The organism is Streptomyces aureoversilis (genome assembly GCF_042657885.1).
GTDB classification, from domain to species: Bacteria; Actinomycetota; Actinomycetes; order Streptomycetales; family Streptomycetaceae; genus Streptomyces; species Streptomyces aureoversilis.
Genome location: NZ_JBHSKJ010000034.1, coordinates 1 through 45,482, shown reverse-complemented (window position 1 = coordinate 45,482; position 45,482 = coordinate 1). Strand labels below are relative to the sequence as shown.

At 72.2% G+C, this 45,482-nt stretch carries 45 protein-coding genes and 2 pseudogenes; 30 read left to right on the top strand and 17 right to left on the bottom strand.

Annotated elements, in window-relative coordinates:
- Window positions 1-371 precede the first annotated feature (371 nt).
- Window positions 372-1,460, bottom strand: a complete 1,089-nt coding sequence (locus tag ACFPP6_RS35175; protein ID WP_382050894.1) for a mechanosensitive ion channel family protein — start codon at window positions 1,458-1,460, stop codon at window positions 372-374.
- A 300-nt stretch (window positions 1,461-1,760) separates the two neighbouring features.
- Entirely contained in the window at window positions 1,761-2,915 is a 1,155-nt protein-coding gene (locus tag ACFPP6_RS35170; protein ID WP_382050892.1) for a PucR family transcriptional regulator, read from the bottom strand.
- 607 nt (window positions 2,916-3,522) lie between these two features.
- Between ACFPP6_RS35170 and ACFPP6_RS35165 the strand changes: the two genes are divergently transcribed.
- The 9 genes from ACFPP6_RS35165 (at window position 3,523) to ACFPP6_RS35125 (ending at window position 14,133) form a co-directional block, all read left to right on the top strand.
- Window positions 3,523-4,353, top strand: coding sequence for an ArsR/SmtB family transcription factor (locus ACFPP6_RS35165; protein WP_382050890.1), 831 nt, complete (start codon window positions 3,523-3,525; stop codon window positions 4,351-4,353).
- Window positions 4,354-4,738: 385 nt separating this feature from the next.
- Window positions 4,739-7,321 carry a class III lanthionine synthetase LanKC gene (lanKC, locus tag ACFPP6_RS35160; protein ID WP_382050888.1) on the top strand — a complete coding sequence of 861 codons (2,583 nt, stop codon included), beginning with the start codon at window positions 4,739-4,741 and terminating at the stop codon, window positions 7,319-7,321.
- A gap of 18 nt (window positions 7,322-7,339) precedes the next feature.
- A complete protein-coding gene (locus ACFPP6_RS35155) occupies window positions 7,340-7,429 on the top strand; it encodes a class III lanthipeptide (protein ID WP_382050886.1) in 90 nt (29 codons plus the stop codon).
- An 88-nt stretch (window positions 7,430-7,517) separates the two neighbouring features.
- On the top strand, window positions 7,518-7,607 hold the full coding sequence (locus tag ACFPP6_RS35150; protein WP_193564165.1) for a class III lanthipeptide: 90 nt from the start codon (window positions 7,518-7,520) through the stop codon (window positions 7,605-7,607).
- 66 nt (window positions 7,608-7,673) lie between these two features.
- Entirely contained in the window at window positions 7,674-7,763 is a 90-nt protein-coding gene (locus ACFPP6_RS35145) for a class III lanthipeptide (RefSeq protein WP_382050884.1), read from the top strand.
- 158 nt (window positions 7,764-7,921) lie between these two features.
- The gene (locus ACFPP6_RS35140; protein ID WP_382050882.1) at window positions 7,922-9,844 is read left to right on the top strand and encodes an FtsX-like permease family protein; all 1,923 of its coding nucleotides are present in this window, start codon (window positions 7,922-7,924) and stop codon (window positions 9,842-9,844) included.
- Window positions 9,841-11,157, top strand: a complete 1,317-nt coding sequence (locus tag ACFPP6_RS35135) for an MFS transporter (RefSeq protein ID WP_382050880.1) — start codon at window positions 9,841-9,843, stop codon at window positions 11,155-11,157. Before ACFPP6_RS35140 ends, ACFPP6_RS35135 begins: the two co-directional genes overlap by 4 nt.
- Entirely contained in the window at window positions 11,150-13,345 is a 2,196-nt protein-coding gene (locus tag ACFPP6_RS35130; RefSeq protein WP_382050878.1) for a prolyl oligopeptidase family serine peptidase, read from the top strand. The genes ACFPP6_RS35135 and ACFPP6_RS35130 overlap by 8 nt, the downstream gene beginning before the upstream one ends.
- Complete coding sequence (locus tag ACFPP6_RS35125) at window positions 13,342-14,133, top strand: ABC transporter ATP-binding protein (RefSeq protein WP_382050875.1); 792 nt, start codon at window positions 13,342-13,344, stop codon at window positions 14,131-14,133. Before ACFPP6_RS35130 ends, ACFPP6_RS35125 begins: the two co-directional genes overlap by 4 nt.
- 218 nt (window positions 14,134-14,351) lie before the next feature.
- On the opposite strand, the gene ACFPP6_RS35120 is transcribed toward ACFPP6_RS35125, so the two are convergent.
- Complete coding sequence (locus ACFPP6_RS35120; RefSeq protein WP_382050873.1) at window positions 14,352-15,125, bottom strand: TetR/AcrR family transcriptional regulator; 774 nt, start codon at window positions 15,123-15,125, stop codon at window positions 14,352-14,354.
- A 61-nt stretch (window positions 15,126-15,186) separates the two neighbouring features.
- On the opposite strand from ACFPP6_RS35120, the gene ACFPP6_RS35115 reads away from it, so the two are divergent.
- Window positions 15,187-16,902, top strand: a complete 1,716-nt coding sequence (locus ACFPP6_RS35115; RefSeq protein WP_382050872.1) for a CocE/NonD family hydrolase — start codon at window positions 15,187-15,189, stop codon at window positions 16,900-16,902.
- Window positions 16,903-17,085: 183 nt separating this feature from the next.
- On the opposite strand, the gene ACFPP6_RS35110 is transcribed toward ACFPP6_RS35115, so the two are convergent.
- Entirely contained in the window at window positions 17,086-17,622 is a 537-nt protein-coding gene (locus ACFPP6_RS35110) for a hypothetical protein (protein ID WP_382050870.1), read from the bottom strand.
- A 160-nt stretch (window positions 17,623-17,782) separates the two neighbouring features.
- Entirely contained in the window at window positions 17,783-18,061 is a 279-nt protein-coding gene (locus ACFPP6_RS35105) for a DUF1540 domain-containing protein (protein ID WP_382050896.1), read from the bottom strand.
- Window positions 18,062-18,395: 334 nt separating this feature from the next.
- On the opposite strand from ACFPP6_RS35105, the gene ACFPP6_RS35100 reads away from it, so the two are divergent.
- Entirely contained in the window at window positions 18,396-19,355 is a 960-nt protein-coding gene (locus tag ACFPP6_RS35100; protein WP_382050868.1) for a helix-turn-helix domain-containing protein, read from the top strand.
- A gap of 240 nt (window positions 19,356-19,595) precedes the next feature.
- Window positions 19,596-20,174, top strand: a pseudogene (locus ACFPP6_RS35095) (dioxygenase family protein); the annotation flags it as partial.
- A gap of 53 nt (window positions 20,175-20,227) precedes the next feature.
- Here ACFPP6_RS35095 and ACFPP6_RS35090 read toward each other — a convergent pair.
- Window positions 20,228-20,770, bottom strand: a complete 543-nt coding sequence (locus ACFPP6_RS35090) for a DUF1707 and FHA domain-containing protein (RefSeq protein WP_335581061.1) — start codon at window positions 20,768-20,770, stop codon at window positions 20,228-20,230.
- A gap of 181 nt (window positions 20,771-20,951) precedes the next feature.
- Between ACFPP6_RS35090 and ACFPP6_RS35085 the strand changes: the two genes are divergently transcribed.
- The 5 genes from ACFPP6_RS35085 to ACFPP6_RS35065 all read left to right on the top strand — a co-directional run bounded on the left by ACFPP6_RS35085 (window position 20,952) and on the right by ACFPP6_RS35065 (window position 24,134).
- Entirely contained in the window at window positions 20,952-21,620 is a 669-nt protein-coding gene (locus tag ACFPP6_RS35085; protein WP_382050865.1) for a maltokinase N-terminal cap-like domain-containing protein, read from the top strand.
- A gap of 23 nt (window positions 21,621-21,643) precedes the next feature.
- Window positions 21,644-22,168, top strand: a complete 525-nt coding sequence (locus ACFPP6_RS35080; protein ID WP_382050863.1) for a GNAT family N-acetyltransferase — start codon at window positions 21,644-21,646, stop codon at window positions 22,166-22,168.
- 128 nt (window positions 22,169-22,296) lie between these two features.
- Window positions 22,297-22,734, top strand: coding sequence for a hypothetical protein (locus ACFPP6_RS35075; RefSeq protein ID WP_382050861.1), 438 nt, complete (start codon window positions 22,297-22,299; stop codon window positions 22,732-22,734).
- Between the two features lie 116 nt (window positions 22,735-22,850).
- On the top strand, window positions 22,851-23,006 hold the full coding sequence (locus ACFPP6_RS35070; protein ID WP_173864753.1) for a DUF6131 family protein: 156 nt from the start codon (window positions 22,851-22,853) through the stop codon (window positions 23,004-23,006).
- A 99-nt stretch (window positions 23,007-23,105) separates the two neighbouring features.
- Complete coding sequence (locus ACFPP6_RS35065) at window positions 23,106-24,134, top strand: iron-containing redox enzyme family protein (protein WP_382050859.1); 1,029 nt, start codon at window positions 23,106-23,108, stop codon at window positions 24,132-24,134.
- 23 nt (window positions 24,135-24,157) lie between these two features.
- Here ACFPP6_RS35065 and ACFPP6_RS35060 read toward each other — a convergent pair whose 3' ends face one another.
- Both ACFPP6_RS35060 and ACFPP6_RS35055 read right to left on the bottom strand, forming a co-directional pair.
- The gene (locus tag ACFPP6_RS35060; RefSeq protein WP_382050857.1) at window positions 24,158-24,325 is read right to left on the bottom strand and encodes a CDGSH iron-sulfur domain-containing protein; all 168 of its coding nucleotides are present in this window, start codon (window positions 24,323-24,325) and stop codon (window positions 24,158-24,160) included.
- Between the two features lie 121 nt (window positions 24,326-24,446).
- Window positions 24,447-25,112, bottom strand: a complete 666-nt coding sequence (locus ACFPP6_RS35055; protein ID WP_382050855.1) for a HemK2/MTQ2 family protein methyltransferase — start codon at window positions 25,110-25,112, stop codon at window positions 24,447-24,449.
- A gap of 169 nt (window positions 25,113-25,281) precedes the next feature.
- Here ACFPP6_RS35055 and ACFPP6_RS35050 point away from each other — a divergent pair, with 169 nt between their 5' ends.
- Window positions 25,282-25,689, top strand: a complete 408-nt coding sequence (locus tag ACFPP6_RS35050) for an ATP-binding protein (RefSeq protein ID WP_382050853.1) — start codon at window positions 25,282-25,284, stop codon at window positions 25,687-25,689.
- 46 nt (window positions 25,690-25,735) lie between these two features.
- Here the strand turns inward: ACFPP6_RS35050 and ACFPP6_RS35045 are convergent, their stop codons facing one another.
- Window positions 25,736-26,395 carry a hypothetical protein gene (locus ACFPP6_RS35045; protein ID WP_382050851.1) on the bottom strand — a complete coding sequence of 220 codons (660 nt, stop codon included), beginning with the start codon at window positions 26,393-26,395 and terminating at the stop codon, window positions 25,736-25,738.
- A gap of 473 nt (window positions 26,396-26,868) precedes the next feature.
- On the opposite strand from ACFPP6_RS35045, the gene ACFPP6_RS35040 reads away from it, so the two are divergent.
- Both ACFPP6_RS35040 and ACFPP6_RS35035 read left to right on the top strand, forming a co-directional pair.
- A complete protein-coding gene (locus tag ACFPP6_RS35040; RefSeq protein WP_382050849.1) occupies window positions 26,869-28,086 on the top strand; it encodes a beta-ketoacyl-[acyl-carrier-protein] synthase family protein in 1,218 nt (405 codons plus the stop codon).
- A 177-nt stretch (window positions 28,087-28,263) separates the two neighbouring features.
- Entirely contained in the window at window positions 28,264-29,376 is a 1,113-nt protein-coding gene (locus tag ACFPP6_RS35035; RefSeq protein ID WP_382050847.1) for a PP2C family protein-serine/threonine phosphatase, read from the top strand.
- Window positions 29,377-29,418: 42 nt separating this feature from the next.
- On the opposite strand, the gene ACFPP6_RS35030 is transcribed toward ACFPP6_RS35035, so the two are convergent.
- Window positions 29,419-29,979 (bottom strand): GNAT family N-acetyltransferase, encoded by a 561-nt coding sequence (locus ACFPP6_RS35030; RefSeq protein ID WP_382050845.1) that lies wholly within the window; start codon window positions 29,977-29,979, stop codon window positions 29,419-29,421.
- 383 nt (window positions 29,980-30,362) lie between these two features.
- Between ACFPP6_RS35030 and ACFPP6_RS35025 the strand changes: the two genes are divergently transcribed.
- Both ACFPP6_RS35025 and ACFPP6_RS35020 read left to right on the top strand, forming a co-directional pair.
- Complete coding sequence (locus ACFPP6_RS35025; protein ID WP_382050843.1) at window positions 30,363-31,001, top strand: MFS transporter; 639 nt, start codon at window positions 30,363-30,365, stop codon at window positions 30,999-31,001.
- Complete coding sequence (locus ACFPP6_RS35020) at window positions 30,944-31,255, top strand: hypothetical protein (RefSeq protein ID WP_382050841.1); 312 nt, start codon at window positions 30,944-30,946, stop codon at window positions 31,253-31,255. The genes ACFPP6_RS35025 and ACFPP6_RS35020 overlap by 58 nt, the downstream gene beginning before the upstream one ends.
- Window positions 31,256-31,329: 74 nt before the next feature.
- On the opposite strand, the gene ACFPP6_RS35015 is transcribed toward ACFPP6_RS35020, so the two are convergent.
- The gene (locus ACFPP6_RS35015; RefSeq protein WP_382050839.1) at window positions 31,330-32,190 is read right to left on the bottom strand and encodes a maleylpyruvate isomerase N-terminal domain-containing protein; all 861 of its coding nucleotides are present in this window, start codon (window positions 32,188-32,190) and stop codon (window positions 31,330-31,332) included.
- A gap of 173 nt (window positions 32,191-32,363) precedes the next feature.
- On the opposite strand from ACFPP6_RS35015, the gene ACFPP6_RS35010 reads away from it, so the two are divergent.
- On the top strand, window positions 32,364-33,137 hold the full coding sequence (locus ACFPP6_RS35010; RefSeq protein WP_382050837.1) for a class I SAM-dependent methyltransferase: 774 nt from the start codon (window positions 32,364-32,366) through the stop codon (window positions 33,135-33,137).
- Between the two features lie 90 nt (window positions 33,138-33,227).
- On the opposite strand, the gene ACFPP6_RS35005 is transcribed toward ACFPP6_RS35010, so the two are convergent.
- Both ACFPP6_RS35005 and ACFPP6_RS35000 read right to left on the bottom strand, forming a co-directional pair.
- Entirely contained in the window at window positions 33,228-33,839 is a 612-nt protein-coding gene (locus tag ACFPP6_RS35005) for a class I SAM-dependent methyltransferase (RefSeq protein WP_382050835.1), read from the bottom strand.
- 20 nt (window positions 33,840-33,859) lie between these two features.
- Complete coding sequence (locus tag ACFPP6_RS35000) at window positions 33,860-35,476, bottom strand: FAD-binding oxidoreductase (RefSeq protein WP_382050833.1); 1,617 nt, start codon at window positions 35,474-35,476, stop codon at window positions 33,860-33,862.
- A 284-nt stretch (window positions 35,477-35,760) separates the two neighbouring features.
- Here ACFPP6_RS35000 and ACFPP6_RS34995 point away from each other — a divergent pair, with 284 nt between their 5' ends.
- Window positions 35,761-36,324 carry a GNAT family N-acetyltransferase gene (locus ACFPP6_RS34995; RefSeq protein ID WP_382050831.1) on the top strand — a complete coding sequence of 188 codons (564 nt, stop codon included), beginning with the start codon at window positions 35,761-35,763 and terminating at the stop codon, window positions 36,322-36,324.
- Between the two features lie 215 nt (window positions 36,325-36,539).
- Window positions 36,540-37,037 (top strand): DNA-binding protein, encoded by a 498-nt coding sequence (locus ACFPP6_RS34990; RefSeq protein WP_382050829.1) that lies wholly within the window; start codon window positions 36,540-36,542, stop codon window positions 37,035-37,037.
- 36 nt (window positions 37,038-37,073) lie between these two features.
- On the opposite strand, the gene ACFPP6_RS34985 is transcribed toward ACFPP6_RS34990, so the two are convergent.
- Window positions 37,074-38,444, bottom strand: a complete 1,371-nt coding sequence (locus ACFPP6_RS34985; RefSeq protein ID WP_382050827.1) for an AMP-binding protein — start codon at window positions 38,442-38,444, stop codon at window positions 37,074-37,076.
- A gap of 387 nt (window positions 38,445-38,831) precedes the next feature.
- Here ACFPP6_RS34985 and ACFPP6_RS34980 point away from each other — a divergent pair, with 387 nt between their 5' ends.
- Window positions 38,832-39,464, top strand: a complete 633-nt coding sequence (locus ACFPP6_RS34980; RefSeq protein WP_382050825.1) for a GNAT family N-acetyltransferase — start codon at window positions 38,832-38,834, stop codon at window positions 39,462-39,464.
- Window positions 39,465-39,703: 239 nt separating this feature from the next.
- Window positions 39,704-40,219, top strand: a complete 516-nt coding sequence (locus tag ACFPP6_RS34975) for a GNAT family N-acetyltransferase (protein ID WP_382050823.1) — start codon at window positions 39,704-39,706, stop codon at window positions 40,217-40,219.
- A 105-nt stretch (window positions 40,220-40,324) separates the two neighbouring features.
- Here the strand turns inward: ACFPP6_RS34975 and ACFPP6_RS34970 are convergent, their stop codons facing one another.
- A complete protein-coding gene (locus tag ACFPP6_RS34970) occupies window positions 40,325-41,089 on the bottom strand; it encodes an HNH endonuclease family protein (RefSeq protein WP_382050821.1) in 765 nt (254 codons plus the stop codon).
- A 416-nt stretch (window positions 41,090-41,505) separates the two neighbouring features.
- Between ACFPP6_RS34970 and ACFPP6_RS34965 the strand changes: the two genes are divergently transcribed.
- From ACFPP6_RS34965 to ACFPP6_RS34955, 3 genes are all read left to right on the top strand, one after another.
- On the top strand, window positions 41,506-41,979 hold the full coding sequence (locus tag ACFPP6_RS34965) for an LppU/SCO3897 family protein (RefSeq protein ID WP_382050819.1): 474 nt from the start codon (window positions 41,506-41,508) through the stop codon (window positions 41,977-41,979).
- 69 nt (window positions 41,980-42,048) lie between these two features.
- Window positions 42,049-42,558: a GNAT family N-acetyltransferase gene (locus ACFPP6_RS34960; RefSeq protein WP_382050817.1), complete on the top strand. Its 510-nt coding sequence runs from the start codon at window positions 42,049-42,051 to the stop codon at window positions 42,556-42,558.
- Window positions 42,559-42,780: 222 nt separating this feature from the next.
- Complete coding sequence (locus ACFPP6_RS34955; protein ID WP_382050815.1) at window positions 42,781-44,571, top strand: protein-arginine deiminase family protein; 1,791 nt, start codon at window positions 42,781-42,783, stop codon at window positions 44,569-44,571.
- An 81-nt stretch (window positions 44,572-44,652) separates the two neighbouring features.
- On the opposite strand, the gene ACFPP6_RS34950 is transcribed toward ACFPP6_RS34955, so the two are convergent.
- Entirely contained in the window at window positions 44,653-45,201 is a 549-nt protein-coding gene (locus ACFPP6_RS34950; protein WP_382050813.1) for a DUF4232 domain-containing protein, read from the bottom strand.
- Between the two features lie 189 nt (window positions 45,202-45,390).
- A pseudogene (locus ACFPP6_RS34945) lies at window positions 45,391-45,482 on the bottom strand (transglycosylase SLT domain-containing protein); the annotation flags it as partial.

Below are 45,482 nucleotides of genomic sequence, written 5' to 3'. Positions count from 1 at the left end.
GACGGGCATAAGCGGAGACGGTGGAGCGCATAACTGAGCTGAACCTTCCAATCGCGGATGTCGCCCGGCCCTGAAGCGGCGCAGAAATCAAGCGCCGTTTCTCGGTCGACGGCGCCCAGCGACCCCGCAATTGTTAGCGACCCCGAAAACCCCTGGCAATCACTGTGACCTACTACGCCCGTTCATCGACCACCACCCCGAAACCCGCCCGCCCCCGCAATACCGACCCCCCACCCACTACCCACCCTCGTAAGTGACCCACACCGCATGGGGGGCCTCACACGCCACCACCCCCGAAACAACACACAGCAAGCGCTAATACGCACAGCGTCAGCGGATTTCGGGGACGGCTCTCAGGACAGTCAGGGCGCTCAGGAAGCCTGGTCGAGGGACGCGCGGGGGTGCGGGATCGTGGTTTCCGTGGCCGTCTCGGTGGCCTGCTGCAGGGAGACGGTCCGTGCCGGAGCGGGGATACGGATGCCCTCGGCGCGGTAGCGCCGGTGCAGGCGCTTGATGAACTCGTGCTTAATGCGGTACTTGTCGCTGAACTCGCCGACTCCGAGGATCACCGTGAAGCCGATCCGGGAGTCCCCGAACGTGTGGAACCGTACGAGCGACTCGTGGTCGGGGACGGCGCCGTCGACGTCCTTCATCACGCTCTCGGCGACCTCGACGGTGATCCGTTCGACGCGCTCCAGGTCGCTTTCGTAGCCGACGCCCACCTGCACGGTGACGGACAGCTTCTGTTCGGGCCGGCTGAAGTTGGTCATGTTCGTGCCGGCGAGCTTGGCGTTCGGGATGATGACCAGGTTGTTGTTGAGCTGCTCGACCACCGTGATGCGCCAGTTGATGTCGCGGACGTAGCCCTCTTCGCCGCTGCTGAGCCGTATGTAGTCGCCCGGCTGGACCGTCTTCGAGACGAGGATGTGCACGCCCGCGAAGAGGTTCGCCAAGGTGTCCTTCAGGGCCAGGGCGATCGCCAGGCCGCCGACGCCGAGGGCGGTGAGCAGCGGGGCGATGGATATGCCCAGGGTTTCCAGCATGACGAGGAAGCCCATCGCCAGGACCGCGATGCGCGTGATGTTCACGAATATCGTGGCCGATCCGGCCACGCCCGATCTGGACTGTGCCATGGAGCGCACCAGTCCGCTGACGACCCGGGCGGCGGTGAACGTCGCGATGAGGACGATGACGGCCATCAACACCTCGTCGACGATGTGGCCGACCTGGCGGGTGAGCGGGAGGGCCCCGGCGGCCGCCGCCACTCCGGCCGCGACCGCGCACCCGGGGGCGAGCGTGCGCAGCACGTCGACGATGATGTCGTCGCCCTGCCAGCGGGTCCTGAGGGCGCGCACGCCGAGCCAGCGCAGGACCACCCGCAGCACGAGGGCGACGGCCAGGCCCGCCGCGACGGCGATGCCGGCGACGATGATGTCATGCAGTGTCAGATCCCGGTTCACCGGTGTCCTCCCTGCCCTGCGGAGGAGGGAGCGGCGGCGTCGTGCGCCATCGCGGGAAGCCCGGAGTAATGACCGGAGTAATGATTCGTCACCTTGTACCTGTCTGTCCCGACGGATCGTGCTCTCGCCGGGTCACGGCAGTCCTGCCCGACCCGGCGCGAGAAGTCATCCTGCACCACGCCCGTTTCACGTCTGCACGCACGGGTGGCAGTTCCGACGCTCCGTCAGCGAACCGCGCCCTGGCGGCGGAAGGCGCAGCTCACCGACGCGAGGGGGACGACGAGGGGGGATGACAAGGTGTCAGTCGTCGAGCAGCCGCCATGCGGTGAGGGCGAGCCGGGCGCGGACCAGACCGGCGGGCTCGGTGAGTCCGATGCCCAGGGTCGTTCCGATGTGGTCGAGGCGGCGGGCGACGCTGCTGTGGTGCAGGTGCAGGAGGTCGGCCGCCCGGCGCAGGGATCCGGTGCTGCAGTAGGCGTCGAGCGTCTCCAGGTCGTCCGGGCTTCCGGCCATGCGGGCGATCGCGGCCACGTCGGCGTTGTCCCGGGAGAGGTCCTGGGGTATCTCGGCGAGCAGGGCGAGGGCGCCGAGTCCGTCGTAGTGCACGACGGGTTCGCGCGGACTGGCGAAGCGGAGGGCGGTACGGGCCTGCCGCCACGACCGGGCCGGGCAGCCGGCGGTGCCGATACCCGCGCGTACGCCTGCCGGAAGCCGGTCCGCGGCAATCGCCGGCGCCAGGATGACACCCACTCCGGCGACCTCCGCCGCCTTCACCGGACGGGTCGCGCAGATGGATCCGCCCACGTGGTCGAGTGGGATCTCCGACCGCACGGCGGCCACCCGGACCGGAAGCCCGGCGGAGAACCCCATGAGCCGCAGCGCGCGGGCTCTGGCGGCCTCGTCGCTGTCGGGACTGATCACGAGTTCCACCAGGGCGGGGTCGGCCATGGTGGTGAAGGCCGGGCCGTGGCGCTCGACGGCCGCGGCGACGGCGATGGCGAGCCGGTCCAGCAGCAGGTCGTCGAACGGGCCGGGCGGGCCGGGACGCTCCAGCCACACGGCACCGATCTCTTCCTCGTCCAGCGTGATCGGCACCGTCATGGACCCGTGCGCGGTAGATCCGTTCCCGGAGAGCCCGTGCGCGGTGGGCCCGTGCGCGGTGGGCCCATTCCTGGAAGTCCCGTTCCTGGAGGTCCCATGCACGGAAGGCTCGTACCCGGTGGGCGCGTGCAGGTCCGGGGCGGGAGCCTCCCGGCCGTCGGGGCCGATGCGGATCGCGCGCCCCGTGCCGAAGAGCCGGATCCCCGTCACGCACTCGGCGAGGCCCGCCGAAGCCCGGGCGAGCGCCGGAAGGTCCACCCGGCGGCGCATCAGCGTGTCGTAGAACATGACGACGCGGATGGCATCCCCCGCTTCCGCATCCAGCTGCGACAACCGTACGAACAGTGCCTCCATGAGCAGGAGGGTAGCTGCGCCGGGCGGCCGGCAACCGCGCCGTTCGTCGCGCGGGCGGGGCCGATCGCCCGCCGGGCGGCGGCCGACCGAGGGCTGACCGGGGGCCGGTCGACCGGACGGACGGAGGGACGCGCTGGACAGCGGGCGAACGGGTGCGCAAGCGGCGGCAGGAGGTCACCGTGTCGACTTCCGGTGCCCGTCTGCTGAGGTGACGGACTCGATTATCCATCCCCCGCCCGGCCCGGGAGCCGGGAACCATGCACATCAGCATTGGCCAACGCTCCGTCCGCCGGCACCGGGACGTCGCCGCGCATCCAGGCGGAGCCGATCGCTGCGGGGGCCGCTCTTCATGTATCGCATCATTCTGTCGGTCGACGACCTGGCACGCGTGAGGATCAGTGAATCGGATCTCCTGTCCATGGAGGCCTTGTTCGCCTTGGAGGCGCTCCGGGAAGGCCGCGGAGAGGGCTTTCGCGCATGGCGGCAAGGGGTGTGCGGGGGCGGCCGCCGGGCCGATCCGAGAATGGAGCGGGTCGCGACGCTGATCCGGGTTCCGGGCGGTCCGGGAAGGCTGCTGGAATTGTGTACCGGCGGGGGACGCCACACGATGGTTCCCCCGAACGGAGCCGGGGTTCCCGCCATATCCGTGCATTCCGCGGTCCAGGACTTCCAGCAGATGGCCGTCGCACCGCACTGGGGGCGGATCCGCGCCTATCTCGGCGAGGTCCGGGACACCCTGCGGGACATCATGTGCCGTGACGGCGTGGAAGTGCTGCTGGACTCGCTGGGTCCGGGAATCCGCTGGAACGCACCAGCCTTGGAGATCGCGGGCGTACGTTCCGGAGAGAGGGAGCTGGACGGCAGCGGGCTGGTGCTGGCTCCGTCCTTGTTCCTGCAGCGCGCAGGGCATGTGCTCCCGCCGGCTCGGCAGGGCCCGCACCGTGCCCCCGTCCTGGTGTTTCCCGACCGCCCGGGGCCGGAGGAGCTGACGCGGCTGCTGGACGGCGGACGGGCGACCGGCCCGCAGTGCGGGCCGGACAGCCTCGCCGCCCTGGTCGGGCGGACCAGAGCGGCCGCACTGCGCGCGCTGCGCGAGGGCTGCACCAACGCCGAGCTGGCCGAACGGCTGGGCGTGTCCGCGGCCGCGGTGAGTCAGCACATGGCCGTCCTGCGGGCCGCCGGCCTGGTCTCGACGCGTCGCAACCGCAGCCATGCGATCCACACCGTCACCCGTCTCGGCCACCTCCTGTTGCGGGGCGAGGCGGCGGAGCGGCGCCCTGCCGAGCAGCATCCGGCCGAGCGGCACCCGGCTGAGCTGCACCCGGCTGAGCTGCACCCGGCTGAGCTGCACCCGGCAGAACCGGCGTTGCACGGGGCGGCGTTGCCGCAGCTCCGGGAGGACAGACGGGCGCCCGCGGCAGCAGCGGTGGCACTGTGACGACCCGGCTCCCGGCCGCCGGCGTTCCCCGACTGCTCGGCGCACGCGTGCGTTGCGGATACCGCGCGCCGGTCCGGCCGAGCACCCGCAACTCTCCGGCATTCGCCGGAAATTGCTTGACGATTCGGATCCGGACTGCCCGCCCCACGCATTACCGGATGGTAGATCTCCGGTTAAGCGTGGACTTACGCCGATTGCCGGGCGATGGCGAGCGGGTGGAGGATTCTCGTAGCGGAACGGAAAAGCGTTCCACTCACCGGTCGCACCGGGGGCAGCGCTCCGGCAACCGGTATCCAGTGACCAGTAACCAGTAATCCCAGTAAGCCTTTTCAGACATTGACGACGACATAAGAAGATGTCGCCTGCAGCACGGCGGGAGGGCACCATGGATCCGAGATACGAGGCGTACACCATCGCAGATTCCACGTGGTACGAGCCGCTGGACCGCTGCCAGGACTCGGATTCCCTGTTCTCCCTCTCCGTACGGGAACTCCCGGCGGAATGGCGGCGGGAACACCAGGGCGTATGGGAATTCCTGACGCCCGGTGACGCCGCAGAGCTGCCGGAGCAGGGCTGGAAGATCCACGTGAGTGCGACGCCCGGCGCCGCCGAGGAGACGATAGAAGCGGCCTGGGACGTCTGCCGGCGGCTGGGGCTGCCGTGGAAGTTCCTGCGCAGCCGGCAGATCGTCGCCGCGATGAACACCAAGTACGCCCACCGGGCCGCAAGCGGCAAGGCCGTGACCGTCTACCCCCGGACCACGGACGAGCTGCGCACGGCTCTGGAGGAGCTCGGGACGGCGATGCGCGGGCGGCCCGGGCCGTACGTACTGTCCGACCGGCGCTGGGACGACGGCCCGGTGTCGGTCCGCTACGGAGCCTTCACGCTGATGTGGTGCGAACTCGCCGACGGCACCCGCGTCCCCGCGATGCGCACGCCTCAGGGGCAGCTCGTGCCCGACCCCCGCCGCCCGGTCTTCACCGTCCCTCCGTGGGCGGGCGTCCCGGACTTCCTCGCGGAGCAGCCGGCGGCCGGCGGAGCGTCGGCCTCGCTCGGCGGCTACGAGGTCCGCAAGGCGCTCCACTTCTCCAACGGCGGGGGCGTGTACCTCGCGGCCGACGGCAACGGCGGGCAGGTCGTCCTCAAGGAGGCCCGGCCGCACGCCGGCCTCGACGCCAACGGCCTGGACGCGGTCGCGAGACTGCGCACCGAGGACGCGGTCCTCGGCAGACTCGGGCACCTGCCGTTCGTCCCGCGCCGGTACGGCTCCTTCACGGCCTGGGAACACCACTACCTCGCCATGGAGTACGTCGAAGGGGAGACCGTCAGCGCCTGGCTGGGGCGCGAGCACCCGCTCACCCGCCACCGGCCCACCGCGGCGGCCCGCAACCGCTTCGCCGCCTCCGTCGTCGAGCGGATGGCACGGGTCGCGGAATGCGTACGGGCGCTGCACGAGGCCGGAGTGGCCTTCGGCGACCTCCACCACCGCAACATCCTGATCCGGCCCGACGGCACCGTGGCGCTCGTGGACTTCGAGCTCGCCGCCCCGCTCGACTCGGTCCGCAGTGCCGCGCTGGGGGCGCCCGGCTTCGCCGACCCCGCCCTCACCGATCCGCGCGAGGCGGACCTGTTCGCCCTGGGCTGCTGTCAGCTCGCCGCCCTCGTCCCCCTCACCGTGCTGACCTTGCGCAACCCTCGCGTCGTAGCCTCATTGATCGAGCTGGCCCGCGCTTCCTTCCCCTCCCTGCCGGCGGAGTTCATCCGGCAGATGACCGAACGCCTGGCGCTGTCGCCCACGCTGCGCCCCCACTTGCCACCTTCCGGAACGCCCAGCGGTATCGTCGCCGACCCACCGCACCCGACCGCGCCGACCGCTCCAACCGCGGAAACGTTGCTGCGAGGCATCTCCCGCTCGGCCGACCCCGGCCGTAAGGACCGGCGCCACCCCTGCGACGTGGCCGGGTACCGTCCGGGCGCCTCACTGGGGCTCGCGCACGGCACGCCGGGCGTGCTGTGGGCACAGCACGCCGCCGGAAGCACAGTCTCCGGGGAGGACGTCGAGTGGCTGGCCGATGCCGTGCGCCGGGCTCACCTGGACGCGCCGCCCGGTCTCTACGACGGGCTGGCAGGTGCCGCGTGGCTCCTGCACCGGCTGGGGCACCCGCAGGCCGCGAACCTGGTCGACCGCCTCCTGGCCGGCCCCCTGCCCGCCTCACCGGGCCTGTTCGGCGGCCTGACCGGAATCGCCCACCTCTTCCTGGACGTCGGGCTGAAGGACGAAGCGCTCGCCCTCGCCCTGCGGGTACGTGAGCAGGTGGGGGTCAAGGGACTGCTGGACCGGCCGGGGCTGATGTACGGCTGGTCGGGGCCGGCGGTGCTGTTGGCCCGCTGCGCGGAAGTGACCGGGGACCTGCAATGGGCGGCGGCGGCCGAACGCGCCGTACGCTGCGACCTGGTGCACGCCCGCGACGTGGACGGCATGCTGCAGATGCACAGTTCGAGCCGGCTGCTGCCCTACCTGGCGGAAGGCTCCGCCGGCGTCGCGATGGCCGCCCTCGCGCTTCCCCCGCCCCAGGCGGCCGCGGTCGGTGCCGACGGCATCGTGGCCGGCGCCGCCCGGGCCGGCGCGGTGGAAGTCGTCCTGCAGGGCGGCCTGTTCAACGGCCGCTCCGGGCTGGCGTACCTGCTCTCCCACACCCCGGCCCGTACGGGGCGGTGGCGAGCAGAGCTGGACCGCCATCTGCACGCCCTTTCCCTGCACTTGGCGCCGTACGAGGACGCTCACGTCCTGCACGGCGACCAGCTGGTCCGTCTCTCGACGGACCTGGCGACCGGCTCCGCCGGCGCGGTGATCGCGCTCGTCGCCGCCCAGAACCCCGGCAGCCGTCTGCTCCCCGGCGCTCACCCCACCTGCGGGTGGCCGCCCGCCGGGAGCGACGCTCCGGCCCACCCGGCCCCTCAAACCTGAGAGAGGAGGTGAGAAGACATGCAGAACGTTCTCGCCCTGCAGGAGCTCGACGAGGAGACCGTCCTCGACGCTCCCCTGAGCTCGGTCAGCGTCGTCGTGTGCCACTGACGCTCCGGCCGGCGCAGACAGGACCGGACCTCTCCCACCACACCACCACACCACCGCAGCACCACACCCCTGAAGGAGGTGTACGGACATGCTGAACATTCTGGCCCTGCAGGAGCTCGACGAGGAGACGATCGTCGACGCCCCCATCAGCACCATCAGCCTCGGCGGCTGCCACTGAAAGGCCGCCCCGGCGCAGACCGGGACCGCCCCTTCCCCACCGCACCCCTGAAGGAGGTGACAAGGAATGCCGAACGTTCTCGCCCTGCAGGAGCTCGACGAGGAGACTGTCCTCGACGCTCCTCTGAGCTCCGTCAGCGTCGTCGTGTGCCACTGACGCTTCGTCACAAGCGGTCGCACCGGCCGTAAATGAGCGCGGGGAGGCCACAATGTGGGTGGCCTCCCCTGCGCTGCTTCCAGCTTACGCACTGTGGAGGGCAGAAGACAGTGTCCGAGGCGTCCCGACCCTCTCGCCCCCTCGCCGGACCGATGCGAATGCGCCGTCTCTTCCTCGCCGAAGCGCGCGCCTACCCCGGCCGCCTGGCCGGAGCCGCGGTGGCCTGCGCCATGACGGCGGCGGGAGTGGGCGCCTGCACGCTGCTCCTGATCGGTGCGGGCCGGGCGGACTTCCCCGCCCGCTCCGTGGCGGCGGCCCAGGCCCAGGACGCCCGCGACCTGCTCTCCCTGCTGCTGTCCATGCTGCTGATGTGTGCCGTGCTGGTGATCGGCTCGACCGTGTCGCTGTGGACGGGGCAGCGGCTCGGGCAGTTCGCCGTCCTGCGCGCGCTCGGCGTCACAGCCGGGCGGCTGCGGCGCCTGGTCGCCGGTGACGTGGCCCGGCTCGCGGTCGCCGCGGCCGCCGTGGGAGCCCTCGGCATGCTGCCCCTGGCGCACGCGGGACGACGCCTTCTGGTGAACCGCGACCTCTTCCCCGAAGCGGCCTCCCTGCCCTCCTCGGGCCAGGTGTGGGGCACGGCCGTAGGCGTGTGCATCGCCACCGGGGCCGTGGCCGTCCTGGCCGCGATGGCCAGCGTCTTCGCCGCCGGGCGCGTCAGTCCCGGCGCGCTCATGAAGGACACGGAAGGGTCCCTGGCGTCCCGCCGCGGCCGGGCACGGCTGCTGACCGGCCTGACCATGGCCGTGATGCTGTGCGTTCCGCTGCTGTACGTCATGGCCTTCACCCAGCTCCCCTCAACGGTGCGGGCTGCCGTCGCCCCCGGCCTCGCCCTGGTGCTCATCCCCACGCTCGCCGTCCTCGCGCCGTGGATCGTGCCCCTGCTGACCCGGCCGGTGTGCGCCGTCCTGCGGATCGCGGACCGGCGGGTGGGACGGATCGCCGCCGCCGGACTGCGGGCGGCTCCCGCGCGGACGACGGCCATGGCGGTGCCCGTCCTGCTCGCGGTGGGGATCGCCGTCTGCCTGCTGGGCACCGGCGCCACCATGGGAGAGGCCGTCGCGCGCCAGACGGGCGACGGGCTCCGTGCCGACGGCGTGGTGACCGCCCGCCCCGGGCACCGCCTTCCCGTACAGCCCGCCGCGTCCTCCGGCGGCCCCGGAGCTCTCTCCGGCGTGACCGCCACGGTGCTGGTGTCCACGCGGATCACCGCACCTCCCACGTCCTTCGACGACCAGCCCTCCCCCGTGGACGCCTGGGGGGCCGACGGTTCCGCGCTCGTGAAGTCCCTGGACCTCAAGGAACGCGAAGGCCGGCTGTCGGAGCTGCGGGAGGGGGCCTTCGCCGCCGGCGTCAGCCAGGCCGAGGCCCACCACTGGAAACTCGGCCAGAAGGTCCGGCTCGCCCTGGCGGACGGGTCCCGCCCCGAGCTGACCCTCGTCGCCGTCTACGAACGCGACCTCGCCTTCCCGGCGTTCGTCATCGCCCGCACCACGGCCCTGCAGCACACCCGGGAACCGTACGCCGACCGCATCCTGCTCAGCGGTGCGTACCGCTCCTGGCCGAAGGAAGCCGGTCAGACCGTCGCCTCCCGCGCGCAGTACCTCGACGACCTCAAGCCCCGCAACCCCGCCGACGACCTCGCCTCACGCCTGATCGTCTCCGTCGTCAGCGGCTACGCGCTGCTGGCCGCGGCCAACACCGCGTCCCTGGCCCAGCGCGACCGCCGCGCCCAGCGCGCCCACTTGCGCGCCCTCGGGCTGGGCAGAGGCCAGCTGCTGCGCTGCGTGCTCTACGAAGCGTTCGGCGCGGCCGCCGTCGGGGCGGCGCTGGCGGCCGCCACGGCACTCGCCTGCCTGGTCCCCTTCGCCGCCTCCCTGGGCACCGGGGCGCTGCCCGCCCTGGACGTGCCCTGGACCGCCGCGGTCCTGGCCGCCGCCGTCCTGGCGGTCGCCCTGCCCTCGGTGATGACCGCCCACCCGATGTCCACCGTCCGGCAACAGTTCGCAAGGAGAGCGGCGTGAAGCAGCCGAAGCAGAAGCTGGGCAGGCGGTTCTGGCTGCTGTTCAGCGGGGAGGCCGCCTCCGCCGTGGGCACGGCGGCCTCGGTCATCGCCCTGCCCATGGTCGCCTACCAGGTGAGCGGCGACGTCCGGCACGCCGGATTCACCAGTACCGCGCTGTCCCTGGGGATCGTGGCGGCCCGGCTGCCCGCCGGGGTGCTCGCCGACCGCTACGAACGCCGGACGCTCCTCCTCCTGGGCAACGCCGTCGGCGCCCTGGTGCTGGGCACCCTGGCCGTGCTCCGCGCGGCGGGCTCCGTCCACCCGGGCGCGCTCCTGGCAGCCGCCTTCCTCCTCGGCGCCGTGGGCAGCACCCTGGCCCCCGTCGAGAACGTGGCCGTACGCACCTTCGTCCAGGCCGACCTCCTGCCCCGCGCCCTCGCCCTGATCCAGAGCCGCGCCGCACTCGCGCTGATCGTCGGCCCCCTCGTGGCGGGCGTGCTGCTCAAGGCCAACGCCGCCTGGGTCTTCGCCGCCGACGCCCTGACCTACCTCGCCGCGGCCTGCTGCGCCTTCCTCCTGCCCGCCAAAGCGGGCCCCACCGGCAAGCAGCAGCCGGCTCTCCGGGCCGTCACCGAAGGCCTGCGCTTCCTGTGGCGGTCCCCCTTCCTGCGCTACGGCGCGCTCAACGCCACCGTCCTCAACCTCGTCTTCAACGGCCTGCTGATCGTCGTCATCGCCTCCTGCGACAGGAGCGGCGCGGGCTCGGTGGCCGTGGGCGTGCAGACCGCCTGCTTCGGTGCGGGCGCGGTGGCCGGATCCCTGATCGCCGCCCCGGTGGCGCGCAGACTCCCCGCAGGCCGGGGCATCGCCCTGGCCACCGCCGTCATCGCCCTCGCCCTGCTCGGCTTCGCCACGGTCCGCAGCACGTGGGGCGCGGCCCTCATGCTGGCGATCGCCACCGCCGGCGGGCCCGTGATCACGGTGGTGCTCTCCTCGATGCAGATGCGCATCACGCCGCCCCAGCTGCAAGGGCGCGTCCACAGTGCCAGCGGCTTCCTCTCCCAGGCCGTCGCCCCGCTCGGGCCCACGCTCGCCGGTGCGAGCGCGCACGCCTTCGGCCTGGGGCCGACGGTCACGACAGCGGCCGCCCTGGTCGTCCTCCTGGCCGTGGTGGGCTGGTTCACCACCGCCCGCCGTACGGTGACGGCGGAGGCGCAGCAGTCTCTGGACGCGCAGGGGTCCACGGACGCGCGGGAGGCCCGCGCCGGGGAGGTTCCGGCGGTGCAAGCTGCAGCGGCGGAAGCTCCGGCGGTGGAGGCGAGCCGTGGCTGACGGCGTACCGGCGGCGGGTGACGCTGCCCGGCCGGACGGGCGGACCGGTGAACCGGCCGATCCCTTCCGCTGGCTGGAGGAGGACTCGTCGCGCACGCGCGCGTGGCTGACGGCACAGCAGCGCCTGCTCGAAGCCCACCGGGAACGCACCGACGACCACGCCTGGCAGTCGCTGCTGCGAAGGATCGAGACCGCCACCGCGGGCCGCCTCCTGAGCCCACCGGTGGAAGCCGGAGGGGTGCTGTTCCGGCAGGTGCTGAGCGCCTCCGGCAGCGAGCTCCTCACCGCGACCGACCCGCACGGCCGCACCCGCACCCTCCTGGACACCGGCGACCGCCCCTCCCCCACCAGGACGGCGGGCCTGCACCCCGACCCCCACGGCCGCGCCCTGCTCGTCCAGCTCCACCACGACGGGCACGAGAACGGCGGCCTGCACCTGATCCCCACCGACGGCACCGCACCCGCGGCGTACCTTCCCGACGCCTCACCCCACCCCGCCGTGGCCTACGCCGGCGACCTCCTGCTCTACAGCGCCGGCACCCGTACCGAACACGCCCTGCACGCCCGCCCCTTACGCGACGACCCGGCCCGGAGCGCGGCCCGGCATCCGTACCGGACCGTGGAACTTCCCGTCCCCGGACCGGTGAGGATCTCCTTGCACCGCGGACCCGGCGGCCACCTGCTGCTGCGCACCCGGGCGGCGAAGGCGCCCTCGGCACAGTGGTGGTGCACCCTCTGGGACGGCCACGGCACGCCCGACTGGCAGCCCCTTCCCCTCGACGACCTCCGTATCACCGCGTTCGCTCTCGGCACGGTCCATCTCTACCTCGCCACGGGCCGGGAGGTATCGGCACTGGCCCTGCCGGACGCGGCCCGCGGGCCCGTCACAGCGCCCGCCCCGCTCCCCCGCATCGCCGGCACCGGACCGATGCCAGGAGAGGTCAAGGCCTTGCGCGTCCTGGAGCGGGGGCCGTCGCCCTGCCTGGCCGTCCTGAGCCGGCACGGCACCACCCGGCGCCTCAGCCTGCTCGGCCTGCAACCCACGCTGGGCAGGCGCGCCGAGGACGGAGTCCCCGCTGAGCGAAGTGCCGAGTCCGAGTCGGGAAGCCGGGACACCACGGTCCTGACCTGGCACGCCAGGCTGCGCATCGGGCCCTCATCGTGCGGTGGTGACGGCCGTCCCGGCGACGCGCTGTGGATCCTGGCCGACGACCCGCGGGACGGCTGCTGGAGTCACCGCCTCACCCCCGGCGCACCGCCCGTCACCCCGCCGGCAGGCCACTCCCGCCTCCGCACTTCGACCGCCGTCAGCAGCGACGGCACCTCCCTCCCCGTCACCGTCTGCGACCCGCCCTCCCCCGCCGGGACGGGCCCGGCCCCGGTCCTGGTCACCGTCTACGGCGGCTTCGGCGTCCCCCTCGAACCCTCGTGGGACCCCATCCTCGCCGCATGGCTCACCGCGGGCGGGCGCGTGGCCTGGGTGCACGCCCGGGGCGGCGGCGAGTTCGGCCCGGAGTGGGCGGCGGCGGGGCGGGGCGCGGGCAAGTCGCGCGCCGTCGACGACCTGTGCGCAGCCGCGCGCGCCCTCGTCGACCAGGGCGAGGCGGACCCGGGACGGCTCGCCGGACTGGCCGCCAGCAACGGCGGCCTGGTGCTGGCCGCGGCCGTGCTCCGCGCCCCTCGCCTCTTCTCGGCCGTCGCCTGCGCCGCGCCCCTCACCGACATGGCCCGCTACACCTCAGGGGGCGGCCTGGGCCGCCTGTGGCACGACGAGTACGGGGATCCCGCCGACCCGGCCGCGCTCGCAGCGCTCCTGGCGTACTCGCCCTACCACCACGTGCGGCAGGGCGAGTCCTACCCGGCCACGCTCCTGATCACCGGGGGCAACGACGCACGGGTCCCTCCCTGGCACGCCTGGAAACTCTGCGCCGCGCTCCAGGAGGCGGGCTCCGGCCGGCAGCCCGTCCTCCTGGACCACCAGCCGGGCACCGGCCACCTCGGGCGCAACGGCGCCGCCGCCACGGCCCTCAGCGCACGCGTCCTGGCCCTCCTCGCCACCCGCACCGGCCTCGCCGCACCCACGAGACCGGACCCGCCCTCGCCAGCCACCGACGCGAACGCGCCCTCCCCGCTCCGGGCGCTCCGGCAGCCGACCGCACCCGCACCGTCCTCGAGGAGCATCGCATGACCTGGGCACACCTGCGCCACGGCCCGGCACACCAGCACTCCGCACACCATCCGCCGGCAGCCCCGCCCGCCGCCTCCGCGGCGGACCTCACCAAGGTGTACGGCAGCGGAGCACGCCGCGTCGCTGCCCTCGACGGTGTGAGCGTGGCGTTCCAGCAGGGGCGCTTCACCGCCATCATGGGCCCGTCCGGGTCGGGCAAGTCCACGCTCATGCAGTGCCTCGCAGGGCTGGACACGCCCACGTCCGGAAGGGCCCTCATCGGCGACACCGACCTGGCCGGCCTCTCCGAGCGCCGGCTGACCCGTCTGCGCAGGGAGCGGATCGGGTTCATCTTCCAGGCGTTCCACCTCCTGCCCGCCCTGACCGTGGCGGAGAACATCACCCTGCCCCTGGCCATCACCGGCCGGCGTCCCGACCGGCAGTGGCTCGATCAAGTCGTCACCACGCTCGGCCTCACGGACCGGCTCGGACACCGTCCCGGGGAACTGTCCGGCGGGCAGCAGCAACGCGTCGCCTGCGCCCGGGCCCTCGCCGGCCGGCCCGACATCGTCTTCGCGGACGAGCCCACCGGCAACCTCGACACCCCCACCAGCGCCGAAGTCCTCTCCCTCCTCGCCCACCTGACCGACCACATGGGGCAGACCATCATCATGGTCACCCACGACCCCGCGGCCGCCGCCTACACCGACCGCGTCGTCTTCCTGGCCGACGGCCGCATCACCGACGAACTCCACCACCCGGACGCCGACCGGATCCTGGACCGGATGAAGCACTTCGACAACCTGTGACCGGGCCGCCGGCCCCGCGACGGGCCCTGCGTCACCGCCGCCCGTACCGCAACCCCGCCCGCCTCGTCGAGGAGCCGGCGCATGTCTGCCGGCGAGCGGGCCGGGTTCTGGGCTGCGTACCGCGCGATTGCTGGGTCGGCGAGCGGTTCGTGCAGCCGGGGCAGGGGCAGTCCCGGGTCTCCGGCCGCCTCGTGGCGAGGCGCCCTCAGGGTGCTGTCTCAGCCGGTGTCCGCATCCGTGTCGAGTCCGTCGATGAGACGGTCGAGGAAACGGGTGAAGGTGGCCTCGGGGGTGAGGGGCCGTCCGGGCGCGGCGAGGGCTTCCGCGAGCTCGGGGTGGTGGCCGTCCGCGACGACGGCGGCGAGGTAGCGGGCTTCGGCTGCGGCCCGGTCCGGTGACTGCGCGGTCGCGGCCTGCGCGATCTCGTGGGCGACGTGCGCGGCGACGAATCCGGTGAGCTGGGCGAAGACCTCCAGCTTCGCGGCGCCGTCCAGCCCGGTCGGCCGCAGGGCGGCGAGTGCGCGCTCCAGGAAGGCCAGCGTGCGGGGGCCGAGGGAACGGCGGGAGGACAGCGCGGCGGGGAGCCAGGGGTGCCGGAGCATGAGGGCGCGCTGCAGGTGGCCGATGGCCTTGAGGTCGGTGCGCCAGTCCCCGGTGAGGGGATCCGTGGCCGGGAGCTCACCGCTGACGTGGTCGACCATCAGTTCCAGCAGCGTCTCCTTGTCGGGGGCGTAGTTGTAGAGCGACATGACGCCGGCTCCGACCTGGGCGGCGACACGCCGCATGGTGACCGCTTCCAGCCCTTCGGCGTCCGCCAGGGCGACGGCCGCGGTCGTGATCGCCTGGCGGCTGAAGGCCGGTTTGCGCCCCCTGCCGGACCGGACGGGACTCAGCCAGAGCTGCTGCGGGTCGACTCCGGCGGCGCCGTCGCCGTCTCCACGGGTCACGTTCTCCTCGCCCCTCTCCTCACCGCTGCGACTTGCGGAAACCATCCAAGCACCCCCTATTCTCGTACACTGTACGTAAATGATGGAGGGGAACACGATGACGCCGATGACACCGCATGCGCACGATGCCGCGCCCAGGACCGCCTGGGCCGCACCGTCCGGGAAGCCGCCGCTCAGCTCCCGGCTGATGAGGGCGACATGGCGCGGCCTGCCGGCCGCACAGCACGAGGTCGGCTGGGAACCGGGCCTCTCGGTCCCCGCCGCGGACGGCAGCCCCCTGCGCACCGACCACTACTTCCCCCGCACGGAGGGCGACTTCCCCACCCTGCTCGTGCGTTCGCCCTACGGCAGGGGACTGCCGTGGTCACCGATGTACGGGATGCTCTTCGCCGAACAGGGCTTCCACGTGGTCCTGCAGAGCTGCCGCGGCACCGGCGGCTCGGGCGGCCGGTTCGACCTGTGGCGCAACGAGGCCGCCGACGGCCGGGCCGCGGTGTCCTGGCTGCGGCAACAGCCCTGGTTCACCGGAACCCTGGGCACCGTCGGACCCAGCTACCTCGGTTACGTGCAGTGGGCCCTCGCCCTGGACCCGCCGCCGGAGCTCAAGGCGATGGTGGTCCAGGTCGGCCTGCACGACCCCTACGCCCTCTTCCACGCGGACGGCGCGCTCCGCCTGGAGAACGCCCTCACCGTCGGCGCCGGCATGACGTACCAGCACCGGGGGATCGTCCCCTTCGTAAGGGCGGTACTGCGCCTGCAGCGGAGCCTGCGCAAGATCGCCGCCGCGCGGCCGCTGCGCGGGGCGCACGTGCCCGCCCTCGGAGAAGTGCCCTGGCTCGACGACGTGATGACGCACCCGGACGCCGGCGACCCGTACTGGGACGGCGCGTCCCTGGGCGAGGCCGCGGAGCGGCTGAGCGTGCCCACCGGCCTGATCACCGGATGGCACGACGCCCTGGCCGACCAGACCTTCGAGCAGTACGCGCGGCTGCGCCGGGCCGGATGCCGGACCTCCCTGCTGGTCGGCCCCTGGACCCACACCTCCGCGCTCCAGCAGGGATGGTCCGAGGTCTTCTCCGAGAGCCTCGCCTGGCTGCGCGCGCACCTGTGCGACGACCCCGCCGGCCTGCGCTCCGCACCCGTGCGCGTACATCTCGGCGGCGACGACACGTGGCGGGACCTCGACGACTGGCCGCCGGCACCGGCCATGACGACGGCCTGGTTCCCCGCCGCGAACGGGGATCTCACCCGGGATGCCGCCCGCCGGGTCTCCGGGGAATCCGCACCACTGAGGACGTTCCGCTACGACCCCGCCGACCCCACTCCCTCCCTGGGCGGGCCCCTGCTCTCCCGCGGCGGCGGCTCCCGCGACAACAAGGCGCTGGAAGCGCGGGAGGACGTCGTGACGTTCACCAGCGCGCCGCTGACCGGGCCCGTCGACGTCCTCGGCCCGGTCTCCGCGCGGCTGCGCGTCTCCACGGACACCGGCTACGCCGACGTCTTCGCCCGCCTCTGCGACGTGGACGCGCAGGGCCGTTCCCTCAACGTCTGCGACGGGCTGGTTCCCCTGCGGACCGCCGGGCAGGACCTCACGGAGGTCACCGTGCCGATGAGCTCGACCGCCCACCGCTTCGCCGCCGGTCACCGCATCCGCCTCCAGATCAGCGGAGGCGCGCACCCGCGCTTCGCCCGCAACCCCGGCACCGGGGAACCGCCGGCCGAGGCCACGGGGCTCACGCCGGTCCGCATCACGCTGCACGCGGGCTCGGCGCTGGTACTTCCTGGGGCGGGCGACGTTCGCGGCCCGTCAGCGGACGGATAGCCGGAACGCTGCGCTTGGGGCGGCCGCAGGAACGGTAGCCGTCCGCGCCGGGCGGTGGGTGGCGAGCGGTGAGCAGTGAGCAGTGACCGGTGAGCGGTCAGCAGTCAGCAGTCAGCAGTCAGCAGTCAGCAGTCAGCAGTGACCGGTTGCCACGGCTTCGCCCGGCGCGGACGGAGGGGTGCGTCAGTTCCAGGGGTTGGCCGGCTGGTCGTTGATGGCCGTCCAGAAGCGGGTCCCGGCCGGGACGTCCCCGTAGGCCCAGTAGCTCCAGCCGCCCGAACTCTCCAGGTTGGGCCCGTACCTGCCGTCGTGGAACTCGGCCATGCGCCAGCCCGTTCCGAAGTTGTTCGCGCAGACTCCGTCGGCGACCGCGCGGCTGGTCAGGCGGGTGCCGCGGATCGGATTGGTGGCCGCGACCGAGCCGCGTGCCCAGCCCGCGTAGAAGCCGGGCGTGATGCCGGCGGGGGCCGGCGAGCCGTCGACTCTCAGGCAGAGAACCGGCAGGGCCGTGGTCGTGGCGGTGTCACCCTGGTACGGATTGCTCAGCGGGCCGCCGCCCACCTGCACGGTTCCGCCGGGGCCGTCCGCGAGCAGGGTCCAGGTCATGGCCTTGCCGTTGGCGTCCCCGGAGGGCGTCGCGGCTGCAGCCGGGGTCACGACGCTCCCTGCCGCGGCCAGGGCCGCAACACCGAGAGCGAGGGCCGTCTTCACCGAGCGCATGGCTTCTCCTCACTGATGTGACATGAGATGCGATGGCGTAACGGTGGGGATTCTCCACGCTCTTCACAGAACCTCCAAGGGCGGAACCGGACACCGCTCGGGAGGCGGCCGCGCGCGGCTCAGCCCTGCCGAGGCTCGCTCAGCCCTGTCCTTGTCCGGGCTATCTCGCCGTGTACGTCAGGCAGTCCGCCGAGGGCCCCAGGGACGCCACGGTGATGCCGGGCGCCTGGCATTCGAGGCCGACGTTGTGCAGGCAACCGGACATCTTGCAGGCACCCACCCGGCCGACGGCGGAGGCGTCGCCGCCCTTGGACGGGAAGACGAAGTACGTGTCGCAGTGGGCGTGCGTCGCGTCTCCCACCGTGATGGCCAGCGCGTGGCAGGCGCTGTTCTGGTTGTACGCGCACTCGTCCACCTGACATACGCTCACCTGCGGCATTTCCACGGCGTTCTCCTCGGCATGACGTCCGGCACGGCGCCCCTGGGCCGTTCCCACGACGCCTTCCTCGGGCACCGGACGGCGACACCGGTGATCCGGTGCGTTCACCCGGAAGCGGGAGCCGTGCCGCCGGAGCCCGCGACGAGCGCCCGCAGCCGCAGCCGCAATCGCAGTCGCAGTCGCAGTCGCAGTCGCAGTCGCAGTCGCCGCAAGGGGACACCTCCGATCCGGACACCTCCGATCCGGCCTCCTCCCCCGGCCCCTTGACCGGGCCGCACGCCACGGGGTCAGCTGACCGTGGATCCCGGGCCGTACAGGACGGAGGCGGAGCGACATGACCACACGGGCACGCGACCGGGTGCGGCACGCCGACCCGCTCCCCCTGCACCGCCTGCAGGTCGCACCGCCGCAGGCACCGCCGTTCGCCATCGGCTCCTTCGACGCCCTCGGCCCCGACTCCCGGGCGGGCTACCCGCACCGGCACACCTTCTACGAGATCGTCTACGTGACCGGCGGCTCGGGCGCCCACGTCATCGACCTCGTCCGCAGGCCCCTCAGCCCTCCCCACCTGTGCGTCATCCTGCCCGGGCAGGTGCACCACTGGGAGCAGGTGTCGGGCCTGCGCGGCGTCCTGACACTGTTCACCGAGGACTTCCTGCTGGCACACCCCGGCGACCGGCAGCTGCTGCGCACGCTCGCGGAGCAGCACTGGCTCCGTCTACCCGACGCGCCCTCCGGCGGGGACGGCGACGCCGCGGGCATCGGCCCGCTCGTCCGGGCCATGGCGGCAGAGTTCGCCGCGAAGGCGGACGGCTACGCCTCCGTGCTGGAGGCGTACCTGCACATCCTGCTCGTACGCGCCCTGCGCCTGCCCGGCGCGCGAAGACCCGACGCCGCAGCAGGCCGGGCCGCGGAAGTCGCGCGGGAATTCGGCCTGCTGCTCACCGGGACCGCGGGTGCCGAGCGGTCGGTCGGGGCGTACGCGGCGCGCATCGGCGTCTCCGTCGGCTATCTGAACGAGGCCGTCAAACAGGCCACCGGCCGTACGCCCGGCGAGCTGATCCGCGCGGCCCGGACGCTGGAGGCGAAGCGGCTGCTGGCCGGTTCCTCCCTCGGCGTCGGCCAGGTCGCACGGCGCGTGGGCTTCACCGACCCCGCGTACTTCTGCCGCTTCTTCCGGCGCGAGACCGGCCTCAGCCCCGGGGACTTCCGCCGCAGGGCGGTGACGCAGGAGCCGGAGAGGCGGGGGGAGGTGGGAAAGCTGGGGGAGGCGGGAAGGCAGGGCCCCACGTAGGCCTACGGAATCACCATGTTCACCCAGCGGAGTCCATCGATCCGCAGGGCCCGCCTCCCTAGGTTCTTCGGTGAGTCACTCACCCCCAGGAGGCGGACCATGACGGACGATCACGCCCGCACCGGCGACACCGGCGATACCGGCATCACCGGAGGCAACGGGGACACCGGAGGCACCGGGGCCGCGGAGGCGACCGGCCGGCGGACGGTCAGTCGCAAGACCCTGCTCAAAGCGGCACTCATGGCGGTTCCCCTGCCCGCGCTGCTCGGCAGCGGCGTGGCCCTCGCCCGGGACCACCGGCCCTCGGACGCACCCCTCCGGCCGACGCCCTTCTGCGACGACGGGGACGACCCCACGCCGCCGCAGATCGAAGGCCCCTATTTCAAGCCCGACTCCCCCGAGCGCGCTTCGCTGCTGGAAGCTGGGACGCGGGGCACGCGGCTCACGGTCGAAGGCTACGTCTTCGGACCGACCTGCCGCCCCGTCGCGCACGCCCTGCTGGACTTCTGGCAGGCCGACGACGCGGGCGCGTACGACAACCGCGGCTTCCGGATGAGGGGGCACCAGTACACGGACGCCCGGGGAGCGTTCAAGCTGACGACCATCGTGCCGGGCCTCTACCCGGGCCGTACGCGCCACCTCCACGTCAAGGTGCAGGCACCCGGCGGCCCCCTCCTCACCACGCAGCTCTATTTCCCCGGAGAGCCCCGCAACAACACCGACCCGATCTTCAACGCCGCCCTGCTCATGAACGTCCGCCAGGCCGGCCCGGCGAAGCAGGCGACCTTCGACTTCGTGGTGAACACGGGCGGGCCGGGGAAGTAGCAGCGCGGTCGGCAGCCTGCGGCCTGCGGCCGGGCCGTGCCGGGCCGTCAGACCGACAGCCGGAAGCCCAGGTCGCCGAATGCGACGTGATCGCCGGGACCGACCCGGACGGACCCGGCGATGCGCAGGCCGTTGACGTAGGTGCCGTTGCGGGAGCCGAGGTCCGTCAGGCGCCAGCCGTGGTCGAGCCAGCGCAGCTCCGCGTGGCGGCGGGAGACCGTGTCGTCCTCCAGACGCAGGTCGGAGACCGGGGCCCGGCCGATGGTCAGCGGCTTCGTACCGGGCTCGGGGAGCCGGAGGCCGGGGAGCCGTGCGCCGCGCCAGGCTCCGCGCACGTGGGCCCCGAAGGCGGACAGACGGCTCACCGTACGCAGGATGAAGTCCGAGAACCGTCCGCGAGTGGGGAGATCGGCCATGGCGAGCTCGATCTCGGCGCTGGTGCGGGCGGTCAGGACGAGGTCCATGCGGCGCATGAACGTGTCGTGGGACAGCCTGCCGTCGCCGGTGCCGTCGCGCAGGACCGCCAGGGCCCGCTCCCGGTCGGCCTCGGAAGGCCGGGTCACGCGCGTACGGAACTCAGGAGACGTCATGGAGGTGATTCTCGGGTTTCGGCCCCGCCCTGTCCACAAAATCAAACAGATGCACGGCACTGATGGGAAATCAGCGGATCCGGCCGTGCCATTGTCGGGGGCACCCGGCACGTGGGCGCACCGGGCCGGGGTGGGAAGGTGTCAGGGCCCGCACGCCGTCCGACGGAGGAGAGAGCACAGCATGGCCGTCATCCACGCCACCACCCTCAAGCCGACCAAGGGAGAACTGCTCACCGCCTGGCTCCCCTCACGCCCCTGGTACCAGGGCGCAGGCGAACCGCAGTTGACCAGGTCCGGCGGCTTCCGGCTCGACGACCCACAGGGGGAGGTCGGGATCGAGTTCATAGTCGTCACCGACACCTCCGGAACGGCCCCGGTCGCCTACCTGGTGCCGCTCACCTATCGCGGCGCCCCCCTGGAGGGGGCGGGCGACGACGCCCTCGTCGGCACCATGGAGCACGGGGTGCTGGGGCGGCGCTGGGTCTACGACGGCTGCCACGACCCGGTGCTGGTCGCCCAGTTGCTCGCCCTCGTCGAGGGCCGGGTGCGGGCCCAGGACCAGAACGTCAGCGACACCCCCGACCCCGAAGTCACCCGTTCCTTCACCGGTGCGGGCCCAGCCCCGGCGGACTTCGCCGTCACCGCCACGACCGACGGCGCAGAGGCCACCGAACTGTCCGCCCTGCACGGCACGAAACTGCACCTGCACCGGGTCCTGCAGCCCGGCCCCGACGCCCCCGCCTCCCTCCCCGAAGGGGCGACGGGCCACGTAGGCGGCCCCTGGCAACTCCCGGACGGCACCCGCGTCCGGGGACTGTTCGCCGTACTGCAGAACCTCCCGCAGGCCTGAGGGCAGGGGCCAGCCTTGCCGCCATGCTGACTGGAGATCTTGTACGGCTTCGCGCTTTCGAACCTTCCGATGCGGAGCTCATATGGCGCTGGAACAACGATCCCGAGGTCGGGCGCTGGATGTTCGGCGGATATCCGGAGTCCGCCGCCCAGATCGCCCGGCGCTTCGAGGAACTGCCGCGGAACTCCTACGCCGGCACGTTCCTCGGCATAGAGCCGCTCGACGCACCGCGGCTGATCGGGTCGGTGCGGCTGCGCGATGCCGCCCCCGAGACCGGTGCGGCCGAGCTGGACCTCCGGATCGGCGACAAGGACTACTGGGGCCGCGGCTACGCGACCGACACCATGCGGGTGATCTGCCGGTACGGCTTCGAGGACATGCGTCTGTACCGGATCGCCCTGACCGTCGTCGCGGACAACGTCCCGGCCCGCCGTGTCTACGAGAAGGTCGGCTTCGTCGAGGAGGGGCGCCGGCGGGAGTGCTTCCGCCGGGGCGGCAAGTGGCACGACATGATCATCATGGGGCTCCTCGAGGGCGAACTCCGCTGAGGCCGCCGGAGCCGCCCTCCCCCCTCCTCTCCCCCGCCCCCTCCGCCTTGCGAATGAGTATGCGCACCTGTGCGTGGTGAGTAGCTGCCCCGAGGCGCGCCGGCCGGTGCGGAGGGTTCACTGGCCCCATGAACGACCAGGGAACGCGAGAAGACGCCGAGCTGCGGCGGGCGTGGGCCGACGCCAATGCTGCGGACGCCGCCGAGCAGGCACGGGTGGCCCGTCCCGGCGGGCCCGCCGATCGTGACGACGACGCATCGAGTGCGCCCCTCTGGGCCACGGTGCTCGCGGTGCTGCTCATCCCCGTGGCCGTGTTGTTCGGCTCGCTCGCTCCCATGGCCACCGACAGCTGCGGGCCGGACAACTGCTCCCGGGCGCTCGACGGCGCCCTTGCCCTGGTCGAGTACAGCCTGTTCACCACGGTGATCGGTACGCCGGTGCTGCTTCTGACGTCCTGGGTCCTTCCGCGCCGCATGCGCTACGCCAAGGCACGCAAGTACCTCGCGTGGGGCGCACTGCTCCCGCCTGTGATCGTCAACCTCATGGTGCTCGGCCTGCCGGAGTGAGGCCCCGGCCGAGGAGCGGACGCGTCGGCAGGTGCTGGAAACAGGAACAACTGGCGCGCAGGCCGACCGGGGAAGATAGTAGGAAGCAGGGGATATCCGTCACATCGGAGGACACCATGATCGTCCTCGGAGTCATTCTCCTCATCATCGGGTTCCTGACCGGAATCTCGATCCTGTGGACCATCGGCATCATCCTGCTGATCATCGGCCTGATCCTCTGGGTCCTCGGCGCAGTGGGGCACGCGGTCGGCGGACGTAAGCACTATTGGTAGCCGGTGCTGGTGCTGGTGCAAAAGCTGTAGGCGAAGCAGCCGGTCCTCGGCCGTCGGCTGTACAGAGGCGGGCGGCCCGGGCACGCTGTGCCCGTCGGCATGCATTCCGGCGCACCTGGGCCGGCCGTGACAGAAGGGAGCAGGGTGCCGAGCCTGCCCGACGCACGCGGAACCTTGTCCGAGGCGGTGATCGGTGCGCTCGGCAGCCGGCCCGGAGGGGCGGCGCACCTTGCTCCCGACGGCGCTGTGCGCAGCTCCGACCCGTACGGAGACGATCTCCACCTCGCCCTCTACCTCTGCTACGAGCTGCACTACAGAGGCTTCGGCGGCGTGGACGACGCCTGGGAATGGGACCCGGAGCTGCTCCGGCTGCGCGCTGCGCTGGAACGGGCGTTTCTCGCTGCCCTGCGCAGCGACGTCCCGGCCCATCCGGACGTGACCTCCGCGCTGCGGGACCTGCTCCTGGAGCCCGCCGAAGGAGCGGGAGTCTCGCACTTCCTGCGTGACGAGGGCAGGATGCGGCACCTGCGCGAGTACGTGGCCCTGCGCTCCCTGTACCAGCTCAAGGAAGCGGACCCGCACGCCTGGGCCATTCCGCGGCTGACCGGGAGGGCCAAGGCGGGGCTGGTGGCCGTGGAGTACGACGAGTTCGGTGCGGGGCGTGCCGACCGCATCCACGCGGGCCTCTTCGCCGCCGCGATGGGCGAGCTCGGCCTCGACCCGGCGTACGGCCGCTACCTGGAGGCAGCCACGGCGCACGCCCTGGCCGTGGTGAACCTGATGTCACTGCTGGGGCTGCACCGGTCGCTGCGCGGTGCGCTCGCCGGGCACTTCGCGGCCGTGGAGATCACGTCGTCCCCCTCGTCCCGGCGCCTGGTCCAGGCGATCGACAGACTCGGTGCGGGCCCCGCGGCCCGTCACTTCTACGCCGAACACGTCGAAGCGGACGCCGTGCACGAGCAGTTGGTACGCCATGAGGTCATCGGCGGTCTGCAGGCGGACGATCCCGGGCTGACGAACGACATCGTCTTCGGGATCGACGCCACCGTGTGGCTCGAGGACCGTCTCTCCGACCACATTCTCGGGGCTTGGAAGGAGGGTGGCTCCGCGGTACGCCGACCTCTCTGACGGGGTCCCGGGTCCCACGCCCGTCACGGCTCCCGGGACGACTCATCCGGCCGTCGACGGCGGCGGTGGCTGGTGTCGCAGAACGGGTAGAGAAGGCTCCGGCGACAGGTGCACACGGCGACGACCGGCCGGTCCGAACGGACGACCCTGCCGTCCGCCGTCACGAACTCCACCGGCCCCTCGATCAGCATCGGCCCGCCCGGTTCCTGCCACACCCGCCGCGCCTCTTCGCGGCCCGCCTCCGCCCTCCCGGGAGGGCTGCGCCGGGGGCCGGGACCGGAGCCGGCCGGCTCCTCAGGTCCGGCCGGCTCCTCAGGCGAGGTGCTCGCCACGGACCACCACCAGTTCGTCCCGGACCTCGTCGGCCCCGATCAGCCCTTGCTCCCGCATCCACGGGCTCTGACCGCGCATGACCGGGCCGTACGCCACGGTGCGCCGGGCGGTCACTTCCACGGTCAGCCCACCCTTCTCCAGTGCCTTCACGGTGCGTTCCGGCCCGCACACGGACGAGTGCACCATCAGCACCACCCCGCCGGGCCGGAGCAGCTCCGGCACTCCCCGGCACAGACGGTCCAGGAGGGCTCGGCCGTCCGCTCCCCCGGCCCAGTTCCGCCCCGGACCGTGCAGCGGCCTCCGGCCGCCCCGCACCGGCACCGGCACCGGCACGTACGGAGGGTTGGCCAGGATCAGATCGAAGCGCCCCCCGGACACGGGCGTCAGCAGGTCGCCCCGGACGGCCCGCACGCGCACCCCTGCCCGCAGCGCGTTCAGGCGGGTCGTGAGCACCGCACGGCGCGAGGCGTCGACGGCGAAGGCCCGGGCGCGGCGCCGCGCCGCCGCCACAGCCAGCACGCCGCAGCCGGTCCCCACGTCCAGCACGGCGGCACCGCGATCCACCCGCTCCCGGGAGAAGGCCTCCAGGAGCAGTGCTGTGTCCTCCTGCGGCACATAGACCCCAGGAAGCCGGAAGAAGCGCATCTCCCCCGGATACCCCGGCGGGAGGGCCGATAAGCGGACCGTAGGCCCTTCGGGCCACTGGGTGAGCAGAGGCGCAGGAAGGCGTCCGTGCGGGCTGCCGCGTGTCCCGGGAGGCCGACCGGTCGTTACAAGTCATGACATGCCCACTCGTATCTCTGCAGGAGAGTCGATGCGCCGAGTCCTCACCACCGTCGCCATGGCCGCAGCCGCTCTGACCTTCGGATCGGCCACCGCCGCCCAGGCTGCCGGTTCGGCACCGTCCATGGACCTCGGCGGGCTGACGACGGTCGACCCCGGAAGTCTGGGTGAAACCGTGGACGGCGCGGCGCGGGAGACGTCGACCATCGCCGGGGACGTCGGGAGCAAGGCCGTGAAGAGGGCGGTTCCCGCGGCGGGCAGGGCAGCCGGCGGGACCGCGAAGCACACGACGGCCGCGGCCGAACGGACCGTCGGCCAGTTCGCGGGGTCGGCGGGGGTCCTCGTGGGCGAAGCGGCGAAGTCGGCCGCCCGGGGCGGACAGCCGGCCAAGGCACTGCCGACCGGCTCGCTCCCTCTGAAGGGCGGGCGGCTGAGGTGACCCGGCCGCAGGAATCGCAGAAGCCGGGAAAGCCGTAGAAGCGCGCCTACTTCCTGTCCTTGAGGGTGTAGCCGCCCGCCACGACGGGCGAGTCGGCAGCCGGTGCCATGCACGGCGTGAGCGGCGGCTTCTTCTCCTCCTTCAAAGGAGCCCCGGACATCCCGATCCGGGCGGGCCCGCCGCCCTCGCCCTCCGGGACGTAGAAGCTCACCCCCATCCGGACGTGCGGTTCGAGCAGGGTCCGCCAGGGGTGTCCGGGGCTGGTGCGCTCAAGGGTGCCGGTCACCGTGGCCGTGGGGCCGCCCGTGGTGAGGCAGTCGACCTTGAAGTCACCCCAGTAGACCTCCGGTTCGCCGCCCGGATGCTCGACCTTGTGGGAGATGCGGAAGGTTCCCCAGGACCGCAGGGGCTCATTGCCCTGGGCGAAGGTGCTGCGGGCGTCGACGGAGACCCGGATGTCGTGGCCGTCAACGGGGTAGCCCATGCGGGCCTTCCCCTGGATGGAGGAGGAGGTCGTCTCTACGGCCGCCGTCCCGGCGGTCGCCGTCCCGGCGGTCGCCGTCGTATTGAAGGCCGCCGTATTGGCGGTCGTCCGCTTCGTGCCGAGGTCGGGCGAAGGGGTGGTCGCCACCGCGGCACCGGCCGGAATGGTCAAGGCGACGGCGAGGGAGAGGAGCGCGACGGCGCGAAGGGTCTTCTTCCGCATGGAGGTCTCCGATCGGGAGTGGATCCCGGGACCGGCGCCCGGGACTGGAGTGGCGCCGGCTGCTCCCCGAGCTTGCCCAACGGGGCCTGCCCCGGGCGTCCGTCGCTCGTACCGGACGCGCCCACCGAGCGGCCGGAATCCGGAACCACCCGCCGGCCCTCCGGTCGTACACGCGGCTCCGCCGTACGGATGAGGCTCCAAGGGCCTCCGGGCAGCCCGGCCGCCCCTGCCGGAACGGGGCCCACTGCCGGGGGGCCGACCCGGAGCACTGCTCGCGGCCGGGCGTCACGCGACACCCCGCCAGACCTCCGGGAATGATCATTTCCTACAAATCCCGGACACCGAATTCCGTTGGCCACGACATCTAATTACCCATCACCCCCTTGGCAGAGTGGCCACCGAGTCGATCTCTCCCCGCAGCCGGCTCTGCGGGGAGTTGTATCTCTACTACAAAGGGGGTTCGCTCAGTGAGCATGTACACCGATGATGTGGTCGTCACGGGCCTGGGGGCCACGACTCCGCTCGGCGGGGACGTCGCCTCGACCTGGTCGGGGATGCTGGCCGGCCAGTCGGGGATCAGCGCGATCGAGGAGGAGTGGGCGGCCGACCTGCCCGTGAGGATCGCCGGCAGGCTCAGGACCGAGCCCACCGAGGTCCTGGACCGCGTACAGGCCCGCCGCATGGACCGCTGCGAGCAGATAGCGCTCGTCGCCGCCCGCGAGGCCTGGGCCGACGCGGGCAGGCCCGACACCGATCCGGAGCGGCTGGCCGTCGTGATCGGCACGGCCACCGGCGGCGCCCTGACCATGCTCGGCCAGGACGACATCCTCGAAGCCTCCGGAGTGCGGCGCGTATCGCCCCACACCGTCCCGATGCTGATGGCGAACGGCCCGGCCGCATGGGTCAGCATCGACCTCGGGGCCCGCGGCGGTGCGCACACCCCCGTCAGCGCCTGTGCGTCCGGGGCCGAGGCCATCGCGACGGGCCTGGACCTGATCCGGCTCGGCCGCGCGGACGTGGTCGTGGCGGGCGGCACGGAAGCCTGCATCCACCCGCTGCCGCTGGCCGGGTTCGCCCAGGCCAAGGCCCACTCGACGCGCAACGACGCGCCCCGGCGGGCGTCCCGCCCCTTCGACACCGACCGCGACGGATTCGTCATCGGCGAGGGCGCGGTCGTGGTCGTCCTGGAGCGCGCCGGGTCCGCGGCCTCACGGGGAGCCCGGGCCCACGCGACGCTCGCCGGCGCCGGGGTCACCTCGGACGCCCACCACATCACTGCCGCGCATCCCGAGGGTCAGGTCCGCGCGATGCGCATGGCCCTGGCCTCCGCAGGCCTGGACCCCCTGGCCGTCGAGCACGTCCACGCCCACGCGACGTCCACCCCCAAGGGCGATCTCGTCGAGGCCCGGTCGATCACCGAGGCCATCGGCACGCACCCGGCCGTCACCGCGACGAAGTCGATGACCGGCCACCTGTTCGGCGCCGCCGGCGCGATCGGCGCCCTCGCCACGATCCTCGCCGTACGCGACGGCGTCATCCCCGCGACGCAGAACCTCGACACCCTCGACCCGGAGGTGAAGCTCGACGTCGTCGCGGGACGGCCCCGGCACGGCAAGCTGACGGCCGCGCTCACGAACTCCTTCGGCTTCGGCGGGCACAACGCCTCACTCGTGTTCACGCCCGCGCCCTGAGCCGTCCCGGCCGGCTCCCCTTCGCCCCGGCCGGCCCCTCCGCCCCGCCCGGCGCCGGGCCGTTCCGGCGCGTACCCATACGGCCCCACCATGACTGGCAGCGGCAATCGGGCCCGAGGATGCTTGAGCCTGTCGTACGGGTACGGGCCTACGGCACGAACGAGCGGGAGCAGGCACGTGAGGGCACCGAACGCAGGGCGCACCGCGGAGAGGCGCTGGTTCCTGCGCCACCTCCAGCTGCTGCCGGTGGCCCTGCTCGTCGGAGGCGTCATCCTCGACTACAACACGCCGCCGCGCTTCAGCGCCGAGGCCTTCTACACCGCCGCACCGATGGCGGCGGCCGCGTTGCTGTCACTGCACGCGACGATCCTGGCAGCCGTCGGCGCCTGCGCCGCCGACTTCGCGATGCTCACGCACTTCGGCATCATGGGGGATTCCGGCGGCCGCAGTGAGCTGTCGGCGGTCGCGACCGTCTCGGCGATCGCAATCGTCGTCAACCGCCTCATGCACTACAGCAATGTGCGGCTGGAGTCCGCGCGCAGGATCGCCCTGGCCGTTCAGGACGCCATCCTGCCGCGGCCTCCGGTCTCGATCGGGCCCTACAAGATCGCCGTGCGCTACCAGTCCGCCGTGAAGGACGCGCAGATCGGCGGTGACCTCTACGGCGTCCAGGACACTCCGTACGGCGTACGCTGCCTGGTCGGCGACGTGCGGGGCAAGGGCATGGAAGCGGTGAAGGCGGTGGACGTGGCCCTCGGCGTGTTCCGGGAGGCCGCCGATGACGAACCCACGCTCGTACGGATCGCAGCCAGGCTGGACCGGGCGCTGCTGCGGGAAGCGAAGCGGCGGCAGGGGCCCGAGCGAACCGAGGGATTCGTCACCTGCGTCCTGGCCGAGATCCCGCCCTCGGGCGGCGAACTGCGGCTGATCAACCGCGGGCACCCGCCGCCGTTGCTGCTCCACGGCGGCGCGGTCCGCAGTGCGGAACCGTCCGAGCCGGCCCTGCCCCTGGGTCTGACGGAGCTGGGCGCCGTCGAGGAACGGACCGATACCGTGCCCTTCCCACCGGGGACGACCCTGTTCCTGTACACCGACGGCCTGAGCGAGGCACGCGACGGCTCCGACACGTTCTACGACCCGGTCGCCCGGCTGAACGGGCGCGACTTTCCCTCGCCGGACGCGCTGCTCGACGCCGTCCTGGCCGATGTGCGCCGTCACACCGGTGGCTGCATCACCGATGACCTGGTACTGCTCGCCATCAACCGGGGCGCGGGGGAGGTGAGCCTCTGACGCTGCTCGACCGACCGGCCGACCGGCCGAGCAGCCGCGGGCTCAAGACGTCTGCTTGGCCGCCCTCCACTCCGGCGCGAGCACCGACCAGATCTCCTCGTCGTGACGCTTCCCCCGGTAGAGGAAGCTCTCGCGGAGCACGCCGTCCTTCGTCATCCCGAGCCGCCGGGCCACGGCGATGCTGGGCGCGTTCCCCGACGACACCCACCACTCCACGCGGTGGATGCCGCGCTCCTCGACGGCCCAGTCGATGACCGCGCGCGCGGCCCGGGTCACCAGGCCCCTGCCGACCGCCGCCGGCTCCAGCCAGCAGCCCGCCTCGGCGACGCCCTGCTCGAAGTCCAGCCTCCGCAGCAGGAACCCGCCGACCAGCTCGCCGTCCGACCGGATGCCGTAGAGGCGTCCGGTGTCGGCCGCGGTCCTCTCCGCGTACGCCCGGAGGAACGCCCGGCTCGACTCCAGGTCCGTGACGACGTCGGGAAGCCCGTTGTGCTGCCCGATGAACTCCCGCCCTCGGTCCATGTGGGCCAGGAACTCCCCGGCCTGCCACGGCTCGACCGGGCGCAGCTCCGCACCGTCGTCGCCCAGCGATATCGCGTACATCGTCACCTTCCGCGGTCCGGAACCGGCACACCTGCGAAAGGATCTTCGCATGGGGTGTCACGGGCCGTGTGCGGCAACGGGCGTGCCACGGCCCAGGACCCGGGACGCCCGTCGTTCGTGAGAGGTCTCCGCTTCTACGGTCGGAATCCCGGACGGCGATGACGTTCGACGACGTTCGATGACGCTTCATGGCGCTTGATGACGCTTGATGGTGTTCGACGACGCTCGCCCGCGCCCGGCCGGTGGCCCCTCGGGAGCCACCGGCCGTGGCCTGCTGTCCGGCACAGCGCACTCGTTCGACCTGCCTGGAGTTATCGGATGCCCGTCCTGATCGCGGCCCTCGGACTGCTCGCCTTCGTCATGCCTTGGCGACGGACAGGTACTTGCCCGCACTGCCGCAGATGACGGGCGATCTGCACACCGACGCATCGGGCGTCCAGCTCACCCTGACCGCCTTCCTGATCGGCGTGGGGCTCGGCCAGCTGGTCCTCGGCCCGCTCTCCGGCCGCTGCGGGCGGCGGGTGCCGCTGCTGGCGGGCGGTGTCGCGTGCGTGGTGACCACGGCGTTCTGCGCGCTCGCGCCGTCGCTGGAATGGCTGGTCGCCCTGCGCTTCGTCCAGGGCTTCAGCGGTGCCGCCGGCGTCGTGATCGGCCGGGCCGTGATAGCCGACGTGCCCCGGGGCGAGACCGCGGCACGCCTCTTCGGCGTCGTGATGGCCCTCACCGGCCTCGCCCCGGTCGTCGCGCCCGTCGCCGGTGGCGTCGTGATCGAGAACGGCGGGTGGCGGACGGTGTTCTGGGTCCTGGCCACCGCGACGGTCCTCGCGGTCGCGGTCGCGGCCGTCGCCGTGCCCGAGAGCCTGCCAGGGACCGGCGCCGTACGGGAGGCGCGGTCGCGACGGCGCGGGGCAAGCTGGTCGGCCGCTTCAGCCCGGCGGCGCTCCTGCGCACCGGCCTGTACGTCATGGTCACCGGCTCCGCCGCGCTCACCGCGCTCGCCCTGGCCGGTGCCCTCACCCTGACGTTCACACTGGGGCTGGTGTACGTGGCGCTCGCCGGCATCTGCCTGGTGACCGTCAACGCGACCGGTACCGGCTCCGCCGTGCTCGGGGCCGGGCAGGGGCTGCTGGGAGCGGTGGCCGCTCCGCTGGTCGGGCTCGGCGGCGAGCACACGGCGTTCCCCATGTTCCTGGGCATGACCGTCTCGGCCTCCCTCGCTTTCGCCGCCCTGGCCCTCACCCGGAGGACAAGTCCCGTCCTGCCGGACGGTCGTTGACGGCCGTCTCTTCGGTGCCGGCGGGAGCAACCGGGATCAGGAGCCGCAACCGGGATCAGGGACTGCAACCGGGATCACGGGCTGGTGATCAGTTTGCTGAGGCGCGGCGCCAGCCACGGTTTGCGTCCGCCGGCTCGTATCCGGCCGCGGGCGATCGCCGTCCACAGCGGCGTGCGCCGGAAGCTGATCAGCAGGAACGCGGCCGGGTCCGCCGTGATCCGGCAGTCGTAGGCCCGGGGCGCCGCGTCGCGGGTCACCGTCACCGTCCCGCCGTCGACGACGACCGCCAGGCGCGGACCGCCCGTGATGACGACGTCGAACGCGATGCGGACCCCTTGCGCCTTCGCCTCGTCCAGGGCGAGCGGCATCACCGCCGGCATGGCCTGGCCGATCACCAGGCGCGCCTCGTCCGCTCCGATCGTCCAGGGAATGCGGGCGCCGCGCGCGATGTCGAGACCGTGGAGGAGGCTCTCGCTGAGCATCAGCCCGGTCGCGGTCGCCAGTGTCAGGACGACCTGCTGTCCGTACCAGGGGGCTTCGACGGGTGTGCCGGGGGCGAGGTCCCGGGTGACCCGCAGGAACCTCTCCCCCCGCTCGGTGACGAGATCGCCGAGGCGCCTGCGCTCGTCCGCGTCCAGGAGCCCGATCGACTTGGCGTTCACGGCCGTGATCCGCTCGGTGAACGGGCCGTCGCCCGGTGGCAGGACGCTGTCCCAGTCCGCGAACTCATGGGTGAAGGCGGAGCAGTACGCCAGGTACGCGGCGCAGAGGTGGGCGCCCGCGTCGCCCACCGTCCATGGGGGCACGCCGGAGGGTACGTCCAAGTCGGGGACGCCGCCGCGCAGCAGTTGGGCCAGCCGCGGGATGACCGCGCGCAGGGCGGCACGGGTCCTCTCGTGCTCGGTGACGGGATCGACGCCGGCGACGGCACCCACGGCACACCTCCTGACGGCGGACAGGCGCCCGCAGGCTACTCCCGGCGTACCGCTCGCGATAGCCCCGGAATCGGCAAGGCCGCCCGCCGCCCGGTCCGGGATCAGCCAAGTGAAGAGGGCGTTCCTGTTCCATCCGTTCCGCTCGTTCACGAGCGGATGACTAGCCTGAGGAGATGACTGCCGTCTCACGCGTCGCACGCTCAGAGTCGTTCAACTCGGCCGCCGCCCAGTACGCAGCCAGCCGGCCCTCCTACCCGCCCGCCCTCCTCGACGCGGTCGAGGAGCTCACGGGGCGCCCCCTCTCCGGCTCCCGTGTCGCCGATGTCGGCGCGGGCACCGGAATCGCCACCGTCCTGCTCCGCGAGCGCGGCGCCGACGTCGTCGCCGTCGAGCCCGGCGACGGCATGGCCGCCCAGTTCCGCCGCACGCTGCCCGGTGTGCCGCTCGTCCGGGGCGACGGCAACGCCCTGCCCCTTGCCGACGCCTCCCGCGACCTCGTCACGTACACGCAGTCCTGGCACTGGACCGACACCGAACGCTCCGTTCCCGAGGCGCTACGGGTCCTGCGCCCGGACGGTGCGCTCGCCCTGTGGTGGAACACCAGCGCCCTGGACGTGCCCTGGACAGCCGCCCAGGGCGAGCGCATTGCGCGCTTCTGCGGAGTGGGATCGTCGCCCCCACCAAGTTTCGACGACAGCCGCATCGTACGGATCGCATGCCTCTCCGGCCTACGGGTCGCGCGTCGCCAAGTGCGCTGGAGCCGCACCGTCCCCCTTGAGACGCACCTGGCCAACATCGGCAGTCACTCGGCGTTCCTCGTCCTCGACCGGGCCAGGTCCCGGGCGTTCCTCGCCGACGAGCGCACCCGCCTCCGTGAGGCCTTCCCGGACGGAACCGTGGAGGAGACCCACCTCGTCGACCTCCTCGTGGCCACCACCCGGCTCTGAGCGCCAGCCGGACTCACGCCGCGGGACGCCGGGTTCGCCGGGGACCCCCGGGGGGGGGCAGGAGGCGGGGGTCACCGCGAGACGCCGCGGTCAGGAAACGGCGGTCCCGCGCCGGAACCCCAGGTAGCTCCAGCGCACGCCCTGCCGGCCGTGCGGGTCCTCCCGTTCGCTCACGTGCACGGCACCGAGGCCATGGCCGGCGGCGAGTGCGACCGTCTCCTGCACCGGCACGTCGAACATCCGCCGCCCGGCGGGGACGGGGCCGTGGCGCAGAGAGAGCACGACCCGCCCGTCGGCGGCGAGCAGACCGGCCACCTGCCCCATCGCCGCCGCCCGTTCCTGAAGGTCCAGATGCATCCACACGGCCGTCATCAGGATCAGGTCGTGACGCCGGTCGCGGGCGCGGAGCACACGCAGGTCTGGCAGGGCGTCGTCGACCCACTCGACGTCCTGCCCGGCGTGGATCCGCTGCCCTCTGGACCGCAGCTCCGCCGTGGGTTCGACGGCCACGACGCGGTGTCCCAGCCGTGCCAGCGCCGCGGCGTCGCGACCGCTGCCCGCGCCGATGTCCAGGACGCTGCTGGGGCGCTGCGGGAACAGGTGCAGCACGTCCCGGTGCACCTCGTCGAAGGACACGCTCTCGTACTGCTCGACGAGGGCCGCGGCGGCTTCGCCGTAACCGGCGGTGCTGGAAAGGGGCATCGGAACGACCATCCGGGACGTCACTCGGGCAGACGGATCGACAGGGCGTGGCGGAACTCGTTGCGGGGGTCCCAGCGGGCCTTGATGCGCTGGAGGCGGGGGTAGTGCTGTTTGTAGTAGAGACTCTGCCACGGCGTGCCGGAGGTGTTCCAGGCGGAATCGGCGAGGTCGGTGTCGGGGTAGTTGATGAAGGAGCCGTCGCTGACGGCGCCGGGGACCGGTACGCCGCCGCTGTCGGCGTAGACGGCGCGGTAGAACTCGCGTACCCACGACAGGCGCGGTCCGGCGTCGTCCTGCGGTTCCCAGCCGGTGAGGTAGACCGCCTTGAGGATGGAGTCGCGCTGTGCGACGGCGGTCGCCCCGGGCGCGACGGTGTTGACCTTCCCGCCGTAGGAGACGAGCCACAGGGAGCCGGTGAGCTCGGCGGCCTCCTTGCCCGCCACGTGGTCGTGGATGGTGTCCGTCTGCCGGTCCGTGAAACGTTTCCGCAGGTAGGCGGCCTTCGCCTTGAAGAATCCCGGCTGGCTCTCCTCCACGCTCGCAGCAGCCAGCAGCCACGGCCGTTCCAGGTGGCTCCGGGTGGGCCGCGCCCCGGCCCCGCGGCCGACGGCGGCCACGTAGTCGTCGATCAGCCGCCGGGCGCCTGCTCCGGTGGAGTCCAGGTGCCCGACCAGGTCGACGGTGCCCGACTTGCGGTTGTTGAGCATCAGGACGCTGAACAGCCCGGCGTAGGGAGAGCCGGGGGCGCTGTTGCGTTCGTGCCAGCTGCCGTGGTTGCGCACCAGCCGGGTGAAGGAGCTCCGGTCGAGGTCCTTCCAGGACCACGAGGCGCTGAAGGTGAGCGCGGACTCCGGGGCGCGGGGCAGAAGGCGTGAGGGGTCCGAGCCCTTCGCATCGGGGGACCGGAACCAGTAGCGGGTGACGATGCCGAAGTTGCCGCCCCCGCAGCCCGTGTGCGCCCACCACAGGTCGTGGTGGGGGTCGCCGGGGTCCCTGGAGGCCACCACGCTGCGCGCCCCGCCGTCCTTGTCCACCACCACGACCTCGACGGCCTCGAGGTGGTCCACGCCGAGACCGTGGCGGCGGGACAGGGCGCCGTATCCTCCGCCCAGGATGTGCCCGCCGACGCCGACCTCCGCCGTGGCACCGGCCGGAACGGTCACGCCCCAGCCGAGGAACAGGCGCCGGTACATCTCGCCGAGCGAGGCGCCGGGCTCGACGGCGAACGCGCGGCGCTGCGGGTCGTAGGAGACGGCGGTCATCGGAGAGACGTCGATGAGGGCCCGGACGGACCGGTCGTCGACGAAGCCCTCGAAACAGTGCCCGCCGCTGCGGACGGCGATGCGCTTGCCCTGGCGTACGGCTTGCTGCACGGCGTCGACGACCTGTTCGGTCGAGCTGACCACGCGCACGTAGTCGGGTGTGCCGATGAAGCGTGCGTTGCACCCGCGGTGCGTCAGCGACGGGTAGCGCAGGTTGCCGGGTTCGACCGTGACCGCGTCCGGCCGGGACGGGGCGCTGCTGCGCGCCGCCGCCACCGCGGGCGCCGCCGCGAGGCCCGGCGCGGATAACCCGGCGGCGGCTCCGCCGAACGCTGCTGTGCCTGCCAGTACGCCACGTCGCGTGATTTCTGCCATGGGCTGCTCTCCTGCGGATGCCTGATGTCCACTGCCGGATGTCCGGTGCGTGACGTCTGGTGCCTGGTGTCGGTGCCTGGTGTCGTATGCGGAGGTGATCTCTCCTTCCACAATCGGGGGCGGGTGCACGGCGGGGCATCGTCCGCGAAGACCAGCGCTGCCTCCTTCCAAGGAAGTACAGAAAGGCGGCCTTCCGGTCCCCCAGTAGGGTGCGCCCCCTTAAGGGACCCGTCCTGCCCGCTTATTCGATGGCTCGGCCACCGTGGCCGCATTAGTTTGGTGTGATGTCCCAACTGCGAACCGACCGGCTCGTGCTCCGCGCGTGGCAGGAGTCCGATCTCGATCCCTGGGCGGCCATGAATGCCGATCCCGAAGTGCGCCGGTACTTCCCGGAGGTGCTCACCCGAGAGGAGAGCGAGGCGTCCGTCGCCCGCTTCCGGGCCGACCTCGAGCGGCGCGGCTGGGGATGGTGGGCGGTGGAGGTCGTGGCCACCGGAGAGTTCATCGGGTTCGCCGGGCTGGACCCGGTGGAGGAGGACATGCCGTTCACCGGAGTGGAGGCCGGCTGGCGTCTGGCCCGCCCCGCGTGGGGCCACGGTTACGCCACCGAAGCCGCACTCGCCGTGGTGGAATTCGGCTTCGGCGACCTCGGCCTGAAGGAAATCCTCGCGGTGACGACGGCCACCAACCTCCGCTCGCGGGCGGTGATGCGCCGCATCGGCATGACGTACGACCCCGCCGACGACTTCGACGACCTGACGGTGCCCGACGGGCCGCTCCGCAAGAACGTGGTGTACCGCCTCCAGGCAGGCGCTGCTGCCGGCCATCGACCGCGAACCGAGTCGTAGCCGCTGCCGCAGTCGTAGCCGTAGCCGTAGCCGTAGCCGTAGCCGCAGTCTTAGCCGTAGCCGAGGCAAGCGGGGCCGGGTCTGCCGACGTCCGCGTGTTCTCCCTGCCGGGCTCGGTTCCATGCCGACTGCGTCCGGACGCCGCCTACGCATTTGAACATGTTGTTTACAACGCCTGGTTGACAACGTCTCACATCCATCCGCATCCTGATCACATGCCGTCGATTCCCGATCAGCCCACCGGTCCGACGACCGGCCAGCCCACCGATCCCTTCACGCCGCCGCACCCGGACCAGGCGCGAGCACAGCGCGTCTACGCGTCCCTGTTCCGTATCGCCGAGCGGCACGCGGCCACGGACGAACAGCGCCGCCGGCAGACCCACCCGTACGTTCTCGGCCCCCATGAGGCCGTCCGGCTCGTCTCGTTCCTGCTCAGCGGGGCGGCAGAGCCCGTCGACGGCGAGCCGGAGGTGGACCGCACCGACATCACCGCCGCCCTGACTCTCGTTCCGTCCGTCCGGGGTGAGATGGACGAGCTGGAAGCCGGCCTCCTGCAGATGGCACGGGGGCGCGGCATGACCTGGCAGGAGATCGCGTTCGGCCTGGGGCTCAGCACCCCGCAAGCCGCCCGTCAGCGGTACGAGCGACTGGCCGGCCGCACCGCCACGTACGACACGGAGCCGGGCCCGGGCCCGAAGGCCCCCAAGGAATAGAAAAGAAGTAGAAGGAGCCGGGGGCGCAGGAGCCGCTCAGCCGTCCTGTGCGGCCGGATACGGGTAGCCGACGAGCCGCAAACCGTCGCAGCCGTCGTGGCCGTCGCAGCCGTCCGGGGTGACCAGGTCGCCCGTGTCGAACCAGCCGCCGGTTCCGGCGGAGTCCCAGCGGAGGCGGCCGCTGTCGGCCTCGAAGGTCGCCAGGCAGGCGGAGGCGCTCCGGACGAACAAGCGGGACACTCCGTCCGGCGCGCCCGGCTCCGCGTCCAAGCGCAACTCGACCCCGGCGCGGGCGCGGCCGATGCTGCGGGCGGGCCGGTCGTCCGGATCCTCGGGGGCCGCGCAGGTCACGCCCGCGGTCCCGGTCGTCATCCCCCAGGAGTTGACGAGGCTCCTGCACAGGACGTCACGGATGAGGGAGGCCGGCTCGCGTGAGAGCGGCATGGAGGTGTTGACCACCGTGCGCAGTCCGTTCAAGGGGCGCGGACGCTGCTGTTGCTCGGCGACGAGCTGGGCGAGTTGCCAGGCGGAGGCGAAGATCCGCTCGGTGCGGTTGCGCGACAGCATGTCCAGGAAGCCGGAGGCGTCCCAGGCGTCGGCGTAGTGTGCCGGGGCCCGGTTGACGAGCGGGTGGAGCGTGTTGCGCGCGTGCGCGAGGACGTGGGACGGGCCGGAGGCCACTGCCTGCGACGCCGCTCGCCCGTCGCCGTCCCCGTAGTGGGCGGCAACGGCCACGGCGGCGTGGAGGGTGTTGGGGGTGTGCATCACGCCGGTGGTCGTTCCGGCGGTACCGGAGGTGAAGGCGACCAGGGAGACCGCGTCCGGGTGCAGCGGCGTGGGATCCGGAAGCGGGTCGGTGCATCGCAGCAGGCTCGTGGTGAAGTCCAGCGCACCGGCGGTGACAGCCCCGCCGAGGACGACGCGGTGCCGCAGAGCGGGAAGGCGGCCGGCCATGGAGGCCGCCGCTTCCACGTTGCGCGCCCCCTCCGCCGCGTCGGTGAGGACGAGGACGCACGCACCGGTGACGGCCAGTGTCCGTTCCAGCTCGCGAGGGCCGGCCTCCGGCATGAGGAGCACGGTGACCGCGCCGAGACGGTCACAGGCGAGGGTCAGTGCCGCCGTCTCCCACCAGCAGGGCAGCTGGAGGGCGACTACGTCCCCTCTGCGCACGCCGAGGGCTCTCAGCCCCGCCGCGATGCGCCCGGTCCGGTCGGCGAGTTGCTGGAAGGTCAGGACGTCCTCGCGCCCGTGGCGGCCCCGCCGGTTGACCAGGGCGACGGCGTGCGGGATCTCGCGGGCAAGCCGCCGCAGGTCGTCCGTGAAGGCGGTGTCGCGCCAGAGCCCGGAGGCCCGGTAGGAGGCCGCGGCCCTTGCATCGGGGCGCACGGTCGTCAGCAGTTCCCGCACGGTCGGTCACCTCCTGCGGGACGGTCATCACGTCGAGCACGGCCGGCGGCCGACCCGGCCGGCGCCGCCACCCTGCCATGCCTTGACGGACACTGCCCGTGCCCGCGTCCGGGCATGTGTCCGTCACTCGTACGTGGCGGCCCCGGATTCCCTCACGCCGCATGGTCGGAATATCCGACATGCCATCCGTCCAGGTGAGCCGCGAACTGGTCGTTCCCAAGCGCGGCATGACCGCACTCCGTTTGACCCTCACCCCGCGTCGGGCCGCAGCATGGCGCTCGCGAGAGGAAGGGCAGGTCCATGACGTGCGAGAAAAAGAAAGTGCTGTGACTCATGGTGCCGCGTAATGTGCACTCCTGGTGAGTGACGGTTACTTCGGGAGGCGTCGTGGTTTCGGATCTTGTCAGGGTGTGGGCGTCCGGTTGGGCCCTGTCGCGGCGGACGCCGCGGCCCGTCGAGCAGCCCTGGGGGACCTACATCGAGGTGGGGCAGGCCGAACAGACGGGGCGTCACGTGCTCTACGAAGCCCACGGGCCGGCGGTGCGCGAGGCCGCGGCATCGGTCACCGTGCCGCACACCTGGCTCAAGGCGCCCGCGGAACCCGAGGACGTCAGGCCGTGGCTGCCCCGGGGCTGGGTGGTCGACGAAGAGGAGACCGGCCATCTGATGGCCGTGGACCTGTCGGCCACGGAACCCGTCGCACCCGAGGGCTACACCGGATCCCTGGAGACGAGCGGCGGCGTCACCTTCGTCCAGGTGCACGACGCCGCGGGCGAACTCGCTGCCAAGGGCCAGGTCGCCCTGCTCGGCCACGAGGCGGTCGTCGACCGCGTGGTGACCGAGGAGGCCCACCGCCGCCGCGGCCTCGGCGCCTTCGTGATGCGCTCGCTCGCCGACCACGCCGTGGCCGAGGGCGCGTCCCTCGGTGTCCTGGGGGCGACGGACGAGGGGCGCGCGCTGTACGAGACGCTGGGCTGGAAGGCGCACGCCCGGCTCGCGGCGTGCGTCTACAGGCCGTGAACCGGGAGCCGGCAGCCATCCACGGATGGTAGAGTGTTCGGCGTTCGTATCTGATAGCGAGAGATTTCGGGAGGTGAGGTTGATGACCGTACTCAAGGCCACTGCCGTGCGCAGCGCCCGAATCATCCTCACGTCCCGGGCGACGGTCTGACCGCATCCTGCTGTGCCCCTGCCGGGAGCGTGAGCTCGCGGGGCGCCATCCATACGAACATCACCATGGAACGGATCTCCGTACCGTCATGACTCATCGCATTGACTGGATCACGCGCGCCGAGACCGGCGCCGACATCCCTGCCGTCCGCGACATCGTCCTCGCCGCGTTCGACACCCCGCTGGAAGCCGACCTCGTCGACGCCCTGCGCACCGATTCCTCGTGGATCGAGGGCCTGTCGATCGTCGCCACGGACACCGACGGCAAGCCGGTCGGTCACGCGCTGCTCACCCGCTGCCACATCGGCGACGTCCCGGCCCTGTGCCTGGCCCCCGTCTCCGTGCTCCCCGAGTACCAGAGGACGGGCGCCGGCTCCGCAGCCGTCCGTGCTGCCCTGGAGGCCGCGAAGGGCATGGGCGAGCGCTTCGTCACCGTCCTCGGGCACCCGGCGTACTACCCGCGGTTCGGCTTCACCCGGGCCTCGGCCCACGGCATCGGGCTGACCATCGACGTCCCGGACGAGGCCATGATGGCCCTCGCCCTCGACGCCGGCCACCCGCTGCCGGCCGGTACCGTCCGCTACGCGGCGCCGTTCGGCATCTGATCCGAACCGGCCGCCTGACCGCCTGACCGCCCCATAGGGACTGCCGGGCGGGGTGTCACCATGCCCCGCCCGGCGGTAACCCACTGCCGGCAGCCGGCTGTCCGATCACGAGGTGCAGGTGCCCAGCATCGTCGTGAGCATCTTCTTCTCGTCCTCGGTGACGGTCAGACCGTAAGTGGACTTCACTGAGGTCCAAGCACGGCCGTAGGCGCACCAAGCGGTCTTCGCCGGGGGCTGCCACTGATCCGGGCTCTGGTCGCCCTTGCTGCGGTTCGTCGCCGCCGAGACGGTCAGCAGCTGCGGGTGTGTGAGGTCGTTGGCGAGGGCCTTGCGCCGGTCCGTGCTCCACTGGTCGGCGCCCGACCGCCAGGCGTTGGCCAGCGGCACGATGTGGTCGATGTCGACCTGGGAGGCCGCGGTGAAGGCCTTGCCGTCGTACAGGCTCTGCCAGGTGCCGGAGACCGCCCGGCACTCCGCATCGCGCTTCACGTCCTTGCCGTCGCGCCCGAGGATCGTCTCGCGGGTGTCGCACTTGTTGCCCTGCTGGGCCCAGTGCGGGAACTTGTCGCGGCTGTAGCCGGTCATCGGCCGGGGCTTGGCCACCGTCAGCCCGTTCAGCTGCTTCTTCGCGTCTCCTGACGACGGCAGGGCGGGAAGCCCGCCATCACCGCCGGCGCCGCCGGGCTTTCCGTCCCCGGGCCCTTGCCCGGAAGGCGGAGCCGAAGCCGAAGCCGCGGGGGGCGTACTGCGGCCGGGGGACTTCGCCCCGTCCGCGCCGTCCTTACTGTCCTTGCCGCAGCCTGCGAGCACCATCCCGGCCGCGCACACCAGCGCCACCCCTGCCCCGACCCGCACCTGATGCCTTTTCACTACTGTCATCCCCCGCCCATCGCCGGAAGGTTCCGCTGCCAAGCTGCCCGCCAGACAGATCCACAAACAGAACGAAAATGCCACTGAAGTCTCTATACGGCAAATCCGGCATGCGGCATGCGTACCTGCACCACCAGCACCGAAGGCAACAGGCCGGACCGGACCGCCGTTTCGGAGGCGGAAGATCCAAGGCGGGGGTCATGGCGGGTCATGCCGGGGCCACGGCGTGCTCCAACCGGAAATCCCCGAAGGAAAGCGTGCGGCAAGGACGTAACGTCACATCGGGACTCAAAGGATCACGCTTGATGTCACGGGCCAGGACTGCCGGTTGACGGTGAGGTTCCGGAAGGTAACCTTCACCGGTCAACAACACGTTGATCTTCGTTCTTTGCAGTCAACGACGGGGAAACTCCAGCATGTCCGCACCGCCGCCGCCCTATCAGAACCAGCCGCCGCACGGTTATCCGCAGGCGCCTCACGGATACCCACAGCCCCAGCCCCAGCGGGGACCCCAGCAACGGCAGGGGAGTCCGCTGCAGGCAGCGATCGCCGTCGTCATCGTCCTGGCGATATTCGGCGGCGGAGCCTGGTACGTATGGGATTACAACACCAACCCCAACGGCGGCAAGGCCAAGGAGGAGGCCTCACGGGCCGCGCAGGCCGAGGAGAACAAGAAGTACAACCCGAACATCGGCGACTGCGTCAAGATCCAGGACCCCAAGGGCAAGCCGGTCCCCGAAATCGTCGACTGCGGCTCCGGCCAGGCCGAGTACAAGATGGGCGAGAAGCTGTACGGGCCCGACAAGAAGTGCAGCTCGGCATTCGACTACGGCATCCAGTACTCCGTCAGCCGTGGCGCCGACTACACGCTGTGCTTCAACAAGGTCTGAATCAGCGGCCTTCCAGCACCGCACAAACATGAAGCACGAGGCATGGGGCCCCGCAACTCCCGGGGCTCCATGGCGCGGTCTCTCCTGCCCTTGTATGTTCCTGCAGTGAATGCCGACGACAAGACCGTGATACGGCAGGCAGAACCGGAGGATGCTGCGACAATCGCACGCATCCACATGGCTTCCCGGGCGGCCACCATGCCCTATCTGCCGCCGCAGCAGCGCACCCTTGACCAGGTGACCCGGTGGATCCGGGAGGTCGTTCTACGGGAATGCCGGACGTGGATCGCCGTCCGCGGCGGCGAGACGGCCGGTTACGCCGCCGTCGAAGGCGACATGCTCGAGCACCTCTACCTGCGCCCGGACCTCCGCCGCCGGGGCATCGGAACACTGCTTCTGAACGAGGTCAAACGGCATGCCACGGACGGGGTGTCGCTCCACGTGTTCCAGCAGAACACCGGGGCCCGCGCGTTCTACGAGCGCCACGGGTTCACCGTGACGGACACCAGCGACGGCAGCCGCAACATGGAGGCGCTGCCCGACATGACCCTGCGCTGGGCCCCGGACGGCTCCAGGTGATCCCGTCCGGCTCGGCATGTACCGGTCTCTGCATGTACCGGTCTCTGCACGCAGCCGGTCTCTGCACGTACCGGTTCGAGCGATCGCCGGGGCTCGACCCGCACGGGACGGAACTCCACCCCTGAGTGGAGAAGCTCCACCCTGGGCTGGGCACAAGGATGCAACCGGAGTTCCACCCCGTGGCCGATGTGAGGTCAGGCCCGGCGGCGGGACAGTAAAGGCATGAAAAGACCACTGACCAGGCGGGCGTCCGTGGCCGGCGTGCTGGCCTGCGCGGCCGTCGTCGCCTCGCTGATCTCCCCCGCCGGCGCCCAGGCGGCCTCCGCCGTGACCGCCCGGCCCGAGCTGCACACGCCCGAGGGCACGACCGTGCTGCCGAATCTCGACGATGACGCCCGGCGCTGCACCCTGCGCGCCGGCGACCTGGACCGGCTGGACGTGGCCGTCGACGAGCGGCTCGCCGCCTGCAACGACGCCGCGGACGAGGTGGTCGACGGCGCAGCCGATGCCGAAGACCTCACCCCGCTGAGGGTGGCGCCCATAGCCGTGAGCGGCCATGCCGGCGGCGGCCGGGTCTCGTTGCCCGCCGCGCAAAGCCCCTACGCCCGCATCTTCGTGGTGCGCGACGGGAAGTACGTGTCGCTGGGCACCGACGGCCGGTTGAGCGCCGAGGAGCTGCGGCGCGGGGTGCAGCTGGCTGTCGAGGGCCGTGACATCGTGCGGGACCGCAAGCGGTGGGACGGCCGGATCGACGTGACCCTGACCGTCACGCAGCGCGGCATCACCCGGACGGCCCGGGCGGGCCTGCACGTGGCTCCGGTGCTCCTGCAGCACGACCTGCAGCGCGCGCAGCACGTCTTCGCCGCTGCTCCTGGCCCCGGCGACGGGCAGCCCGTCGAGGTCCCCGCCGCGACGCGGCCTCCCGGCCAGTGGCGGGAATTCGCGGACTCCCTGCGCAAGGCCGCGAAGGAGTCCGGCCTGCCCGAGAGCGGCGTGCGGTTCCAGCCCGGCTCCGCGCAGTGGTGGAAGGACATCTGGCGCCAGGACATCGCCGAGCCCGGTTACGTCACCAGGACGACGCCCCACGGCCGGCAGACGCTGCGCATCCTGCTGCGCTCCCCCAACTACTGGACGTCCGCCGACGGCCGCACCGCGAGCCTCCGCCGCGCCGGACGGCTCCTCTACCGTGATCTGCGCGGTCCCGACGTGGGCGTGGTCCAGCAGTACACGCCCACGTCCCGCCGCGAGAAGAACGTCGACGAACTGCTGAACTTCACGGGCAACTTCGAGTCCCTGCCGCCGTACGCCGGGCATCCGCAGGGCCGGATTCTCTACGGGAGCAGCGCCGACCGCCGTCCCGACCCGTCGTTCGTCGGCATGCTGAACGCCCAGGGACAGCAGCCCGCGGTGGTGCTGGACACCTCCTGGCTGCTGGTCGGCCACGTCGACGAGACCGTCCACGTCGTACGGGCGGACAACGCGCGCGGCTGGACGCTCGCCGTCTCCGACCCCCGCAAGGCCGTGGCCCTGCTCAAGCAGGCCCAGCGGGCGGGCGAGGGCGGTCAGCGCCTCTTCGCCGACACGGTCGCGGAGGACAAGCCGACCGTCGACGAGTTCCTCCGTTACGAGCAGCACGCCGGTGACAACGAGGACGCTGCACGGCACGTCGACGGACAACTCGCGGTCCTGCTGCGGGAGACCGGGCTGAAGCCGCAGGAGATCGTCCGCCTCCCGGTCCTCTACTACAGGGTCGATCCGGGCGAGGGGCAGCCGCGTCGCCACCTGGCCCTCTCCCCCGCTCTCGCCAACGGGCTGTCCCTGACCGCCCGCGACTTCGCCGCACCCACCCCGCACGGCCCGCGGGTCGCCGGCCGCGACCTCTTCCGCACCGAAACCGAACGCGCCCTGGCCGGAGGCGGTGTGAGGGTGCACTGGGTGGAGAACTTCTCCTGGGCTCACCTCGGCGGGGGCGAAGTGCACTGCGCCACGAACGCCCTCCGCGAGATCACGTAATGACCCGTGGCCGGGTAGCCCATGGCGGCCCGCTGCCCGGTTCCGTCCGGGCAGCGGGGCCGGCCGCTCCGCCGGGAAGCGTCAGGACACGGTGATGCTGCGCGTGAATGCGGTGACGGAGAGGTCGCCGTTGGTCACCGTCTTCTCGAACGGGATCGTGAGGTGGCCGCGGGATGCCGGAGGCGTGATGCGCAGGTAGCCGGCCTCCACCATCCGCGGGGCGTCGGCATGGGCCCACGCCAGAGCGGCCTCCGCGGAACCGCCGGGCTGCAGGACGAGCGTGCTCTTGCCCGGGTCGGGGACGAAGTAGGTGCTCCCCCAGGAGGTGCTCGTGTCGACGGCCTTGTGCCGGGTGTCCTCGAGCTGCAGGCCGGGGTAGCCGCGCAGTGCGCAGGTCCGGCCGGAGGTGTTCGTGAGCACCAGCACGGTGCCTTCGTGGGACATGCCGTGCTGATGGCCTCCCTTGTCGGACAGCAAGGCCCGCAGGCCGGATACGTCGCAGGTCGGGGTCCGCCCGGCGGCCGGGGCGGCCGAGGCGGTCGCCGCACCGCCCAGGGCGGCGGCGGTCGCGGCCGTCGCCGCTATCGCCACGGCCGGGGCCGCTGTCCTGCGCAGGGTGCTCCGTAACATCGTGTCCCTCCAGCGTTCGAACGTCTTTGCTTTCCGGCTACCTCATCCTGGCCCGTCCATTCCTCCCCGGTCACGGTGACCCCGGGTATGCGGCGAGGGCGGTGGCATCCCCGTTGATACGGGGTGCCACCGCCCTCGGCGGAGTGCGGGGTGATGCTATGTGCGCCGTGAACCGATCAGTGCTGCTGATCAGTAGGCGGAGTTGACGTTGTCCATCGAGCCGTACTTGTCGGCGGCGTAGTTGCACGCAGCGGTGATGTTGGCGACCGGGTCGTAGATGT

Bases quoted from the DNA above. Each gene is read 5' to 3' on its own strand.
- ACFPP6_RS35170 (WP_382050892.1), bottom strand. From the start codon at position 2,915: ATGGAGGCACTGTTCGTACGGTTGTCGCAGCTGGATGCGGAAGCGGGG.
- ACFPP6_RS35165 (WP_382050890.1), top strand. From the start codon at position 3,523: ATGGTTCCCCCGAACGGAGCCGGGGTTCCCGCCATATCCGTGCATTCC.
- lanKC (WP_382050888.1), top strand. From the start codon at position 4,739: ATGGATCCGAGATACGAGGCGTACACCATCGCAGATTCCACGTGGTAC.
- ACFPP6_RS35155 (WP_382050886.1), top strand. From the start codon at position 7,340: ATGCAGAACGTTCTCGCCCTGCAGGAGCTCGACGAGGAGACCGTCCTC.
- ACFPP6_RS35150 (WP_193564165.1), top strand. From the start codon at position 7,518: ATGCTGAACATTCTGGCCCTGCAGGAGCTCGACGAGGAGACGATCGTC.
- ACFPP6_RS35145 (WP_382050884.1), top strand. From the start codon at position 7,674: ATGCCGAACGTTCTCGCCCTGCAGGAGCTCGACGAGGAGACTGTCCTC.
- ACFPP6_RS35140 (WP_382050882.1), top strand. From the start codon at position 7,922: ATGCGCCGTCTCTTCCTCGCCGAAGCGCGCGCCTACCCCGGCCGCCTG.
- ACFPP6_RS35125 (WP_382050875.1), top strand. From the start codon at position 13,342: ATGACCTGGGCACACCTGCGCCACGGCCCGGCACACCAGCACTCCGCA.
- ACFPP6_RS35120 (WP_382050873.1), bottom strand. From the start codon at position 15,125: ATGGTTTCCGCAAGTCGCAGCGGTGAGGAGAGGGGCGAGGAGAACGTG.
- ACFPP6_RS35115 (WP_382050872.1), top strand. From the start codon at position 15,187: ATGACACCGCATGCGCACGATGCCGCGCCCAGGACCGCCTGGGCCGCA.
- ACFPP6_RS35110 (WP_382050870.1), bottom strand. From the start codon at position 17,622: ATGCGCTCGGTGAAGACGGCCCTCGCTCTCGGTGTTGCGGCCCTGGCC.
- ACFPP6_RS35105 (WP_382050896.1), bottom strand. From the start codon at position 18,061: ATGCCGCAGGTGAGCGTATGTCAGGTGGACGAGTGCGCGTACAACCAG.
- ACFPP6_RS35100 (WP_382050868.1), top strand. From the start codon at position 18,396: ATGACCACACGGGCACGCGACCGGGTGCGGCACGCCGACCCGCTCCCC.
- ACFPP6_RS35090 (WP_335581061.1), bottom strand. From the start codon at position 20,770: ATGACGTCTCCTGAGTTCCGTACGCGCGTGACCCGGCCTTCCGAGGCC.
- ACFPP6_RS35085 (WP_382050865.1), top strand. From the start codon at position 20,952: ATGGCCGTCATCCACGCCACCACCCTCAAGCCGACCAAGGGAGAACTG.
- ACFPP6_RS35080 (WP_382050863.1), top strand. From the start codon at position 21,644: ATGCTGACTGGAGATCTTGTACGGCTTCGCGCTTTCGAACCTTCCGAT.
- ACFPP6_RS35075 (WP_382050861.1), top strand. From the start codon at position 22,297: ATGAACGACCAGGGAACGCGAGAAGACGCCGAGCTGCGGCGGGCGTGG.
- ACFPP6_RS35070 (WP_173864753.1), top strand. From the start codon at position 22,851: ATGATCGTCCTCGGAGTCATTCTCCTCATCATCGGGTTCCTGACCGGA.
- ACFPP6_RS35065 (WP_382050859.1), top strand. From the start codon at position 23,106: ATGCATTCCGGCGCACCTGGGCCGGCCGTGACAGAAGGGAGCAGGGTG.
- ACFPP6_RS35060 (WP_382050857.1), bottom strand. From the start codon at position 24,325: ATGCTGATCGAGGGGCCGGTGGAGTTCGTGACGGCGGACGGCAGGGTC.
- ACFPP6_RS35055 (WP_382050855.1), bottom strand. From the start codon at position 25,112: ATGCGCTTCTTCCGGCTTCCTGGGGTCTATGTGCCGCAGGAGGACACA.
- ACFPP6_RS35050 (WP_382050853.1), top strand. From the start codon at position 25,282: ATGCGCCGAGTCCTCACCACCGTCGCCATGGCCGCAGCCGCTCTGACC.
- ACFPP6_RS35045 (WP_382050851.1), bottom strand. From the start codon at position 26,395: ATGCGGAAGAAGACCCTTCGCGCCGTCGCGCTCCTCTCCCTCGCCGTC.
- ACFPP6_RS35040 (WP_382050849.1), top strand. From the start codon at position 26,869: ATGTACACCGATGATGTGGTCGTCACGGGCCTGGGGGCCACGACTCCG.
- ACFPP6_RS35030 (WP_382050845.1), bottom strand. From the start codon at position 29,979: ATGTACGCGATATCGCTGGGCGACGACGGTGCGGAGCTGCGCCCGGTC.
- ACFPP6_RS35020 (WP_382050841.1), top strand. From the start codon at position 30,944: ATGGTCACCGGCTCCGCCGCGCTCACCGCGCTCGCCCTGGCCGGTGCC.
- ACFPP6_RS35010 (WP_382050837.1), top strand. From the start codon at position 32,364: ATGACTGCCGTCTCACGCGTCGCACGCTCAGAGTCGTTCAACTCGGCC.
- ACFPP6_RS35005 (WP_382050835.1), bottom strand. From the start codon at position 33,839: ATGCCCCTTTCCAGCACCGCCGGTTACGGCGAAGCCGCCGCGGCCCTC.
- ACFPP6_RS35000 (WP_382050833.1), bottom strand. From the start codon at position 35,476: ATGGCAGAAATCACGCGACGTGGCGTACTGGCAGGCACAGCAGCGTTC.
- ACFPP6_RS34995 (WP_382050831.1), top strand. From the start codon at position 35,761: ATGTCCCAACTGCGAACCGACCGGCTCGTGCTCCGCGCGTGGCAGGAG.
- ACFPP6_RS34990 (WP_382050829.1), top strand. From the start codon at position 36,540: ATGCCGTCGATTCCCGATCAGCCCACCGGTCCGACGACCGGCCAGCCC.
- ACFPP6_RS34975 (WP_382050823.1), top strand. From the start codon at position 39,704: ATGACTCATCGCATTGACTGGATCACGCGCGCCGAGACCGGCGCCGAC.
- ACFPP6_RS34965 (WP_382050819.1), top strand. From the start codon at position 41,506: ATGTCCGCACCGCCGCCGCCCTATCAGAACCAGCCGCCGCACGGTTAT.
- ACFPP6_RS34960 (WP_382050817.1), top strand. From the start codon at position 42,049: ATGGCGCGGTCTCTCCTGCCCTTGTATGTTCCTGCAGTGAATGCCGAC.
- ACFPP6_RS34955 (WP_382050815.1), top strand. From the start codon at position 42,781: ATGAAAAGACCACTGACCAGGCGGGCGTCCGTGGCCGGCGTGCTGGCC.
- ACFPP6_RS34950 (WP_382050813.1), bottom strand. From the start codon at position 45,201: ATGTTACGGAGCACCCTGCGCAGGACAGCGGCCCCGGCCGTGGCGATA.